Source organism: Bowmanella sp. JS7-9, assembly GCF_004329715.1.
Lineage (GTDB): Bacteria > Pseudomonadota > Gammaproteobacteria > Enterobacterales > Alteromonadaceae > Pseudobowmanella > Pseudobowmanella zhangzhouensis.
Window position 1 is genome coordinate 1 of the sequence record NZ_JXSY01000029.1, and the last position, 57,671, is coordinate 57,671.

48 protein-coding genes and 1 tRNA gene (1 of these 49 running past the window's edge) are annotated in these 57,671 nt (G+C 51.2%); 17 read left to right on the forward strand and 32 right to left on the reverse strand.

The window, feature by feature from the left end; translation table 11 throughout:
• On the reverse strand, positions 1 to 2,155 hold a 2,155-nt coding region (locus tag TK45_RS15255; protein WP_131259712.1), incomplete at its 3' end, for an efflux RND transporter permease subunit.
• Positions 2,156 to 2,157: 2 nt separating this feature from the next.
• On the reverse strand, positions 2,158 to 3,240 hold the full coding sequence (locus TK45_RS15260; protein WP_254426643.1) for an efflux RND transporter periplasmic adaptor subunit: 1,083 nt from the start codon (positions 3,238 to 3,240) through the stop codon (positions 2,158 to 2,160).
• Positions 3,241 to 3,418: 178 nt separating this feature from the next.
• On the opposite strand from TK45_RS15260, the gene TK45_RS15265 reads away from it, so the two are divergent.
• A complete protein-coding gene (locus tag TK45_RS15265; RefSeq protein ID WP_165490804.1) occupies positions 3,419 to 4,036 on the forward strand; it encodes a TetR/AcrR family transcriptional regulator in 618 nt (205 codons plus the stop codon).
• A 77-nt stretch (positions 4,037 to 4,113) separates the two neighbouring features.
• Here TK45_RS15265 and parE read toward each other — a convergent pair whose 3' ends face one another.
• Entirely contained in the window at positions 4,114 to 6,006 is a 1,893-nt protein-coding gene (parE, locus tag TK45_RS15270) for a DNA topoisomerase IV subunit B (RefSeq protein WP_174719795.1), read from the reverse strand.
• A 95-nt stretch (positions 6,007 to 6,101) separates the two neighbouring features.
• Positions 6,102 to 6,677 (reverse strand): YqiA/YcfP family alpha/beta fold hydrolase, encoded by a 576-nt coding sequence (locus TK45_RS15275; RefSeq protein ID WP_131259716.1) that lies wholly within the window; start codon positions 6,675 to 6,677, stop codon positions 6,102 to 6,104.
• 132 nt (positions 6,678 to 6,809) lie between these two features.
• Here TK45_RS15275 and TK45_RS15280 point away from each other — a divergent pair, with 132 nt between their 5' ends.
• Together TK45_RS15280 and TK45_RS15285 are read left to right on the forward strand one after the other, a co-directional pair.
• The gene (locus TK45_RS15280; protein WP_131259717.1) at positions 6,810 to 9,209 is read left to right on the forward strand and encodes a tetratricopeptide repeat protein; all 2,400 of its coding nucleotides are present in this window, start codon (positions 6,810 to 6,812) and stop codon (positions 9,207 to 9,209) included.
• Between the two features lie 30 nt (positions 9,210 to 9,239).
• Positions 9,240 to 9,665 (forward strand): hypothetical protein, encoded by a 426-nt coding sequence (locus TK45_RS15285; protein WP_131259718.1) that lies wholly within the window; start codon positions 9,240 to 9,242, stop codon positions 9,663 to 9,665.
• A gap of 16 nt (positions 9,666 to 9,681) precedes the next feature.
• Here the strand turns inward: TK45_RS15285 and TK45_RS15290 are convergent, their stop codons facing one another.
• From TK45_RS15290 to nudF, 3 genes are read right to left on the reverse strand one after another with little or no spacing between them, the layout of a single operon-like run.
• Positions 9,682 to 10,422, reverse strand: coding sequence for a metallophosphoesterase (locus TK45_RS15290; protein ID WP_131259719.1), 741 nt, complete (start codon positions 10,420 to 10,422; stop codon positions 9,682 to 9,684).
• Positions 10,422 to 10,862: a DUF1249 domain-containing protein gene (locus TK45_RS15295; RefSeq protein ID WP_371414286.1), complete on the reverse strand. Its 441-nt coding sequence runs from the start codon at positions 10,860 to 10,862 to the stop codon at positions 10,422 to 10,424. The genes TK45_RS15290 and TK45_RS15295 overlap by 1 nt, the downstream gene beginning before the upstream one ends.
• Before the next feature lies 1 nt (position 10,863).
• On the reverse strand, positions 10,864 to 11,496 hold the full coding sequence (gene nudF, locus TK45_RS15300; protein ID WP_131259720.1) for an ADP-ribose diphosphatase: 633 nt from the start codon (positions 11,494 to 11,496) through the stop codon (positions 10,864 to 10,866).
• 271 nt (positions 11,497 to 11,767) lie between these two features.
• Between nudF and tolC the strand changes: the two genes are divergently transcribed.
• Positions 11,768 to 13,054 carry an outer membrane channel protein TolC gene (tolC, locus tag TK45_RS15305; protein ID WP_131259721.1) on the forward strand — a complete coding sequence of 429 codons (1,287 nt, stop codon included), beginning with the start codon at positions 11,768 to 11,770 and terminating at the stop codon, positions 13,052 to 13,054.
• Positions 13,055 to 13,116: 62 nt separating this feature from the next.
• Here tolC and TK45_RS15310 read toward each other — a convergent pair whose 3' ends face one another.
• Positions 13,117 to 13,446: a hypothetical protein gene (locus TK45_RS15310; RefSeq protein WP_131259722.1), complete on the reverse strand. Its 330-nt coding sequence runs from the start codon at positions 13,444 to 13,446 to the stop codon at positions 13,117 to 13,119.
• A gap of 145 nt (positions 13,447 to 13,591) precedes the next feature.
• On the opposite strand from TK45_RS15310, the gene TK45_RS15315 reads away from it, so the two are divergent.
• Together TK45_RS15315 and TK45_RS15320 are read left to right on the forward strand one after the other, a co-directional pair.
• Positions 13,592 to 14,236 (forward strand): MBL fold metallo-hydrolase, encoded by a 645-nt coding sequence (locus TK45_RS15315; protein WP_131259723.1) that lies wholly within the window; start codon positions 13,592 to 13,594, stop codon positions 14,234 to 14,236.
• 73 nt (positions 14,237 to 14,309) lie between these two features.
• Positions 14,310 to 15,701: a YdgA family protein gene (locus TK45_RS15320; protein ID WP_165490805.1), complete on the forward strand. Its 1,392-nt coding sequence runs from the start codon at positions 14,310 to 14,312 to the stop codon at positions 15,699 to 15,701.
• Between the two features lie 49 nt (positions 15,702 to 15,750).
• On the opposite strand, the gene TK45_RS15325 is transcribed toward TK45_RS15320, so the two are convergent.
• The 4 genes from TK45_RS15325 to TK45_RS15340 are packed head-to-tail and all read right to left on the reverse strand — an operon-like array spanning position 15,751 to position 19,446.
• Positions 15,751 to 16,137: a VOC family protein gene (locus tag TK45_RS15325; RefSeq protein WP_131259725.1), complete on the reverse strand. Its 387-nt coding sequence runs from the start codon at positions 16,135 to 16,137 to the stop codon at positions 15,751 to 15,753.
• 26 nt (positions 16,138 to 16,163) lie between these two features.
• The gene (locus tag TK45_RS15330; RefSeq protein ID WP_131259726.1) at positions 16,164 to 17,615 is read right to left on the reverse strand and encodes a M20/M25/M40 family metallo-hydrolase; all 1,452 of its coding nucleotides are present in this window, start codon (positions 17,613 to 17,615) and stop codon (positions 16,164 to 16,166) included.
• Complete coding sequence (locus tag TK45_RS15335; RefSeq protein ID WP_254426641.1) at positions 17,615 to 18,703, reverse strand: methanobactin export MATE transporter MbnM; 1,089 nt, start codon at positions 18,701 to 18,703, stop codon at positions 17,615 to 17,617. Before TK45_RS15335 ends, TK45_RS15330 begins: the two co-directional genes overlap by 1 nt.
• On the reverse strand, positions 18,700 to 19,446 hold the full coding sequence (locus tag TK45_RS15340; RefSeq protein ID WP_165490806.1) for an MbnP family copper-binding protein: 747 nt from the start codon (positions 19,444 to 19,446) through the stop codon (positions 18,700 to 18,702). The genes TK45_RS15335 and TK45_RS15340 overlap by 4 nt, the downstream gene beginning before the upstream one ends.
• Here TK45_RS15340 and TK45_RS15345 point away from each other — a divergent pair.
• Positions 19,435 to 22,170 carry a choice-of-anchor B family protein gene (locus TK45_RS15345; protein ID WP_131259728.1) on the forward strand — a complete coding sequence of 912 codons (2,736 nt, stop codon included), beginning with the start codon at positions 19,435 to 19,437 and terminating at the stop codon, positions 22,168 to 22,170. The genes TK45_RS15340 and TK45_RS15345 overlap by 12 nt on opposite strands.
• A 112-nt stretch (positions 22,171 to 22,282) precedes the next feature.
• Positions 22,283 to 22,359 (forward strand) — tRNA-Ile (locus tag TK45_RS15350).
• Positions 22,360 to 22,714: 355 nt separating this feature from the next.
• On the opposite strand, the gene TK45_RS15355 is transcribed toward TK45_RS15350, so the two are convergent.
• The 8 genes from TK45_RS15355 to TK45_RS15390 form a co-directional block, all read right to left on the reverse strand.
• Entirely contained in the window at positions 22,715 to 23,962 is a 1,248-nt protein-coding gene (locus TK45_RS15355) for a hypothetical protein (protein ID WP_131259729.1), read from the reverse strand.
• Positions 23,949 to 24,827: a hypothetical protein gene (locus TK45_RS15360; protein ID WP_131259730.1), complete on the reverse strand. Its 879-nt coding sequence runs from the start codon at positions 24,825 to 24,827 to the stop codon at positions 23,949 to 23,951. The genes TK45_RS15355 and TK45_RS15360 overlap by 14 nt, the downstream gene beginning before the upstream one ends.
• 55 nt (positions 24,828 to 24,882) lie before the next feature.
• The gene (locus TK45_RS15365; protein WP_165490807.1) at positions 24,883 to 25,695 is read right to left on the reverse strand and encodes a PEP-CTERM sorting domain-containing protein; all 813 of its coding nucleotides are present in this window, start codon (positions 25,693 to 25,695) and stop codon (positions 24,883 to 24,885) included.
• Positions 25,696 to 25,909: 214 nt separating this feature from the next.
• Complete coding sequence (locus tag TK45_RS15370) at positions 25,910 to 27,220, reverse strand: DEAD/DEAH box helicase (RefSeq protein ID WP_131259732.1); 1,311 nt, start codon at positions 27,218 to 27,220, stop codon at positions 25,910 to 25,912.
• Between the two features lie 241 nt (positions 27,221 to 27,461).
• Positions 27,462 to 28,664 (reverse strand): ATP-binding protein, encoded by a 1,203-nt coding sequence (locus tag TK45_RS15375; protein WP_131259733.1) that lies wholly within the window; start codon positions 28,662 to 28,664, stop codon positions 27,462 to 27,464.
• Complete coding sequence (locus TK45_RS15380) at positions 28,654 to 29,355, reverse strand: response regulator transcription factor (RefSeq protein ID WP_131259734.1); 702 nt, start codon at positions 29,353 to 29,355, stop codon at positions 28,654 to 28,656. The genes TK45_RS15375 and TK45_RS15380 overlap by 11 nt, the downstream gene beginning before the upstream one ends.
• On the reverse strand, positions 29,352 to 29,729 hold the full coding sequence (locus tag TK45_RS15385; RefSeq protein ID WP_131259735.1) for a DUF3019 domain-containing protein: 378 nt from the start codon (positions 29,727 to 29,729) through the stop codon (positions 29,352 to 29,354). The genes TK45_RS15380 and TK45_RS15385 overlap by 4 nt, the downstream gene beginning before the upstream one ends.
• Positions 29,729 to 30,577 (reverse strand): MipA/OmpV family protein, encoded by an 849-nt coding sequence (locus TK45_RS15390; RefSeq protein WP_131259736.1) that lies wholly within the window; start codon positions 30,575 to 30,577, stop codon positions 29,729 to 29,731. Before TK45_RS15390 ends, TK45_RS15385 begins: the two co-directional genes overlap by 1 nt.
• A gap of 230 nt (positions 30,578 to 30,807) precedes the next feature.
• Here TK45_RS15390 and TK45_RS15395 point away from each other — a divergent pair, with 230 nt between their 5' ends.
• The gene (locus tag TK45_RS15395; RefSeq protein ID WP_131259737.1) at positions 30,808 to 31,413 is read left to right on the forward strand and encodes a hypothetical protein; all 606 of its coding nucleotides are present in this window, start codon (positions 30,808 to 30,810) and stop codon (positions 31,411 to 31,413) included.
• A complete protein-coding gene (locus tag TK45_RS15400; RefSeq protein WP_131259738.1) occupies positions 31,410 to 34,046 on the forward strand; it encodes a hypothetical protein in 2,637 nt (878 codons plus the stop codon). The genes TK45_RS15395 and TK45_RS15400 overlap by 4 nt, the downstream gene beginning before the upstream one ends.
• 57 nt (positions 34,047 to 34,103) lie before the next feature.
• On the opposite strand, the gene TK45_RS15405 is transcribed toward TK45_RS15400, so the two are convergent.
• The 4 genes from TK45_RS15405 to TK45_RS15420 form a co-directional block, all read right to left on the reverse strand.
• Positions 34,104 to 36,077, reverse strand: a complete 1,974-nt coding sequence (locus TK45_RS15405; protein ID WP_131259739.1) for a methyl-accepting chemotaxis protein — start codon at positions 36,075 to 36,077, stop codon at positions 34,104 to 34,106.
• 90 nt (positions 36,078 to 36,167) lie between these two features.
• The gene (locus TK45_RS16440; RefSeq protein WP_131259740.1) at positions 36,168 to 37,646 is read right to left on the reverse strand and encodes a methyl-accepting chemotaxis protein; all 1,479 of its coding nucleotides are present in this window, start codon (positions 37,644 to 37,646) and stop codon (positions 36,168 to 36,170) included.
• The gene (locus TK45_RS15415; RefSeq protein ID WP_131259741.1) at positions 37,643 to 38,188 is read right to left on the reverse strand and encodes a PAS domain-containing protein; all 546 of its coding nucleotides are present in this window, start codon (positions 38,186 to 38,188) and stop codon (positions 37,643 to 37,645) included. Before TK45_RS15415 ends, TK45_RS16440 begins: the two co-directional genes overlap by 4 nt.
• A gap of 106 nt (positions 38,189 to 38,294) precedes the next feature.
• Complete coding sequence (locus TK45_RS15420) at positions 38,295 to 39,599, reverse strand: sigma-54-dependent Fis family transcriptional regulator (RefSeq protein ID WP_254426642.1); 1,305 nt, start codon at positions 39,597 to 39,599, stop codon at positions 38,295 to 38,297.
• Positions 39,600 to 39,797: 198 nt separating this feature from the next.
• Between TK45_RS15420 and TK45_RS15425 the strand changes: the two genes are divergently transcribed.
• The 7 genes from TK45_RS15425 (at position 39,798) to TK45_RS15455 (ending at position 47,810) form a co-directional block, all read left to right on the forward strand.
• Complete coding sequence (locus TK45_RS15425) at positions 39,798 to 41,078, forward strand: NAD(P)/FAD-dependent oxidoreductase (RefSeq protein WP_131259742.1); 1,281 nt, start codon at positions 39,798 to 39,800, stop codon at positions 41,076 to 41,078.
• Positions 41,078 to 41,635, forward strand: coding sequence for a DUF3365 domain-containing protein (locus TK45_RS15430; RefSeq protein ID WP_131259743.1), 558 nt, complete (start codon positions 41,078 to 41,080; stop codon positions 41,633 to 41,635). The genes TK45_RS15425 and TK45_RS15430 overlap by 1 nt, the downstream gene beginning before the upstream one ends.
• A gap of 255 nt (positions 41,636 to 41,890) precedes the next feature.
• Positions 41,891 to 43,474, forward strand: a complete 1,584-nt coding sequence (locus TK45_RS15435; RefSeq protein ID WP_131259744.1) for a cytochrome ubiquinol oxidase subunit I — start codon at positions 41,891 to 41,893, stop codon at positions 43,472 to 43,474.
• Entirely contained in the window at positions 43,471 to 44,607 is a 1,137-nt protein-coding gene (cydB, locus tag TK45_RS15440) for a cytochrome d ubiquinol oxidase subunit II (RefSeq protein WP_131259745.1), read from the forward strand. The genes TK45_RS15435 and cydB overlap by 4 nt, the downstream gene beginning before the upstream one ends.
• Before the next feature lie 11 nt (positions 44,608 to 44,618).
• Complete coding sequence (gene cydX, locus TK45_RS15445) at positions 44,619 to 44,735, forward strand: cytochrome bd-I oxidase subunit CydX (protein WP_131259746.1); 117 nt, start codon at positions 44,619 to 44,621, stop codon at positions 44,733 to 44,735.
• A complete protein-coding gene (locus tag TK45_RS15450) occupies positions 44,716 to 46,332 on the forward strand; it encodes an ABC transporter ATP-binding protein/permease (protein ID WP_131259747.1) in 1,617 nt (538 codons plus the stop codon). Before cydX ends, TK45_RS15450 begins: the two co-directional genes overlap by 20 nt.
• The gene (locus tag TK45_RS15455; protein WP_131259748.1) at positions 46,320 to 47,810 is read left to right on the forward strand and encodes an ATP-binding cassette domain-containing protein; all 1,491 of its coding nucleotides are present in this window, start codon (positions 46,320 to 46,322) and stop codon (positions 47,808 to 47,810) included. The genes TK45_RS15450 and TK45_RS15455 overlap by 13 nt, the downstream gene beginning before the upstream one ends.
• A gap of 13 nt (positions 47,811 to 47,823) precedes the next feature.
• Here TK45_RS15455 and TK45_RS15460 read toward each other — a convergent pair whose 3' ends face one another.
• From TK45_RS15460 to TK45_RS15495, 8 genes are all read right to left on the reverse strand, one after another.
• Positions 47,824 to 48,618: a hypothetical protein gene (locus tag TK45_RS15460; protein ID WP_131259749.1), complete on the reverse strand. Its 795-nt coding sequence runs from the start codon at positions 48,616 to 48,618 to the stop codon at positions 47,824 to 47,826.
• Positions 48,612 to 48,980, reverse strand: a complete 369-nt coding sequence (locus TK45_RS15465; RefSeq protein ID WP_131259750.1) for a hypothetical protein — start codon at positions 48,978 to 48,980, stop codon at positions 48,612 to 48,614. The genes TK45_RS15460 and TK45_RS15465 overlap by 7 nt, the downstream gene beginning before the upstream one ends.
• 61 nt (positions 48,981 to 49,041) lie before the next feature.
• The gene (locus TK45_RS15470) at positions 49,042 to 50,097 is read right to left on the reverse strand and encodes an energy transducer TonB (protein ID WP_131259751.1); all 1,056 of its coding nucleotides are present in this window, start codon (positions 50,095 to 50,097) and stop codon (positions 49,042 to 49,044) included.
• A gap of 53 nt (positions 50,098 to 50,150) precedes the next feature.
• Entirely contained in the window at positions 50,151 to 50,981 is an 831-nt protein-coding gene (locus TK45_RS15475; RefSeq protein ID WP_131259752.1) for an alpha/beta hydrolase, read from the reverse strand.
• Positions 50,982 to 50,989: 8 nt separating this feature from the next.
• A complete protein-coding gene (locus TK45_RS15480) occupies positions 50,990 to 52,861 on the reverse strand; it encodes an alpha-amylase family glycosyl hydrolase (protein ID WP_131259753.1) in 1,872 nt (623 codons plus the stop codon).
• 1 nt (position 52,862) lies between these two features.
• Positions 52,863 to 55,253 (reverse strand): TIM-barrel domain-containing protein, encoded by a 2,391-nt coding sequence (locus tag TK45_RS15485; protein WP_131259754.1) that lies wholly within the window; start codon positions 55,251 to 55,253, stop codon positions 52,863 to 52,865.
• A 2-nt stretch (positions 55,254 to 55,255) separates the two neighbouring features.
• A complete protein-coding gene (locus TK45_RS15490; protein WP_131259755.1) occupies positions 55,256 to 57,067 on the reverse strand; it encodes a glycoside hydrolase family 13 protein in 1,812 nt (603 codons plus the stop codon).
• An 11-nt stretch (positions 57,068 to 57,078) separates the two neighbouring features.
• On the reverse strand, positions 57,079 to 57,671 hold the end of the coding sequence (locus TK45_RS15495) for a glycoside hydrolase family 97 protein (RefSeq protein ID WP_174719794.1). 1,435 nt of this gene lie beyond the right edge of the window; the window shows 593 of its 2,028 coding nt (coding positions 1,436-2,028); its start codon lies off the right edge, out of view; its stop codon occupies positions 57,079 to 57,081.

The window sequence follows — 57,671 nt, forward strand, 5'->3', positions numbered from 1 at the left end:
CCCCCGCCGTACCGGCGGCCACTTCATCAAACTCGGTATTCAGGGTCAGACCCGGCTCACGCCAGTCATGCCGAATATCCTGTAGTTTGCCATCTGCGCGCAGCGTATCCATCGCTTGTGCCGCTAGCTGGCGCAGTACCTCACCATCCGGGCCAGAGAAGCGGATACCGATCTTGGCACCCACGCCCGGGCCAAATTGCAGACGTTGCAGATAAAACTCAGCGTTTTGATCCTGCTGTGGCAGTTCAGTACGCAGTGCCGCAATCAAATCATCGATTAATGCCTTGTCGGTCACCCGCACCAGCATCAGCGCGTAACTTTCATTGGCTTGTTGCGGCGCATACGTCAGGGTAAATCGATCGGCACCGCGACCAATAAAGCTGCTCACTGCAATCACGCCGTCCTTGCCGAGCACAGTTTGCTCAAGCTCGCGCACGGCCTGCTCGGTGGCGCGGATATCGGTATCCTGCGGTCCCCAATAATGGATGTAAAACAGAGGCGCATTAGACGGTGGAAAGAATCCCTGTTTGACCATGCCAAAACTGCCATAGGCAATCACGGTGACAATCAGCAAACCAGCCAGGGCAACCCAGCGTACTTTTAATATTCCGCGCAATACACCGATAAATTTGTGTTGAAATGGCGACACAATTTCTTCACCTGTGGCACCGTCATCCGGACGATATAGCCATTTACCCAGAATCGGTACCAGGGTTATTGCCAGCACCCAACTGAGCAGCAGTGAAATCATTACCACAGCAAACAGCGAGTAGAGGAATTCACCGGTCGCGTCATCTGACAGGCCAATCCCTGAGAACGCCGCAATACCGATAATGGTGGCCCCCAGCAGCGGCCATTGCGTACGCTTGACGATAAAACTCGCCGCGCTCTGGGGGCGCTCTCCACGCTTAACCTGCATCATCATGCCTTCGGCAATGACGATGGCGTTATCCACCAACATGCCCATGGCAATTACCAGTGCGCCCAACGAAATGCGCTGCAAACGCAATTCCATCAGCCACATAATCAATACTGTGCCCATCACAGTTACCAGCAAGGTGGTTCCCACCACAACGGCGCTGCGCCAGCCCATAAACACCCACAGGGTGAGGACAACCACCGCCACCGATATCACCAGATTCTGGATAAATCCATCCACTGACTCATCGACAATACTGGCCTGATCATAAATCGCATCCAGCGAAATCCCGGCTGGCAACTGCGTGATCACCTGCTCGATTTTTTCACGCACGTTGTGGCCAACATCGACAATGTTGACGCCTGATTGAGCGGAAACCGCTAGCGTTACCGCCTCATTGCCCTGATGGCGCATGTAGGCCGGCTGAATATCGGCAGGCTCTACTTTTAACGTGGCTACATCCGAGACTTTAATGGTGCGATTGGTGCCCGGCACCACCATGCTGATATTTTCCAGCGCATCCACCTGGGACGAAGGCTCATCCACCAGTACACGTAATTGCTTGCCATCAATTTCGACCCGCCCGCCATTAAACGGCCGGATGTTCTCACTGAACAACTGGGCAATTTGTGGAAAGCTGACCCCCAGGCTGGCGAGCCGATATGGATCGATATAGGCAGTGATTTGTTCCTGACGAATACCGCTGACCTGTACTTTGGCTACGCCTTCCACCATCAGCAGCTCGCGACGGATCTGCTTGGCAAAATGGCGTAATTCTGTGGCACTAAATTCTGGCGCAGTCAGGGCATAATACAGACCAAACACTTCACCAAAATCGTCATACACCACAGGAGCCTGGGTACCTGGCGGTAAATTACCCTGCACATCATGCAGGCGCTTACGCAGCTCATCCCATATTTGTGGTAATTCGCTGCCATCGAAATTGCGCTCTACTTCAACGGTTATATCTGAGCGACCTGGCGCAGATACAGAGGTGACCCTACGCAACTGCGACATCTGTTGAATCGTGGTTTCCAGTAATTCGGTCACTTCCTGCTCCACTTGATGAGCACTGGCACCGGGATACTGAGTAATCACTTTGACTTGTTTAATGGTAAACGGCGGATCTTCCAGACGGCCAATTTTCGACAAGGCAATCACACCACCGAGCATAAATATCAGCACCATCAACCACACATTGGTGGGAAAGCGCAGTGAGTACTTCGCGATATCCATACTTAGCGCTCCGCGACGAACCGAATGACGGTGATATCGTCACGCATTTTACTCACCCCGGCGGCCACAACCTGTTCATCTGCGGCTAAAGAGCCTTCAACAAAGGCAATGCCGTCACGCATACTTAGCACCTTGACCGGTACTTTTTCTACCTGTTTACGTGCCGGTACATACCGCCACACCACAAAGCCATCTCCTTCTGCCATCAACGCGGTGAAAGGCACCACTTTATTGGCCATCGTCTGGCCATCATTGACGTTCACTTTAACCACAGCACGGGCACCCGGGGTCACGCTGAAACCACTTTCTGCGGGTAGCGCAAACACCACTTTATAGGTTTGGGTAATCGGATCCGGCTGCGCTGCGTGCTCCACGTACTGCACGTCAAACCAGGTATCCGGCTGAGCCAGAATGGCCGCTTTCGCGGTGACCTGCTGCTTACCCGCATGCAAGGTAAACAGGCGTTCCGGTACATAAATATTGAAGTAAATCTGCGATCTATCCTGTAGACGGGCAATGGTATCGCCAGCGCGCACGTAACTGTCGTTATCCACCAGGCGCTCGGCAATCTGGCCATCAAAAGGGGCATGCAAACGGCTGTAATCTAAATCCTGACGGGCCTTACTCAATGCCAGTACGGCTAACTCATCTGCGGTTTGTGCGCTGTCCAAAGCGGACTGGGGCAATAAGCCCTGACTGACTAACGACTTAACCCGTGCTAATTCACGGTCGGCCTGCGCCACCCGGGTTTGTTCTTCTTTGACTTTTCGCTCAAACGGCTCGGGATCGAGGCGCGCCAGCAGATCGCCTTTTTTGACCTGAGTGCCCGCACGTAAATGTTCTTCAATCAGGCGACCTGTCACTTCGAAACGCACATCCACGGTTTTAACCGCAGACACCTCAGACGGAAACTCAAATTGTTTGCTGGCCTGTAAATTGGTCACAGTGGCCAGCTTAACCAGAGTCGGTTGCGCAGCGGTTTGACTCTCAGTCGACGCCGGTTGACATGCCATCAGGGTGGCAACAGATAACAATACGAGCGCCGCTCGCACTGACTTTTTCAAAGGAAATTCAAATACATTCATCACAGTTTTCTACTCAACGAGCGTTAATCCAGTGTAGTTGCTGGCACTACATGCGCCGAATCTGATATCGCTATTTTTTGAAAGCAAAAAGTAAACTACACGGTGTAGTTTAAGGTCATTTATTGAAAAGTAAACTGATCAGTGTAAAAATATGTTGGTTGACAACTTATGGCGATGTATGAGCAATCCAAAGAAAACCCGCAGCGAACAGAAACGCGAGGACATCCTTAATGCCGCGATGACGGCGTTTCGTGAACAGGGGGTAAAATCAACCAGCATGGATAAACTGGCCGAATTGGCTGGGGTGTCTAAACGCACCGTTTATAATCACTTCGCCACTAAAGAAGATTTAGTGCTTAGCCTTCTCGCCGAGATGTGGCAACAGTTTATGTTGCGCTCAGATCTGCGCTATGACCCCAACATTACACCACGAGTGCAACTGCGCGAATTGATCGAAGCCGAAGTGAATATGCTGTGCGACGATGATTTTATCGCGCTGGCAAGGGTGGCCATGGGGCATTTCTTCTATCACCCGGATGCTATGCGTCGCGAGCTCGATAAAATGAACGCGCAAGAGACCGTACTGGAGCGCTGGTTAAAAGCCGCCAAGGCCGACGGTAAACTGAACGCAGATGACGTGCAATACGCTGCCGATCAATTACGATCTCTGTTAAAGGGAGCATTATTCTGGCCGCGGGTGATGTGCGATGACGTCTGCCCCAAACTACCTGAGCGTAACAAACTCGTTGATGAAACTCTGATGATGTTTAGCTGCCGCTACCTGAGCGCAGAATAACCATTTTGGCCGTCAAAACTAAATGTAAAAAGCCCCGAATTAATCGGGGCTTTTTCGCTATTAGTAATGCGTCAGGATCAACCCAACTCAACCATATTGCCTTTGTGCTCCAACCACTCCTTGCGGTCACCGGCACGCTTTTTCGACAGTAACATATCCATCATTTCCATTGTGGCGGCTTCGTCACCTATGGTTAGCTGTACCAAACGGCGGGTGTTGGGATCCATGGTGGTTTCACGCAATTGGATCGGATTCATTTCACCCAGACCTTTAAAGCGCTGCACGTTAATTTTACCGCGCTTATTCTCGGCCTCGATACGATCCAGAATTCCCTGTTTCTCGTCCTCATCCAGCGCGTAATAGACTTCTTTGCCCACATCGATACGATACAGCGGTGGCATCGCTACATACACGTGACCGGCTTCCACCAGGGTGCGGAAATGGCGCACAAACAATGCACACAGCAATGTGGCAATGTGCAAACCATCCGAGTCCGCATCGGCCAGAATACATACTTTGCCGTAGCGCAAGCCAGAGATATCGGTGGAATCCGGGTCAATCCCCAGCGCCACGGAAATATCGTGAATTTCCTGAGAGCCGAGTACCTGTGAAGAATCCACTTCCCAACTATTCAGAATCTTTCCGCGCAGTGGCATGATGGCCTGAAACTCACGATCGCGCGCCTGCTTCGCAGAGCCCCCCGCCGAGTCCCCTTCTACCAAAAATAATTCAGAACGGCTGGTATCCTGAGTAGAACAATCGGTCAGTTTGCCCGGCAGAGCAGGACCCTGAGTAATCTTCTTACGCTCAACCTTTTTGCTTTGTCGCATACGACGCTGAGCGTTACTGATACACATATCAGCCAGCGCTTCGGCCACATCGGTATGTTCGTTTAACCATAAACTAAAGGCATCTTTCACCACGCCGGAGACAAATGCAGCCGCCTGACGGGATGACAGTTTTTCTTTGGTTTGCCCGGCAAATTGCGGATCCTGCATTTTGGTCGACAGCACATAGCTACAGCGATCCCAGATATCTTCCGGGCTTAGCTTGATGCCACGGGGGATCAGGTTTCTGAACTCACAGAATTCACGCATGGCTTCTAATAAGCCCTGACGTAATCCATTGACGTGGGTACCACCCTGCGCGGTGGGAATAAGGTTAACGTAACTTTCCGTCACCATTTCACCACCTTCCGGCAACCACATCACCGCCCAATCTGCCGCTTCGTGATTACCTGAAAAACTGCCGGTGAACGGGGATTTTTCCGGGATACAGGTATATTCCTGCACCGCCTGGAACAAATAATCTTTCAGGCCATCTTCAAAATACCATTCCTGCTTAGTACCGTTGACCTTGTCTACAAACTGAATGCGCAGGCCCGGGCACAACACCGCCTTGGCGCGCAGCACGTGCAATAATTTGCTGACTGAGAATTTCGCAGAGTCGAAATACTGCGGATCTGGCCAGAATTGCACGCGGGTGCCGGTGTTACGTTTTCCACAGGTGTCGATAATTTGCAGGTCTTCGGCCTTATCGCCGTTTTCAAACGCCATCTGATACACGTTTGCATCGCGACGGATGGTCACCTCCACCCGTTTTGACAGGGCATTGACCACCGAGATCCCCACCCCGTGTAAACCACCGGAAAACTGGTAGTTTTTATTGGAAAACTTACCGCCGGCGTGCAGTTTAGTCATGATCAATTCAACGCCCGGGATACCTTCTTCCGGGTGAATGTCCACCGGCATGCCCCGTCCATCATCGATTACCTCGATGGACTGATCTTCAAACAACGTCACTTTGATATTGGTCGCGTGACCCGCCAGCGCCTCATCCACGCTGTTATCAATAACTTCCTGACTTAAGTGGTTAGGTCGGGTAGTGTCAGTGTACATGCCTGGACGGCGTTTGACCGGCTCAAGGCCGTTTAAGACTTCAATAGCATCAGCGTTATAATTGGACATAATTTATCGTTGTAATTGTGCTGTGATGGGGCAAAACCTATGGGCTTGTTTTACGCCAAAAGGGGCTGCGACACAACCGTCCGCCCCACGAATGACGCTTATTTCAGTAAAAAATCTGCAATTGCCGGCAAATGCCGTTCAAAGCCAACAAAACTGTGATCACCGCCCTGTTCAACGGTCAATTTGGCGTGCTGATATTTTTGTTCCGCATCCCGGTAATCCAGTGTTTCATCTCCGGTTTGCAAAAGCGTCCACAAATTTTCCGGCGCGCTCAGTGTTGGGGTATCCAGTGCTTTTAGCTCAGTGATGTGCTGCTCGTTAAGTTGGAAAATTTCGCCCGTATATGGCTGGACTAATTCCATCTGGTATTCGCTCAGCAACGCATAGGGTTTCACGGCCGGATTGATCAGCACCGCACGTCCACCGTAGGTTTGCTGCAACCAAGTAGACAAATACCCGCCCAGCGAACTGCCTATAAAGCCCAGTTGCCAGTCCTGATAAGGCGCCAGCAATCGGGTCAGGTAGGCTTGTGCTTCGCCCGGGTAGCAAGGTAATTGTGGTGTGGCTAAACGCACCTTTGGATGATGTTGCTGAAAATACTGGCGGGTCGCCAGAGCTTTGGCCGATTGTGGTGAGCTTTGGAAGCCGTGACAATAAACAACGAGTTGCGGCATAGGGTAAATAACTTCTGAAATAAGTGAAAAAAGTCAGATTTTCAAACAGATAGAACAACCTGAATTAGCAAAGCACAAAATATCATCCATACTGTTTTGAATCCACCTCATCCGCCGGGCAGTGCCGTTATTGTGAGTACTGAAGGTACCAGACAAAATCGCCGGGCCGCCGATCGGATTCAGGTCTCGCCCGAGTTGCATAAAGGTTTTGCCCTGGACGACATCGAAGTGTTCCCCCACGACCACGTCGTATTGCGCGACGGGCAACAATATCATTTGTCGAATAAATCCATGGAAGTCCTGTTACTGTTCGCCAGTCATCCCGGCGAAATTCTCAGTCGTGAACATATCTGTGGATTTATCTGGGGGGATCGGGATGGGCACTCGGCGGCACTGACCCACGCCATCGGCGAGATCCGTCAGGCGTTAAAAGATGACAAAGATCTGCCGCGCTTTATTCAGACCCTGCCGCGGCGTGGCTACCGACTCATCATGCCGGTGAGCGTGCTAGGCCAACGACAGGAACACCATGCTGGCAGCAATGCTCAGTTAAAGAAAACCCTGGGCCAATGGAGACGTAAGCGCCTGTTTAAGGCCGGTGTCACCTATATTGTGGGTTCCTGGCTACTGATGCAGGTCGCCAATGTCACCTTACCGATATTTAACGCCGAAGGCTGGCACGATAAAATTCTACTGTTGGTGCTGATTGCCCTATTTCCGTTTGTGTTGTTGTATGCCTGGTGGGCGGAACTCCGCTTCAAAAGTCAGTTTTTGCAAAAAGCCAACAATGTCAGCGCCCGAAATGAACTGGTCCAGCGTGCCCGGGCAGATCTGACCTATATTGCCCTGCTGGGCTTGTTGTGTCTGTCGGTGAGTTACCTGATTTACGATCAGGCACTACAACCGCGAAATGCCATACAACGTGACTTTGCCAGTCAGGATGTCATCCCCAATACCGTCTTGGTACTGCCCTTCAAAACCATGGGCGACGTGAGCCAAAGTGATTTAGCCGGCATGCTAAACGGTGAATTAATCAGTTTTTTATCGCAATTTCAGGGCATTAATCTGGTGTCAGAGCGCAGTGTACTGGCGCTCCCGGCAAATGCAGACCTGCAGCTGATTCAACAGCGCACCAAAGCCGAGTATGTACTGGAGGGGATTATCAATGGCGTGGAGAATATGCTGATTGTGCACTCCACATTAACCAATACCGTGACTGGTTTCACTGAATGGAGCGGCGAGGTATCGGTGGCGGCTGGTAATCCATTGTTGATGTTCGAAAAGCTCAGCCGACAAATCAGCGCCGCTCTGACCTTTCTGGCCAGTGGCAACCAGCAGGACGACAGTCAGTTTAAACCCACCGAAGATTTCCAGGCATTTGATCTCTATCTGCAAGGCAAGCAACTGTTGCGCGATGCGCACAATTTAGCCCAACTGGAACAAGCCGAGCGCTTATTTGCCAGTGCATTGCAACGGGATAACCGCTTCCTGCTCGCCTTGTCCGGCTTATGCCGCACTCAGGTCGAGGAATATCGTATTAGCCAGAGTCTCAAAACCTTTGAAATGGCCATGCAAAACTGTCAGCAAATTGGTCTGGATGAGCGCCGCCGTGCGGAGTCGGAAATTGCTCTCGGTGCGCTGTTCCGGCAAAAAGGGGAATACGCTACGGCTATCGAACATCTGGAGATTGCGCTGGCTGCAGACGAGGACAACAGTGAAGCGTTATCGCTACTCGCAGAGGCGTATGCACTCAATCAACAAAGCGGCAAAGCCGAACAGTTCTTCCATCAGGCCATCACCACAGACCCCGGCTTTTGGCGCAACTACCAGCAGTACGGAAATTTTCTATTCGAGCAGGGCAAATACAAAGATGCCGCGGTGCAGTTTGAACTGCAAACCACGCTACAGCCAGACAGTGAAATGGCGTTCAATAACCTCGGCGCGGCTTACTTTATGGCCAATGACATGCCCCATGCGCGGCAAGCCTGGCAACAGGCGCTGGCTATTCAGCCCTCAGCGCCCACTTACAGCAACCTGGCATCAGTCGCGTTTTACGAACATGATTTTGTCACCGCTGCTGCGCTTTATCGTCATGCAATTGAACTACGCCCGGAAAATGTGTCACTGGTGGCCAACTGGGCCGACAGTCTGAAATTCGTCAACGGCCAACAGGAAAATGCCCGATTAGCCTATCAGGAGGCGCTACAACTGGCGCGCAACAGCCTGGTGGTCAACCCTAACGATAATTATATGCACGTGGCCTCTGCACGTTATTTAGCTGAATTAGATCAATGTGATAGTGCTAGAGAAATTACCCTGCCACGCATGGCGAAATTTCCTGCCGACCCCTATATTTTTTACGAACTGGCATTGATTGCCAGCCATTGTGGTCAGGCAAACGAAGTACAGGCGATGTTGCAAAAAGCCATTAGCCTGGGCTATCCAGCCGAGACGTTACGACAGGATCCGCAATTTAGTGCGTTTACATCCAACATTGAGCAATTAATTTTGCCCACCCAAGTGACCAAATAATGCTGTGTTGGTCTTAATAAGGAGCTTCACATGCAAATTCCAACTCTGCGTCGTTTATTTTCCATTGCTGCCGTTCTGGCGTTGTTTGCCGTCAGCCCGCTGGCTCAGTCCAAAGACCACGACCAATCTCTGACCATTAATATTGCCGAGGGTTGTGTGTCCGATGTGGTCGCCGCCGATCCTTCAAATTGCGACCCATCCAGTAGCTGTAAAAAGCAAGATGGCTGTGTCTGTATCAAGCCGGATAAACACATTAGTTGGGCAAGCAGCGATGGAACCAACTTTACCCTGACCGCGAAAAGCGGTAGTGGCTGGCCGTTCAAAAAGTGCAAAGACAGTAGAGATGGCAGCATGACCTGCAAAGTCGAAAAAGACGCCGCAGATGGCGATTACCTGTATAACATTGAAATCGAGGGATGTGAGGTATATGACCCTCGCATCATTATTCAACGTTAATTCATAGAGTTAACTATCAGGCGCGAATCACCCGGCTGCTAATCTGCCCGTCTGGATACAGGGTTAACAGGCGGGCACCGGGTGCTTCATTGGCGAGCCCAAATTCCGCGGTATGCGCCCATTGCCAGCAGGTCGATGGACAGCTCATGACCACTACATCGGCCAATTGCATTTCCCGCGCGGTATGAACATGCCCACAGATAGCCGCACGAATCTGCGGATAACCCGTCAGTATCGCCTGCACTTCAGTGAGATTTTCCAAACCAATCTCATCCATCCAACTGTGCATATTCATTGGTGGGTGATGCATCGCCAGCAGATGAAATGCCTGTTCAGCCCCAGCCAGGCGTTGGGTCAAGCTATTAATCTGCAGTGCACCTAATGCACCTGCCACTTGCTCGGTTTGCGTATCCAGACAATGGATATGCCAATTCCCCAGTTGCAATGGAGTTTCCCAGCAATTTTCCGCTGGATAGACTGCACGCATCTGCTGTTGTTCATCATGATTACCCGGCAATACCCGATACGTGACAGCGGGAAAGAATGTGTCCAACAGGCGCAGAAGATGCTGATAGCTCTGGTGACTGTAATCATTGGAAATATCACCACTGATCACAATGGCATCAGGCTTCACGTCGCGCAGAGTGTCGAACACCGCACACAGCGATTGAAAGGGATTAATGTCCTGGTAGCCAATAGTGTTGGTATCAGCATGAAGATGACAGTCAGACAGCTGCAGTAAGGTAAATGTGGACATTAATGGTCGGTAGCAGAAGAACTGGCGCTATGTTGCTGACAGAAGTGCAGCCACTCTGTCAGAAACAGATTCACCATCTCTTTTTCATTGCGTGCCAGCATGCGTTTATTCGGATAGCTGTAACTTGGCTTAATCGCACTGATATGCTGGCTTTGTAATACTTCCGCCATGCGCACATCGTGATACATACGCACCTGCATGCTTGGTTGCAAGTAAGAGGGCAAACCTTTGTGCTGCTGACTGATCAGTAACGTAGTGGTAAAACGCGCGACGTCCAGAATCTGAATGTGGTAAGCCAAACGCTTGCCATCATCGAAATAAAACTCCAATGCATCTTCGTCCACCTCAGGCAACAGTGCCAGCAAATGGGCATAGTTCACGTCACAGGTTGCCTGCAAACGTTTAAGGTTGGGTACGTATTTACGCTGAAAAGCACTCAAATCAATCACACCAGTTAGCAATAATTTGTTGTTGGTTTAACGCCAGCCATTGCAACGCGATGACGGTTGAGGCGTTATCAATCCGGCCACTTTCCAGCCATTCAAAGGCGGTATCAAGCGGCACGCGATGTACCAGTATATCTTCATTTTCTTCATCCAGCCCGTGAACCCCGCCTGCATGACTGAGATCGGCTTCACCGATATAAATATGTAAGCGCTCGGTTGTGCCCCCTGGGCTGGATAAATAACTCAGCGCCTTATGTAAACGACCGATGCTAAGCCCCGCTTCTTCCATGGCTTCGCGTCGACACACGTCTTCTGCCTGTTCACCCGGTTCGATCATGCCAGCGATACATTCCAGCAGCCAGGGGCCATGCTGACTACTGGTACCACCGATACGTAATTGCTCAATTAACACCACCTCGCGGCGCTTGACGTCCAGTGCCAGTACTGCGACCGCATCACTGCGCTGATAGATTTCGCGTTTGACCTCACCACTCCAGCCACCGTCGTGCAGACGATGACGAAAGGTCAGTTTATCCAGCCTGAAAAAGCCCTGATACACCCGTTCAGTACTTAACAGTTCGATATCCTGCTGATTAAATTGTTGAACCGGGTAAACCTTTTTTGTCACGTTCGCGTCCTACATAGGGATGAAATGCCTGTTAGCGGCATAGCTAAGTGGCGAATTATACGCAGCCATCAAGAAAAAGGTTGTTTTTATATTGTTTTGCCGCACATTAGGGCTAATCACATTCTGTTACACTTGGAAAACCGCTGTTACGTCTTATTAGTGTTTATTAGCGCTTGATTTTCATAGTATTTATCATGTGAAAATAGCGTGATATCACTGGCAAGCAGTGCACTAGCAATCGCTGCAAGAACAACTAGAAATAGGATCAAACATGAAAAAATCGATTATCTCATTGCTGATTGGCTTTAGCGTGGCCTCTCAGGCATTGGCAGATGATTTGTATCAGGTCTATCAGCAGGCTCTGCAAAATGACCCGGCAACTCTAAAAGCAAAAGCCAGCAAAGATGCAGCTTACGCAGCTATTGGCACCAGCCGCGCAGCATTGCTGCCGCAACTGGATTTAACTCTGAACGCGACAAAATACGCCATGGACGCCAGCGGCAGTGACAACTATGCCCGTCTGGGGTTAAGCCAATCGATTTATAATGCCAGCTACTGGGACCGACTGGATCGTGCCGAATTGGTCGCCACTCAAGCCGACAGCAGCTACGGACTGGCGATGCAAGATTTGATCGTGCGTACGGTCAGCACCTACTTCAGTGTGTTACAGGCGAAAGACGACCTGGAATTTGCCCAGGCAGAGAAGCGCGCCATCGAACGTCAGCTGGAGCAAACCCAGCAGCGTTTCGCGGTCGGTTTAACCGCCAAGACTGACGTGCATGAAGCGCAAGCCCTGTACGATAATGCCGTTGCATCTGAAATCAGCGCGCAAAATGCGGTGGAAATTCGTTTAGAAGCTTTGCGTGAAATTACCGGTAACTATCATCCGGCGGTTGAAGTTCTGGATACTAACCGCTTCAGTGCAGGCGCATTAACACCAGGCATGGTGGATGAATGGTTGAAAATGGCTGATGAGAAAAATCTGCAATTATTGACCTCAAAAATCGCCGTTGATATTGCCAAGCAGGATATTGAACTGGCCCGTGATGGTCACTTACCAACGGTTGGCTTAAGTGCCGGTGTGACTAACTCGAAAGCCAGCATCCCAGGTGAAGACCGTTCCAATACCGCGTCTATCGGCCTGACGGTTAGCATTCCGCTGTACTCAGGTGGTGGCACCAGCGCCCAGGTAGAAACGGCACAAAATAACTTTGTTGTCAGCAGTGAAGAGCGTGAACGTATTCATCGTTCTGTTATCCGCAACGTACGTAGTAACTTTTACGATGTAACCGCTGCAGTATCTCGTATCAAGGCCCTGCAACAGGCGGTGGTGTCAGCCGAGAGCGCACTGAACGCAACAGAAGCCGGTTTTGACGTAGGTACCCGTACCATCGTTGATGTACTGAACAGCACCCGTAACCTGTACGATGCAAAACGTAATCTGGCGCGTGCCCGTTACGGTTACATTACCAGCGTGCTGAGCCTGAAACTGGCTGCTGGCACGTTGAGTGAAAGCGATGTGATGGACATTAACCAAGGCCTGACCAAAGCGGGTTAAGCCTCTTTCGCTACAAAAAAGCCGCTCAATTGAGCGGCTTTTTTATATGTATTGCAGCACGATTACAGCATGCTTTCCTGGTGTACAGTGATAAAGGCGTCTGTCCCTACCTTGCTGTAGTCAATTTTATATTCTTTACCGTTGATGGTCTGAATAAACAGCAGAATCTTTTCTTCACCAAAAATATCTGAGCTGGATAAATCGACCAGTTCACTGTCCATCATGCGTGCATCGCGCTTGTTGGCAGGTACTTCGCCAGTAAATTCCTTAATCCCACGGTGGTTAACCATCAACACAGGTTCAACATCACCATTAATAATGATCAGATCGTATTTTTTTTGTTTGTGGATAATGGTGTTTCTGCCACTGAGCAGAAATGGTTTGTCCGACATGGTGCGCTCCAAGCAACTGGAAAATTATAGTTGTAGTTTTTCAACAAGATACCAGAGTTTTTATAATTAGCCAATTTCGCCAAGCGCACTGTTTATCAGGGATTGAGGTGATACACTGGACAAAAATCAAAACAAACTGCGCAATATGAAGATTCAAGTCATTCCTGTTACCCCATTTGCCCAAAACTGCTCATTTATTTGGGATGAAAAAAGTGCCACTGGTGCATTGGTGGATCCCGGTGGCGATCTGGATAAGATCCGCGCCGCGGTTGATGCAAAAGGCGTCAACATCACGCAAATTATTCTCACCCACGGCCATCTGGATCACGTCGGTGCAACAGTCGCTGCGGCAGAATTTTATCAATGCCCGATTATCGGCCCACACAAAGATGATGAATTCTGGCTACAGATGCTGCCGCAACAGAGCCAGATGTTTGGCTTTCCGCCCGCTCACGCCTTTACGCCGCAGCACTATTTAGAGGAGGGTGACAACATTCAATTGGGCGAGATTACGCTGCAAGTTATTCATTGCCCCGGCCACACGCCTGGCCATGTCGTGCTGTTTGACCCGGCCAGCAAACAATTGATTGTCGGTGATGTTTTATTTGCCGGCTCCATAGGTCGTACTGATTTTCCGCGCGGCAACAGCGAACAACTGATCAGTTCAATTCGCAACAAGCTATTTACCCTTGGCGATGACGTCGTGGTGTATCCCGGCCACGGCCCAACCACCACCATAGGTGCAGAAAAACACAGTAATCCGTTCGTCGCCGATCACCGCTTTGGCTGAACAATAAGCGGTGACTTTCAGCCGCTGGCCTGCAACAATGTCGGCGCTTTTAACCCGTAGTAACAGGATTTTTATGAAAAAAGGACTTATCGCTGGCGCCGCACTTACGGCCGCAGCGTTATTGATCACCCCGCGTTTCGTTGGTCAATCCATCGAGCAAGACATCAACCAGCTGATTGACAATATCAACAAAGCCCCGGGTTACCAGGCCGAATCATTGCGTCATAACCGCCTGTGGTTTAGCTCACAAGGTGCCATACGTATCACCCTCGGCGGTCAGATGTTTGCAAATATGCCAGGCCATGAGCCGGTGAGTTTCGATGTTGAATATGCCGCAGAACACGGACCGCTGCTATTCAATGCACAAGGTCCGCTGGCCTGGGCATCATTCTGGGCCAGTGTGGATGGCGACCAACTGCCAGAGGAAGTGCAACTTGCCGAAGGCGAACCCTTTTATCTCACTGAGGGTAATATCTCGCTGGGTGGCACCATCAATATGCATGACGTAATCCCGCGTTTCAGCGTCGAAGCAGAAGACGTGGTTATCGAATTCGGTGGTTTCGAAGGCCGCGGCGCATTGGGTAAAACCCTCAACTACCAGGGTGGCACTGGCTTAATCAGTGTCAGTAGCGAACAAGGAATCTTTTCGCTGGATAAAATCACCGTCAACCTGGATGTGGAAAATAACTGGCAAAACGGGCTCACGCTGAGCTTTGCAGAGGGCTCGCAACAAGTGGCCCTGCATAACATTCGGTTTAGCAGCGAAGTTCACGGCCAACAGGTCAGCATCGAGTCACTGACCCTGAATACGCTAAGCGAAAAAGTCAGCGACGAGCTTAATCGGGTCGCGTTTACCTATGCGCTGAATAATGTGCAGGCCAATGAATTCAGCATGAACAAGGCCATCTTTACTATGAGCCTGGGTAACCTGCATAACGATGTGTTAGACGGTTACGCGCGCCTGCTTGAAGACATACAGAATATGGCTGATCCGGATGATTTGCCCAAACCGGCGCAGGATTATCTGAATGACATCCTTGGCGCTTTGGTGAAACATCAACCCAGCCTAAACATCGACGAACTGTCGTTTGTGTTACCAGCAGGTGAGTTTAACGGTCACCTGAATGCCGAGCTTGTTGGAGTCGATGTGCTGCCTGATCCTTTGAATGATCAGGCGTTTTGGCTGCAGCACGTCAGTGCCAATGGCAAGGTCAGCGCGGATATTGCGCTGGTAAACTATTTAGGTGGCGTGGCGATGCGACAGCAACTGGCGGATAACCCACAGTTTGCCGACATGAATGAGGATCAGCAGCAAGCAGTGATTCAACAGCAAGTTGATGGTGGCATTCAGATGCTGGTAGCTCAGGGAATGCTGGAGCAAACAGACGAGAAGCTGATCAGTAACCTGACAATTAAGGACAGCATCCTGACGATCAATCAACAGCAGATTCCGCTTGGTCTGTAGCGAGTATTGTTAGTACATTAGAGAAAAGCCAGTCACCAGTCTGGCTTTTTTATTTGGGCTGCAGCAAATCCCAGCGATTGCCAAAAATATCTTCAAACACCACCACGGTGGCATAAGGCTCTTCCCGTGGCGTTTCCAAAAAGCTTACACCGCGCTGTTGATAGCGCTGATAATCTGCCCAGAAATCATCAGTTTGCAGAAATAACCAGACACGGCCACCGCCCTGCCCGCCAATTGTTTGGCGTTGCCTGTCGTTACTAGCTTTAGCCAGCACAAAAGCACAGCCCGCGCCGCCGGGTGCGACTTTCACCCAACGCTTGCCCGCGCCCATGGCGATGTCTTCCAGCAGAGTAAAACCTAATACGCTGGTGTAGTACTCAATTGCGCGATCATAATCGTCCACGAGCAAACTGATGGCGGCGAGGGATTGGGTCATAGTGGATTCTCAATTAATTCAGAGGGTTACATCGCACTTAGGTGCATCAGGCGATAATAAAAATTAATCATGCCAACGTAGTCACTGATGCGAATGCGTTCATTCACATTGTGCATCGTGCCTAGCTCTTCATTATTCAGTGGCACAAACATAAAGCGATACTGACTATCACTCACGTCATAGTAATTGGCCAGATCCGTACCGGCGTACATCAGATACGGCGCCACCACTAACGGCTCCTGCTGCTGCCAGCTTTGCTGAATGGCCTGGCGGATAAGGCCATAAGCTTCATTGTCCGCACTCCCCATCGGCGATGGCGGATTGTAATCGAGTATCTCGATCGAGACATCCTCGCCGGCCACCTGTTTAACGTGCGCGATGACCGACTCATCGGTATCGCCCGGTAACAAGCGGAAATTAAAAATCGCCGATGCCTGACGGGGGATCACATTTTCTTTGAACCCGGCATCCAAAATGGTGGGCACCATCGTAGTGCGGGTCATGGCATTGGCCGATTTCAAACCACTGATAACCGGCTTTAAAATATTGCCAAACAGCCACAAATTGGAAAACAACACCCGCTCTGGAAAACCCATAGACTCCGATGCCGTCGAAAAGGTCATATCCAGATAATCCAGCCGCTGCACAAATGGTTCATCGTGCAACGCCTGTAGCACCTCAGTGAGGCGGCTGATGGCAGTGTCACTAGCAGGCGAAGAGGAATGGCCGCCATCTGCCTGAGTGGTCAAGCGCAGATTCAAATAGCCTTTTTCCGCAATGCCCAGCATCGCCACCGGTTGGATCAAACCAGGCAGCATACCGGGTTTGGCAATAATGCCGCCCTCGTCGAGAATAAAACGCGGACGGATTTGTTGCGTTTGCATCAATTCGGCAATCGCCGCGGCACCGTTGGCGCCACCTACTTCCTCATCATGCCCGAAGCCAAAATACAAGGTACGCTTTGGCTGTAAGCCCTGCGCCAGCATGAGTTCTGCCGCTTCCAGAATCGCCATCAGGGAGGATTTGTCATCCAGCGTGCCGCGCCCCCAAATCATCTCGCCATCGTTATGGCCAGCAAATGGCGGATGTTGCCAGTTGGCCAAATCTCCCACTGGCACCACATCCTGGTGCGCAATCAACATATCTGGTTGTAACGTCAAATCACTGCCTGGCCAGCGCAGCAACAAGCTGTGTTGGTTCACTACCTGCACATCCAGCGTGCTAAATACGCGAGGAAAACTGCTGCGTAAAAATGCCTGAAAATCAGCAAATGGCTGATACGCCTGGTCTGCTTTACCCGTCGACACAGTAGGTATGCGAATGGCTTGCTGTAAACGCTCACTCACCGCGGCTACCTCAATTTGCTCGGCAGGCACAGCACTGGCGATTTCCTGGCCGGGCAATCCATACGCGCGATAAAAGCTCACCCCGATAGTGGTGGCTACGGTCATTCCTAGTGACAACCAGATCAGTCGCATTAATGTTCTCCTGGGGCGGCGAAAGCCGGATTAGTTAAAAAGCTGTGGTCCGTCAACCCTTGTAAAAAGGCGAGCAAATCCTGCTTTTCCTGCTCTTTGAGATTCAACGGGCGAATAAACGGGCTGCGATAAATATTATGTCCGCCATGGCTGTTGCCACCGCGGTCATAAAAATCAATCACCTCTTCCAGCGTGGCAATGCTGCCATCATGCATGTACGGCGCAGTCACGGCCACATTGCGCAGACTGGGTGCACGAAACCGCCCCATATCTTTCATCTGCCCAGATATCTCAATCAAGCCAGGGTCGTCATCAGGATACGCACCTTTGCCATCCACATCATACAAACCGGTATTGTGGAAGCGGCGCACATTGACCTGCATATTGGCGTGTACACTGCTTTGCGAAAAATTAAAGCCGCCATGACAATGAAAACACTCCAGTCGCTCGGAATAAAACAGGTTCATGCCACGAATTTGCGATTCTGACAGCGCACTATCTATCTGGCCGTAGGCATATTGATCGAACGGGCTGTCAAATGAAACGAGGGTACGTACAAAACTCGCTAATGCCTGGTTTACCCGGTCAAAATCGGCCGAACTGTCACCAAACGCCGCGTCGAAGAGCGCGGGATATGGCCCATGCTGCAAGCGCTCAAGCACCCGCTGTGGGGCAGCACTAATATTCAGTTCCCGCGGTGATTCGCCAAACATGGGGATTAAAATCTGCGCTTCCAGCGACCCAAGCCCATCGTGCGCCCAGGTAAAATCGGTGTTATAGGCCACATTAACCAGTGCCAGCGGATTACGCCGGTGTGGTTCGCCCGTACTCCCAACTGAGCGCACCGCAGGTTGGCTAAAGCCATAGGCTTGTTGGTGACAACTGCCGCAACTTTGCAGACCATTAGCCGATAGCCCCGGGTCATAAAACAATTGCCGCCCCAGCGCGACTTTGGCTGGGGTTAATGGGTTATCCGCAGGAATCGGTGGCGGTGGCATATTGTACGGCAGTTGCCAGCTGTATTCGGGCGCAGGCCGCTCACAGCCCCATAGCAAACACACCCAAATCAATACTAACCAGCGCTTCAAGGTACAACCTCAAACGCCTGTGGCAAGTGTTGCAGCAAACTGGCACAGGCTTGTTCTTCACCGAAATGGAAGGTGCAGCTTTGCTTCTGGTCGGGATCATCACCGAGTAGCTTCGCCAGATCCAATACGATGTGTTTACCAGCTTGCCATGGCAGGGAAACCGCTACCGTATTGGGCTCTTCACAGGCGGTTTGCGGCGCTCTGACTTTACTGGCCGCCGCACACCCGGTGCTACCTAAATGAAAGCTAAAGTGCTGATCTGCCCTGGCCATTTCCAGTCGCACAAATTTGTGCCCGCCCTGCCATGACCAGAACATATCCGGACGATTGAGCGGGGCAGGCTGTTGCAGAGGATTCTGGTGGTTCAATTCAAAAGGCACACCAATGACAAACGACAGCTGATCGCTTCCTTCTGGTATCGCTGGTGCGATAGTCAGCGGGGCACGCAACGCCTCTGCTTGACAGGAAAATTCTGCCAAGGTTACCTCAGCCGACACATTGCTCTCATTATCGGCTTGTTGATTAACGTGTAGTGAGTGCTCACCAGAGTCATCGCTGGCAGTTAACTGATACAAATAAAAACGCAGTTCCTGCACTTGCCAACCGTTGTCCAATTGCCCACCGCAACCAATTGGTTTACCTTGCCATCTCAGTTCGATGGACAAAGATTGACCAGAGGGCGCCGGCCCACAGGCGCTCAAAGTAAGTAGCAGGATAAACAGGCCAAGCCAATGACGAAACAAACCGGACACCAGATAAAAACGATAGGGTTAAGCACACTGGCGCTCATCTTGGGATGTTTACAAGGGTTCAGTCAAGACGTGTTTGCCCACGCAGAGCATGATAAGGCGCGTTTTTTGGCTCCCCAGGGTAAAGATCAGGGTGATTGCAGTAACCGATTCCGACCCTGTGCGACGCTGTCCTACGCGCTGGCGCAAGTGAACAAAGGCGATAGTATTTTACTCGCCGCTGGCAGCTATCAACTCAATGATGATACCACCCTGACCGACCTGCTTAGCACCACCGTGCCAGTCAAAGCCGGTTACAGCCAGCTGGATCAGTATCGTCAGCAGGATCCGGTCACCAACCCTACCTACCTGCTTGGCGTGCCCGCCGAATTTGCCGACGTGCTGAGCCGCGCCGGTTTTACCGTCATTCGCGACCAGCAATACACTCACGAGGTTGCGCCCACACTGGCAGGCAAACAACAGTCCGCCATTACATCGGCAACCTGCTCAGGCGGCATGGCCGGAGAGTATCCCTGTGACAACGTCGATCTGGTTGCCCACTTGCCGTTATCGGCGTTTGCCGGCTCTCCCAGCGCCGCCAATGATATTTGGGGGCATGTGGATCTGAATACCGGCATCGAATACGCCTTAATCGGCCTGAGAAACGGTACCTCCGTAGTGAGTTTACAAGACCCCAATAATCCTGTGGTGGTTGGTTCAGTCAGCGGAGATAATACCGTGTGGCGGGATATAAAGGTGTACCAGTATTACGACGCCGAGCAACTGCGCTGGATGGCCTATGCCTATGTCACTGCGGACAGTGCATCAGATGGTCTGGTCACCATTGATTTAAACAACTTACCGGATTCCATTGAACTGGTGGATCGCAACACCCACTTTGCCAGCGCCCACAACGTCTATATCAGTAATGTGGACTACAGCACCAACAGCCCGCTGAATCCCGACCCTGCGCAATTGATCATCGCCGGGGCAAATCAATTTCGTGGCGCCCATTACAGCTTTTCACTGGCTACCCCCTCTGCACCAACAGTTGGTTTTACGCCTGGCACTACGACCGCCAATGATTACAGTCATGACGTGAGCTCCGTGCTGATTACCGACAGCCGTGCGCAGCAATGTCCTGCCAACGATAATGGCTGCTCAGTGTTACTGGACTTTAATGAAAGCACCTTTAATTTATGGGATATGACTGCGCCAGAGGCGCACAGTAAGTTATCCTCCACCACTTACAATCAGGCGGAGTATGTGCACAGCGGTTGGTGGAGTGAAGACAAGCATTACATCTTTGTACACGATGAATTAGATGAATCCAGGCGTGGTTTGAACACCACGCTGCGCATCTTTGATATCAGTGATCTGCAAGACCCGGAACTGGCCGGCATCTGGACGGGCCCTACCGCCGCCATCGATCACAATGGCTTCGTGCGCGGTAACAAATACTATATGTCTAACTACGAGCGCGGTCTGACCATCCTGGATATCAGTCAACCCAGCAATCCGCTAGAGGCTGGTTTTTTTGATACCTTCCCAACCCGCACCAGCAATAACTTCAATGGTGCATGGGGTGTTTACCCTTATCTGCCCAGTGGATTGATTCTGATCAGTGACATCAACCGTGGCTTATTTGTGCTGCGTGATAACACCCTGACAGAGCAAAGTCAGGTTGGGTTTCGCGACGCCAATATCATTGCCGACGAGGGAGCGCAAATCACCCTGCAAGTGCAAAGGCAAGGCGATGCCAGCGGTGCAGCCAGCGTTAAATTCGACGTGCTGCACGGTGCGACCGATGACGCGGACATGACCTTCAGCAGTGGCGAACTCAGCTGGGCTGCCGGCGACAGCAGCGATAAAACCATTACAGTCAACATCAACAATGACGGCATCACAGAACCGCAAGAAACTTTTTTCGTGCGCTTAAACACGCCCCAAGGCACACAATTAGCAGCCAAAAATCTGCAACAAGTCACTATCGACGGCGTGCCAGTGCCATCTGCGGCCGCATTCACCCAAACGCAAATTACCTTGTATGAAGGCCTGCCGGACCAGTCGGTTAGCGTAAAAAAAGCCCGTAACAAAGACGACATCCTGCTTGTAAACTACACGTTGGAAAGCGACAGCGGCGTGGCGGGTGAGGATATGCCATTACTCAGCGGTACGCTGGAATGGCAAGCGGGCGACAATGCCAATAAAACCATCGCACTAGCCACGCTGGATGACGCGATCGCCGAGGGGACTGAAGTACTGGTACTTAGGCTAAGTGCCGACAACGAGCTGAATCTGGTGCAACCCGCCGAACTGACGATCCGCATTCGCGATGATGAGAGTAATCAGGCTCCCATCGCTGATGCGGGTGCCAATCAACAGGGCTATCAGAACAGCACACTGCAATTATCCGGCAACGGCAATGATGCCGATAACGACAGCCTCACTAGTCTGTGGCAACAGTTGGACGGCCCCGCAGTGACCATTGCCGACCCGAGTGCGCTACAAACCAGCGTCACCCTCGGCAACACTACGGGTACTGCGACCCTGCAACTGACCGTTACCGATCCGTTTGGCGTGCAAAGCAGTGATACCGTCAGCATTAATATTCAGGCCAGAGCCACGCCCCCGCCTCCCGGCTCAAGCTCCGGTGGTGGCAGTATTTACAGCTTACTGATAATGATGACCGCGGCGTTACTGGCGAGATTTCGCGCTCACAGCCGGCGTGATTGGTGAATTAATCATCGATTAACCCGCTTGACCCACTCAGGCGGGTGACACAAAAACGAAACTTGCTTATACTGCGCCCGCCTGATGTCATATCGGGCAGCGCAATGCACTTCAAAATGGCCCTATAGCTCAGTTGGTTAGAGCACCCGACTCATAATCGGTAGGTCCCTGGTTCAAGTCCAGGTGGGGCCACCATTTTTTCAAACCCGTTTTCCTGCTTAACGTCTGTACCAAGCGATAATAGCCGCCCCGCACAATATAGCTCTGAATAAACACCCCATGCTGGCCTAAATAATTCAAAACCGTTTCATCCCGTCATGCTGAACTTGATTCAGCATCCACTGCCTTTGCTGCCCGACAAGATTGATTCCAGCGGGCGTGACGGGCCTGTCCGGGGGCAATCGGGCTGGTCGCCGGTTTCAATCCACGCGTCCGGAAAGGGCACAACCATCAGCGTTTTGCATCTGACCATTCTGGTAAACGAATGACAATTTATCGCCGTTTAGATAATACCGGAAGTATTGCCTCATTTCGGCTACATCCGCTGAGTTTACGCCTGTTTCGGGTTTTTAACGTGTTTGCTGACAAAGTCTGTGAGTGGCTGAAGCTGGTCTTGAATAAGACCTTCTGACTCCAATTGTTTGATCATTTCCCATGCTTTCCCGTCGCCCATCAGGGCAAAATGCTGCGCTAATGTTGTCCAGCGCGCCATCTGCAACCCTTGTATGTCTTTTTGCTGGGTTCGACTCGGTGGAAAACGGGCGTCTAAATTAATGTTCCCCACGCTTTGCGGCAAATTTAATTGCATGTCAGGCTGCCAGTCAGAGGTGCTGCCCGGCTGTGCAAGACAATAGGCCGTTCCTGCCCATTTTGCAGCGCTGACGCCGAGTACCCTGGCAACGGTGGGTAACACATCATAAATACCCATGTTCTTGTCAAATAATGCGTCGCGGCCGACAGCATCGGCGCAAATAATTGCAAACGGTGCAGGCTCTGAAGCTGTTATCACCACGGTTGTTTTGGTTTGCATTAGTTGCACTAATCTGCCCACCAAGCCATCTATCAACATCGCTGCGTTACGGTACACTGGCAAAGACCTGAGTGGTTGCTTCGCCAACGAAAAAGCGAGGTCTTGTAACAAGGTATATCGCACAAAATGGCAGACAAAAGACTGATCTTCTATCGCCTGTGTAGCCGCTGCATGGACACTGGACGTCTCACACACCATTCTGGCTAATGATTTGCTGCCAAATGTCTGCAGTTGTTGCAAATCGTTATTGAAAAACCAAGTCAAATCCGCCTCACTAATCTGGCTTGGATGCCACCTGAGTTGGCTCATCTTTGCCGTTCGGGCAAGATTGGATACGCTGCCGGGTGACAACGGCCAATTATCCGCATCGCTATCAGTGACTCGACAAAACGCATCACTCAGGACTAAGCCAACCTCTGATTTTGAGAAGTGACTGCCCAGCATATTGATGGCAACGCAAGGGATGCCCGCCGCATCCAGATATTCCCAGAAAAACGGCGCGGTGACACCGGGACGACACAGGTCGGTGATACCATAACCGTCCGGGCGATTACACTTCGCCGTAACGATGTTGGATTTCTCAGGCGTCATACCGGTCAGCAAGATCCCTTCAGTGATGATATTGGTGGCTGACCGGCGAAAGCAACCGGAAGTCCCTGTGTGAATTAAATCCAATAAATTCGGAAAGAGCTGGCTGGTGTCATCATCCATCAACAGGCGCCAATCAAAGTGCGGCAGGTGAACCCATAGGCAGTTACTCTTGAGCATCAGTTACCTTCTGATATATAAACGCCTCTGTACTGGTAACCTTGCCTTCCAGTTTTTGCGAGATGCGGGTCATCTTTTGGTTGTCTTGAATAATGGCAATTTGACTCTCGGTGATGCCATGGTCCAGTAACGTCTTCATATTTTCAGCAATGAAATAAGCAAACACCCAGGTGTCCTGATAGGCGCTAGCGATATTCAATGGGTCCAAATAAGCGCAACCATCCTCAACACCAATCCCCAAAGAGGCGACAATCTCTTCGCCTTTGTAAAAGGCCGTGGAGAACTGATAGTCGCGGGTAGATGGGTATTCGCCGGTGGCATATAAATGCTCGTGCGTCAGCTGCCCAAATCCCTGATTGCAGAGTGCATTGAGAGCGTCTGTGTTGTCTGTGTAGGGCAGGAATGAAAACTGTGCCAGTGTCTGCGCTGAGGGTTTGAAACGCTTTAGCACCTTTTCGAACAATGCCAAAATCGTCGCCACCCTGACTGTCTTTCTCACCAGCCACCTGTTCATTTTAAAGCCATGCTGCTGAAACCGGCGCATCTCATCCTGGTCAACGATGGGCTGCTGCTTGTTTAAATAGCGGATTCCATGTTGTCGGCACAGTTCGAGCAGGCGTTCGACGGCGAAATCAAAGATTCTGTCATCAAAATCCTGAGCGGTCAGCTTGATTTCAAACACATAGGTCGGATCACCGAACATCTGATTCCGGTATAGCAACACATAAGCAAGGTGAACATTTTGTTGTGCCTGCACAGCGAAAAGGGACGGCGCAACCTGACAATCTCTGGCGCCTTCAAAATAACGCCCGATAGCAGGGCTATGCGTCAGGGTAACATCAATAAAATCAATATGTTGAAACATAAAAAACCGAGTATACACTCGGTCCTTTTATTTGATTTTTAATCGCTGAACGCTATCAGGATTTGCGACGACGTGCAACTATGCCGGCCACACCCAGCACCATCAGTGACAAAGTGGCGGGAGTAGGAATCGCATTGGCGTCTCCCTGAGATTGGTTGATCTCTGATTGCGCAGCCACTCTCTGGCCCGCAGCGATCTGTTCATTTGCCACAGAGTTGTAGGCAAAACCATTGATTGAACCAACACCTCGTTCATTTACCGATAGGTCAAGCCAACCGTAATGCAGGCCGTCATCCTCTAGCAGGCTAAAACCCAGATACCCCTCAAAGATCCCGCTCGCACCGGTTGGATTAATTGCCCCACCGATAGAGGAAGAACGATACTCCGGTGACGTTTCCCAAGGATTCCAATCACCATAACAAGTTTGATACCAGCCTTTGTACCCACAGTTGTAGGAACTACGAAAACGATAGCTATAACTACTTCTGAAAAAGTCACTTTCACTGGCAATGCCCAAGCCGGAGGTAAATAAGGCCTCTGTACCAATTACCTCGCCTTCAGCAAATATACTTCTGCTTATGAGGTTATCGCCTTGACTATATACAGTAAGGCCGCTGCTATCATTAGATTGAGTGAAACTTGTACGCTCATAGCTGTTATCAGAGTAAGCCGCGGTTACCAGGTCAGCGTAGTAATTGGCGTACTTTAATGCTCTAAAGTCGTATGCGCCGTCCAAGTTGAAATCAATATAGATATCATTACTCGAATTGAATTCATAGGTGATATCTGAATAAAGGATACCGGCCATGGCGGGTAGACTTAACGTTGCGGATGCAACAAGTGACACGGGTAAAACGGACTTTTTCATAATCATTTCCTAACTGCGACTACATGATGGCGACACATCACAGCAATTAGCATTATACGTGCCAGCTTATTAAGCTGTTGATTTATATGTGTAAATAACAAACGGGAACAGGCTTTTGTAAAAAAAAGTGACAGGAACAACGCCACAACAAACATTATCCACAAATAACTATCAGAGCTCACCCGGCTTTGCACCGGGTGGTGAAATGCTTGATTTAATTAGCGGCTTTGGCTGCTGGCTTATTGGCCGGACGGCGACGGCGGCGCGCCGGACGTGGTTTATTGTTTGGTGCTTTATTGGCGTCTGCCGGTTTTGGCGCGCTATGCACTTCTTTCGGCTGCTTGGCTTTTTTCGGCTTTTTCGGTGCCAGCATACGGGTTGGCGGTACAGGGAAATTCGGCTCGAAACCGCTTAAGGTTTCGCGCTGGAACTGCTGCTGAATCAGGCGTTCAATATCCTGCAATTGCTGGTGTTCGTCAGCACTGACTAATGACCAGGCCTGCCCACTGGCACCGGCACGACCGGTACGGCCAATACGGTGCACATAGTCTGCGGCGGTATTGGGTAAATCCAGATTCACCACCACAGGTAACTGGTCGATATCGATACCACGCGCGGCAATATCGGTGGCAATCAAGGCCATGATTTCACCGGATTTAAAATCAGCCAGCGCTTTGGTGCGTGCGCCCTGACTCTTGTTACCGTGGATCGCAGCACTGGCAATTCCGGCCTTACTGAGTTTTTCGGCAATTCGGTTGGCACCATGTTTAGTGCGGCTGAATACCAGCACCTGTTGCCATTTTTGTTCACGAATAAGGGTGATCAACGCCGGGATCTTGCTGAGTTTATCCACCTCCAGCAAACGCTGTTCGATAACCTCAACCGTGCTGTTGGCGGGCGTTGTGGAAATATGTACCGGCGATTGGGTGATACTCTCAGCCAATGCCGTTACTGTGGGCGAAAATGTCGCGGAAAACAGCAGCGTCTGACGCTGTTGTGGCAGTAGTTTCAGAATGCGCTTAATGTCATGAATAAAGCCCATATCCAGCATACGGTCGGCTTCATCCAGCACCAGAATCTCTAACTGATGAAACTTCACGGCATTTTGCTGATACAAATCCAGCAAACGTCCCGGTGTAGCCACCAGCACATCCATACCGCCGCGCAGCGCCATCATCTGTGGGTTAATCCCCACACCACCGAACACCACCGTACTTTTCAGCGGTAAATGGCGGCTGTAATCACGCACATTTTCCTGCACCTGGGCCGCCAGTTCACGGGTAGGCGTCAGAATTAACGCCCGCACACAGTTTGCTGCTGGCTTGCGCCCGCCACTCAAACGCTGCAATAAAGGCAGTGAGAAACCCGCAGTTTTGCCGGTACCGGTTTGCGCCGCACCTAACACATCGTTGCCGGCCAGAATCGGCGGAATGGCTTGTTGTTGAATCGGTGATGGCGTGCTGTAGCCCTTTTCTTCCAGGGCGCGTAACAGGGGTGCGGCAAGACCAAGCTGGTTAAATAACATCTGAACCTCAGTAAAAACAGTATTTGCTGGCCGAACATCTGCTTCGGACAGCACAAACAACTTCTTTGTGTAAGAAGTGCATTAACAGGCGGAATAAGACTGTGAGGTGATAACGATAGATATGAACTAACAGCGAATACAACACCAACATCCGCCGTTTAAGGCGGCGCGCATGATAGCAAAATCCTGACTAAACAACAGCCCGGAATTTGTTTATTTTTCGCACAGTGAGTTTTCGTGGCTAGGGATGGTTAGGCCAGTGAATCTCAAAACAGGCCCCGCCCAGACGTTCGCTGTTGTGAATACGTAATTCGCCATGATGACGTTTGGCAATTTGATGGGTGATATACAGCCCGAGGCCAAAGCCCATATCCTCACTGTCTTTGGCATCGCGTTTGAATGCCTGCTTGAGGGCCTCACCTTTTCCTGCCAGTCCATCACCATCATCTTCCACCCTGATCAGGCAGGATTGCTCACTGGACTGCCAACTGATGTGCACTTCTTTATGGGCATAGCGCAGCGCGTTGGTAATAAGATTTTGCATGCCAACCGGCATAGTACGCGGATCGAAAAAGCACGGATTGTCATCGGTTTCAAACACCAGCGCGGCCTTGCCGGGATGATGCGCAAACTTGTCGCGTAATTCGGCTAACAAGGCCTGTGGTGACTGTTTTTGCAGGGTTAATTCCGGCTGCGCGCGTTGAGAACGGGCAAAGGTCAGATAGTCGGACACCAGTTGGCTTATCTCATCCATGTCCTTTTCCAGTCGCTGCACAACGTGCGGATCGATGGCATCCCCCATACGTTGCAGTAAAAAAGTCATGCGGGTCAGCGGTGTACGTATTTCATGGGCGACGGTATTGGCCAGATCCTGTTGCTGCTGAATCAGGTCAGTGATGCGCGCAGACATGCTATTCATGGACTGGGCCAGGGGTTGCATCACGGATTTTTGCGCAAGCTGAATATCCAGCGTTTGTGGTTGTGCGGCGAACGTCTGGGCTGCACGGCGCAATTTAAGCAGATCTTTGGCCAGAGGATAGAGTAATGCCAGGATCGCCAGCGCCAGTACCAGATAAAACGCCACGGCAAAATATACGCTGCGCTGGGCAAACTGGTGGTGACTGCTGGCCAGTGGCCCAATGGCTAACCATTTACCGTCACGAATGGCGTAATAGGTCAGGCGTTGCTGGCCGTCTTCAATGGCCACCACCTTGCCCTCGTCTAATTGCCTGGCCACCTCATGGGGGAACTGCACCGAACCGGGGCGAATTTCGCGCAAATTAAAGGCCTGCCCTTGCTCATCGTCAAAGCCCTGAGTGACATCAACCCAATATTGCTCCGCGTCATTGCTAATTGCATCGTATAAGGTGCTGGCTCCAAAAAGCAGCACCAGCACTGTCATAAAAAGCAGCGCGTACAATCGCAAAAATTGCTTATGCATCATGTTGCAGTACCAGCAAATAGCCCTTCCCGCGCAGCGTACGAATCACGATATCGTCGCACCCGCATGCGTCGAGCTTTTTACGCAAACGGCTAATCTTTAAATCCGCCGCCCGGTCACTGCCATCGTACGGCCGGCCAACCAGCTGCTGAAACATAAAATCACGACTCACCGGGCCGTTGCTGTAACGCACCAGGGTACGCAACACATCGTATTCCTGATTGGTCAGGCCGATTACCTGCTCATGGCGGGTTAGCACCTTTGCGCGATCATCAAAACGGTACGGGCCAAAGGTCAATTGTGCAGAAGGGCTGGCAATCGGCTGTTTAGCCAGATTGGTATTGATTCGTGCGAGTAAAATCGCTGGTTTAACCGGTTTAGTAATAAAATCCACCGCGCCCAGTTCCAGCCCACGAATATGCGTGTCGTCATCGCCAAGCGCAGTCAAAAATATCAGCGGGCAATGCTGACTCACCAGCAAACGTTCGGCCAGCTGAAAACCGTGCATGTCCGGCAACATCAAATCACAAATGAGTAAATCAAACTGATGTTGCAACGCCAGGCTTTGCGCCTGTTTGGCATTGGCGGCGATGCTGACACTGAACCCCTGATCATGCAGAAAATCACCAATTAGCCCGGCTAATTCGCGATCATCCTCAATCAGCATAAGGTGTTTGCTGTGCTGCTCAATCATTGAAAGCTCCAGGAAAACCGCCGCCGCTTACGTGAGCTAGCCGGTACGTAGGCCGCCACCATTAATTCGGAGCGCGCCAGCAACGCACGATCATCGCTGTTAATCACGCTGATGGTCAGGTTTTCTGAGGTGCGCAGCGCAATGGATAACTGGTGCAGGGTCATCGCCTGTAAACACCAGGGTGAGGGTTGAGCGGTAATCACGATACACACCGCTAACGGATCGTCACTTTCAAAGCGTACCGCCAATTCCAGTTCACAGACGCCTTGCTCATCAAGCACACAGGTTTGCGGGGTAATACTCAGCTCCTGCGCCGCGTCAACGACAGGCGCAAAGAGTAAAACCAGTAACAACCAGCCTATGTGCTTTTTCATCAGAAGTGGTAATTCATGCCAATAAACCCTGCGACGTAACTACGCTTTTCCAACAGTGGACTAATCGTCAATGCACCGGCCTTACGGGTATATTGCAATGAGACGACTGCTGACCAGTTGTCACTCACCCGATAAGCCACCGCTACTTTGGCGTAATAATCTTTCAACAGCTTATCCGTTACGTCGACGTCTGCGCGTCGTGCGGCTTCTTCCGCGCGCAGGCCATAGTAGTAATTATTCAGCGCCTGGGTTTTGCCAATCACGCCCAGTTCCCAATTAACCTGCCAGTCTTGCCAGCCATAACGTTTTTCCAGTGCCAGAGTAATTTCTTCGCCGTTATGCCCGGCACTGATGTCTTTACCCCAGACAAAACGTCCGTCCAGCCAGTCGGTCATCAACATAATCTGGCCACCCAGCATGTAAGAAAAGCGCCGCTCGATATCAGGAAAATCAATAGCACCACTACTCATGGGCAAGCCGGCATTGGGCACTAACTTACTGATTTCCAGATAGGAGACCGGATTGTTATCTGTGTTAAACAACACGCCATCCTGATTGACGTAGCCCACCAGATCGAAGATCAGGCGTTCGTCTTCAAACAAGGTATAGCCGAGGTCTGTGGTTTCCATGTAGAAACGCTCACCGTAGTAGTACCACTGCGGTAACAACACAGAATGCAGATCATCACGCTGATTGAGCGGATTCGAAATGGTGGCGTAGCCAATACCCATGTCCACGCCCCACTCTGAGGGCTGCACATGCTGATGTTTGTCGTTGGCCTGATTGCCAAAGGCTGTGCCGCTGAGCAAAACAATACTCAGTAACAGCAACCGAAATTGTTGCTTCATGGTTAAAAAACTACCTACTTAACTGCAATGGATCTTACACCCTAGCGGCGAAATTGCATCATCGCCACATTGTGCAAAGTATTGCTACAAAAGGCTACAGGGGCGTACAAAACGCTACACAGATCTCCGTGCCAGCTCTTTACCTGATGTGCTTAATTGTTCATTCGTTGACCTCGCAAGACGGTCCGAATCCATAACAAAAACACATATCAACAAGTAGGAGTCTGAACATGAGTGTACGTTCTATGTTCGCAAAGGCCACATTAGTGGTCGCCCTCTCGGCGGGTTTAACCCTCGCCCCCGAGGCGAGTGCCCAAAAGCACATCAAACAAAACCTGGCGCAACTGGTGAATCAGGCGCACAGCATCATCAGTGGCGAGGTCATCTCGGTTACTGATGGCTTCGATGAGCGTAAACGCCCATATACCGAAGTGACCATCCGAGTTGGCAGCGACGCCAAAGGCAAACTGGCCGAAGACTCACTGTACACCTTCCGTCAATTTGGTTTGCTAAAGCCACGTTCAATGGGAAATGGCAAAGTGTATCTGGGCGTATCCCCGGAAGGCTTCGCTAACTGGCATGTGGGCGAACAGGTGGTGGCCTTTATGAATCCAACATTGGGTGGATTAACCACTACGGTAGGGCTGGAACAGGGCAAATTTAATCTGCTAAACGGCAAGGTCAGCAATGAGGTCGGCAATTACGGTCTGTTTGATGGTATCGACAGCACGCAAATCGGCGCAGAGGATCAAAACCTGCTCACCACCCCGGGCGCAGTAGACGCACAACAATTCATGCACTTAATCGGCAAACTGGCACAAGGAGCAGCGCAATGAAACTGAACAAATTAACCGCTGCAATGATTTTAGCCAGCACCGCAGGCTCGGCGATCGCCGGGGGCCCACTGTATATCCACGAGCCAACAATGCAGCCCTACAAATGGGACACCAGCAAAGGTTCGATTCCGGTCTACACCGATGGCGGTGAACTGGTCGCAGATAAAGACGGTAATCTGGTACCAAGCTTTACCGTACTGGAAGCCGGCACCAAGTTTAATCACGACCTGACACTCCCGGATGGCACCTTTATACCTGCCTATACCGTGCTGGATCGTGACTACACTTTCCTGACCATTGAACAGGCAAACGCCATTACGGCCCGCGCCGTTGGCGAGTGGACTGCGGTAGAGACCTCCACTTTTGATATGTCAGTACAAGGCACCATCGAACAGCAAACCGGTATCGCGGATGTCACCCCAGACAACGTTGACCAAATTTATGGTGCCGAAAATGGCTATGGTTTCTGGGTTAACTACGACACCGACGGCAGCATACTGGAGCAATATTTCGGCGTTCCACGAACTCAGGTACTGGGTATCGCGTTCCCTGAATGGGCCAACGAGGAAACCGGTGAAATCATTGAAGCCACCGCGCTGATGAATGGTTGGTTTGTGGATAGTAAAGACACCCAGGGCGACAATGTGGCCGGGGTATTCACCCATGAATTTGGCCACGCGATTAATATGTCTCACTCGCAGGCGAATGGTAATTTGGCCTATATGTCCAAGTCTTACTCACCACAGTATGACGGCGTCCCGGGCTGTGCCGGCACTAACACCTACACCGCGGCAACGCTGGATGTAGTCAACAATATCGAGACCATGTTCCCGTTTATTGATGTGCGCTCCATTGCCGGCAAGTCGCAATCCACCGTGAATGTACGTGACGATATCGTCAATATCTCGGATCTGTATCCAACTGCAGCTTACAAAGCCCAGTTTGGCTCTATCTCCGGTACCCTGTATACCAAAGAGGGTGTGGAATACAGCGGCATCAATATGGTGGCGCGAAATCTGGATAACCCGCTGGAAGACGTTATCACCCAGCAATCGGGCAATATGACTCAGGGTAAAGTTGGCCCGGATGGTAAGTTCACTATCAATGGCCTGACACCCGGTGGTCGTTATGTGCTGTATATCGACACCATCAAGGCTGGTGGCTACCCGACTGCGCAAACCCAAATCGTGTCTGAGCCAGAGTACTGGGATGCCAATGAAAGCGCCAATCCGGCGGTGGACAACAGCTGTAACGTAACCCCCATCGTGGTTGCAGGTGGTGAAACCAAACAGGCGGACATGTACTTCAACGGTTATACCGATGGTATTCAGTACACCCCGCTGGTGCAGGCATTTGTGATGGATCACGCCAAAAATGGTCAGCGCGCACTGGGTACCACAGGTGGTGGCATCATCTTTATGTATGACTCAACCGGTAAACAGACCTTCACTGTGCCAACTGATGCCAACGGTGTGCCTATGCTGCATTCCGCGGGTGTGGCGATGAACAAGAACGCCACCAAAGCCGCCGGTGTCACTGACTTTGACGGTGATGGTGTGCAGTCTCCCGCGCTGTGGGATATTCGCGCCAATAAGATTACCGAACTGGAAGACCCCAGCAACGGCACCTGTACATTAGGCAGCACCGCTGGCGTGTCCTCTGCCTCTATCTGGGATATCAGTGACAAAGGCGATGTGATTGCCGGAACATTCCGTGAGCCTTACTCCGGCGAGGCAGAATGTGCCGCCGGTGCAGGTGGTGCGTCAGTTGCCGTACCGGCCGTGTGGAAAAACGGTAAAGTGCAGGCGTTGCGCGACAACATCGAATTTGTGCCACGCAGCTACGGCAATGCGCTAGAAGTAGCGATCAATGATGATGATGGCAATTTAGTGCGTAAAACCGCCTGGATCCGTGCGGATCGCATCTCGGGCAACGGCGAAACCGTCACCGGTATGACCAATGGCTTCGGTCAGGTCGCCTGGTTAAACGGTAAGCTACGCGACATTTACAGCGAATTCGGTGCTACTGATCAGTCTGTTATCTCTGCGGATGGTTCTATGGTCGCGTTTGGCGCACTGGATCTGACCGATCGTTTCCGCCCGTCCAAAGGTGTACAGATTTGGCATACCAAAACAGATGAACTGACTGACTTGGGCAGCATGCGCTGGTGTGAGGATATTCCGTATATCTCACGCTGGACCAACTACTGTGACTATGGCTATGACCATGACTCACTGGTTGCTGCTGGCGCCGGTCTGCCACGCATGACCCTGCTGGACGCGACAGATGACTTGTCCATTATCACTGCCCGTGCAGGTAGCTTACTGTCAGGTGGCTTTAAAGGCGCCATTTACATCGATGGTCTGGGCTGGATGACACTGGAAGAATTCTTCGACAAGCAAGGCGTGGTAGAAGCCTCCATGTTCCCCATGGATAACCCTTTCGGTATCAGTGCAGACGGTTCAAAACTGTTCGGTGGCTATGCCGGTGCCGAAGTGACCTTCGACGTAGATATGACCAAAGCCTACGTATGTAAGGATGGACAAGACATGCAGCTTAGCTTCCCTAAACAGGTAGTCGCTGCGGTACAAAAAGGTGCAGAGTTTGGTCGCTGTGCCCATTTGGGTGACTAACCCATAGCGACAACAAGCCCGGCAATTGCCGGGCTTTTTTATATCTGCCACGCTTCGCTATTCTTTGTACATGCCAATAGTGTCGATCATCTCTGCCGTCTGTTTATCGATTTGGTCCGCAGAGTTCAACACTTTACCATTGCGCTCCACGTTGCCAGAGGCCCCACGGGAAATGGCCAGCAAATTATCACTGATACTTTCCACCGCTTGCTGTTGTGACTTAGAACTACTGGCAATGTGATGGGCCGAGTCAGTTAATTCCCCAAGCAGGGAATCAAATAGCGCCAACGAGGTATTAATTTCGCTGGCATGGGATGATGCCTTAGACGCCAGTTCATTACTGTGGTTAATCATTTGCGCTGAATCTGATGCACTGTGTAACAGCTCATCGACTAAATTGGCGATATCCGAGGTAGCTTGTTGGGTGCGGCTGGCCAGATTACGCACTTCATCGGCAACAACAGCAAAACCACGGCCTTGTTCTCCGGCGCGGGCCGCCTCAATCGCTGCATTCAACGCAAGCAAATTGGTTTGCTCAGCGATGCCCCGGATCAGCGAGACCATTGATGAAATGCTTTCCACCTTTTCATTCAGGGTAGACAGCTTAGTCACCGCACCGTGCATTTCAGTGCTGGTTTTCCCAATCAGATCTACCGCTTCGGCCACCCGTTGTCTGCTGCGCCGGGATTCTTCAGCGGCCTGCTGGGTACGGGCCACATTGTCATCCACCGAGCGGACGACATCAAAAAGATTTTCCCTGACCTGTTCAATGGCCGCCGCTATCTGCCCTAATTGATCATTCAACTCGCCCAGTGCCTGCTGGATACCGGCAATACCCTGCTTGGTTTGATTTGAGGATTCTTTGATCAATACCGCTAATTCTTTGAACTTCATCAGGTCAGAATAAAAACGACCGGTGAGGCGATTAATGTATTTAGCCGCCCGGCCCAGGCCATCACTGCTGACCACGTCAATGGTATGTTTTAAGTCACGTTGGTTAACCGCTTCCTCAATACCGTGTTCAATAAACTGACTCTGGGACTTGGTCAGGCGAATCACGATATACAGCAATACGGTGGTGACCAACGTGATGAGCAATATCAGTCCTTCTTTAAATAATTCCATGACATTACTGGTGTAATTTTGCTCTGCCATACTCTTTACGTCGTCGAGCAGGGCATTCTCAATGTCTTTCATTTTGTTAATACGCCGGCTGGCAGCATCAAACCATGCAGTCGAGCTAACACCGAATGCACTGTCACTGTTGTCAATCACCCTGCGCATGGCGATTACATCGGCCGACTCCAAATCATTGAGCTGCCCCTGATATTTGGCAAACAGTGTTTTAGGCATAATCTCTCTTGCTTCGCGCAGAAAAACGTCCTGGCGGGTCTGTAGCGCGGTGAGTCTGTTACGCTGCGCAAGCGATATGCGATCCTCGGCGAAGACTGCGGCCAATACCGCCCGTTCAACCCCGGAGTATTCCTTTACATTGGATAAATTAAACAAGGCCGTCAGCGTCTTACTGGTCATAGAGGCTTGGGTATTGCGCGCCGACACTAAAATAGAATCCAGTGCCGTTTCATTGACATGGATGAAATAGCCGAGTGCATCACCCAGTGGAATTGTCAGCGCATCAATGCGGCTGCGGATGGCAGACAATTGGCGAAGTTCGGTAACGACCTCGTTTACCAAGGCACGCTGTTGCTCTCCTAACTGAAATGCCGGCAGCGATGACGTAAAACGTGCGACCTGTTTATCCACAAGAGCGCGCTGACTTTGCAGTTCATTTCGCTGCTGCTGACCTTTGGAGCCAATAAACCCTGCGGTGCGGCCACGCTCCTTTTGCAGCTCATGGACCACATCAAACAGCACACTGGCCAGCTCAACGTTTTGCTGGTCCTGCACACTCTCGCCCATATCTCGGGTGGCCACCACGCCATTGGTAATCACCACAATGCCAAGCAAAATGCAGGGGATAAAAATAATGCGCGCCAGGTAACGCGAACAGAGTTGAATTAACACAGACATGCCAACCTCCAGAACAGTGCCATTTGCACCAGCAAACCCGTTACATTCCGTTGTTCAGCTTCCAAAGCCGCAGAAGTCTGTGTTCCTGAATTAATTGTACTTTTGCTCTACCAGTTTGGTGATATTGTTAATCACACCTTTGCTGGCAAGCTCAGCGTTATTCACTTTATCGACCAATTCATCAAAAATCTGGTCATCTTGCAACCAGTCTTGCTGAACCAAATTAATCGCCAGATGCACATTGGTATGCACATTGGCATGATGCCCCTCCAGTTCCCGATAGGCCTGATAATTGGCAAAGTTCTTTTTACCCTCGCCTTCGTAATACCATTTACCCAACCGGCAATTAAAGTGATCCACCTTCACTGCATCAGCCTCGGCGCCATCGCCATTTTTCTCCAGCGCGATGTAACCATTTTGCATATAAATCACATGGTCCAGCTTAACCAACGAGGCAAACGCTCTGTCTTTAGCCTGTAACATCAGATCGATGGTGCTTTGTGCCGCCCGCGCCACGCCGTCAAAGTTAGTATGGAAGCTGGTGATCTCGCCACCAATTTTTTTGGTTTGCTCACCCACTGCCAGTGTTTGCGTGACCATGGTATCGATGCGCTCGCGCAAGTGATTAATGATGGAACTGATTTCGGTGGTGGATCGGCGGGTACGATCGGCCAGCCCTCGCACCTCATCCGCCACCACCGCAAAGCCGCGCCCAACTTCACCGGCCCGTGCCGCTTCTATCGCCGCGTTCAGTGCCAGTAAGTTAGTTTGCTCAGCAATATCAGTAATTAATTTGACTGTTTCAGCAATACGCACACTCTCGTCACCCAGTTCACTGGCCACCCCTTCCATGGTCTCCATGCGCGTAATAATGTCATCCACCGAAACACGTAAGTCCGCCACCGTGCTGCGACTACTTTGCGCGCCATCCCGGCTGGTATTGGCAATGCTTAGTACATCATCCATGCGCACCGACAGGCTGCTCAGTTCCTGCTGACTGTTTTTCAGGTTAACCAATAAGTTGGCGGTGTTGATATGGTGTAATTCACCCATCAGACGATTTTGTCTGGCAAAGGTATCGGCTTTTTCCATGCCACTGATGGCGTGGTTAACTTTATCCATGATGCTGGCAAATTCACCGGGTAAACCGACCGTCAGACCTTTACGATAAAACTGACGTCGGCCGGAGCTTTGAAAACTATTGGACAATTCCTTGAAGTTGGTTTCGACAATATCCAGAAAATCATTCAGTGCCCAGGCGACTTTTCCTACCTCGCCTAGGCCTCTGGTTTGGGTAATGCGCACATGGGTGCGACCTTTGGTGGCTTCTATCAGTGTATTCTGGATTTCCCGCAAGGTATTCAGGGGGCGCAAGTTGTCCAGATAGGCATAAAAGGCAAAAGCAATCGCCAACACAGTGGAGGTGACTTCCAACACACTGAACCCATTTTGATATAAGTGGGTAATGGTCAGAATCATAGTCAGGGCAACAAACACCAGACAGGTGATGGCAAATTTCTGATTGAGAAACGGAATTTTACGGCTGATTTGGCTGGTGCGATGTTTCATCGGGCACCTCCCTGAGAATGTTCCTGATAAAGTTCGATAACAAATTGCTCATAGGACTGATTACGCGTTTCCAACACGTTTTGCACCATCCAGTTCCAGGATGCCTCAGGCGCCTGTGCTGGCGGAAAGCCTTTTTCCTTATCGCGCATCTGGCGATAAATATCCTCGATAACCTGTAGCGCGCCTTTCGGTGCTGTGCGTCGCACGGAAAAAAAGCCGACTTTTTCACCATTGACCACGTCCGGCGTAATATTGGCGAACACCCAGTAATAGTGCCCGTCTGAAGTGATATTTTTCACAAAACCAAAGAATTCCTGCCCCGACTTCAGCGCTTTCCACAGGCCATAAAACACGCCGCGCGGCATGTCCGGATGACGAATGATCGAATGGTCTTTGCCGAGCAGGTCGGCCTCTGAAAAATTAGACACGCGCATAAATACGCGATTGGCGTAGGTCAGTTTGCCGCGCAGATCCGTTTTGCTGACGATCAGCTCCTGCCGATCAAACGTGATCTCACGACTGTTTGGCGCAACCTTAATCACAGTAGTGCATCCCTCTGGTTATTGGCGTAAAAGCACTTAAAAACTATATGGTAGTTTTTCTGCTTCGCCACTTATCCGCTGCAAAACTATGAAAAAAATCAGCTTGTTAGCTTTTATTTAAGCGCAGGCCAAAGCGCTCCAGTTTGCGATATAAGGTGCGCTGGCTAAGATCCAGCTGATCTGCCAGTTCCTGAATAGAACCATCGAAACGGCTACATAAGTCTTGCAGATACTGCCGCTCCACCTGCTCGAGGGTGAGCACGTTATCGCGGGCATCGTTTGCCTGCTGCGGCTGGTTGGTAACCACCGGCGGCAGATTACTGACATGAATCACCTCATCATCCGACATCAGCACCGCTTGTTCGACAATGCTTTTGAGCTCACGAATATTGCCCGGAAAGCCGTAATCTAACAGGGTTGCCAGCGCGTCCTGGCTGAAGGTTTTCTGCTGGTGATGAGTCACTTCCAGAAATTGTGCCACCAACAACGGAATATCATCCCGCCGTTCACGCAGGGGCGGGAGATGAATGGGAAAACCGGCAATCCGGTAGTAAAGATCCTGACGGAATTCCCCGTCTTCCACCATCTTCAACAGATTTTTATGGGTGGCACACACCAACCGGAAATCCGAGCGTTTTTGGGTCAGCCCGCCAACCGCACGAAAATAACCGGTTTCCAGCAAACGCAGCAATTTGACCTGCATATTCAATGGCACATCGCCGATTTCATCGAAAAACACCGTGCCACCATTGGCAATCTCGATCAGGCCTTTTTTACTGCCAGCCGCACCGGTAAAGGCCCCCTTTTCATGACCAAATAATTCACTTTCAAACAGGCTTTCACTTAATCCGGTGCATTCAATCACCACAAAAGGTTTATCCGCCCGTTCACTGGCCTGATGCACCGCATGAGCCACCAGTTCCTTACCTGTACCCGTTTCGCCCTGCAATAACACACTGATGGTCGAGCGCGCAGCGCGATTAATGCGATTGAGCATGGCTTTAAACGGCTCACTCACGCCCATCATTCTGTTCACCCCGGTCTGTGACGAGGCATATTTAATCTTATCCAGTATTTCCAGATAGCCGAGAATACTACCGTCGATATCAAACACCGGCTTCATCAGGATATCGCAATAACTCTCACCGTTATCTGTGTGGTGGATATGCACCACACTGGTGGCGCGGCCGGTTTCGCGGGCAAGCTGCATGGGACATAGCTCACCGCATTGATCGCAGGGCTTACTGTTTTGGTGGGAAATTTCAAAGCATTTACTGCGGCCAAGCGCTACTTTTTTCTCGTAAGTATCAGAATACGCCTGATTGACTGCCTGTATCACGTATTCAGGCGTAATAAATATTGCCGGACGATCAATCGCATTAATCATGGACTGAATTACTGATGTGTTCATAGCCAGCCAAATTTGACAGTTATTTTTGCCATTATTGACAAAAACAACACACGCCGACCAGCAATTTCGTGTTTAAAACTCAGCCTGACTCACCAAGCCAGAGTAAAAACAATTAAATTCAACAAGTTAGGTTAATTGGCATGCTAATTGTTAACAAGCATTTTACATTTAATCTCGATAGTCGAGTAAGGAATTGTTATGGCAACAGTAGTGGTGTTAGGCGCAGGAACCGGCGGCATGCCGGCGGCTTATGAAGTCAAAGAAGCATTGGGCTCAGCCCATGAAGTCATTATGGTCAATGAGCGTCCCGAGTTTCGTTTTGTACCCAGTAACCCCTGGGTGGCGGTAGGCTGGCGCGAACCTGATGCGATTACCATCCCCATCGAAAAATACCTGGCTAAAAAGAAAATAGGCTTTGTCTGCGCCCGAATTGACAAAATCGACACTGATAACAATCTGCTTATCAGCGAGCAACATGCCCCTATTCATTATGATTATCTGATTATCGCCACCGGGCCAAAACTGGCCTTTAGTAATATCCCCGGCGCGGGCCCGGGTGGCTACACTCAGTCGGTGTGTACGCTAGACCACGCGGAAAAATGCCGTGATGATGTGGAGGCCCTGATCGCCAATCCTGGCCCGGTCGTGGTCGGCTCTTTCCAGGGTGCCAGCTGCTTTGGCCCGGCCTACGAGTATGCATTTATTCTGGATAAAGCACTTAAAGACGCAAAGATCCGGCATAAGGTGCCCATGTACTTCGTCACCAGTGAGCCTTACATTGGCCATCTTGGCCTTGGCGGTGTCGGTGACTCGAAGTCGTTGTTGGAGTCCGATCTGCGCACCAACGACATCAAATGGATCTGCAATGCCAGCGTCGACAAAGTCGAACAAGGCGTTATGCATATCAGTGAGATGGATAAAAAAGGTCAATTAGATCAAAGCCATATTATTGAATTCAAGCATGCTATGTTAATTCCGCCGTTCGCGGGTGTGGATTGTGTGGCCAATGTTGAAGGCTTATGTAATCCCAAAGGCTTTGTGATCACCGATGAGCATCAGCGTTCACCCAAATTCCCGAATATCTTCTCTGGTGGTGTGTGTGTTGCGATCCCGCCCGTTGAGGCCACACCTGTACCCACCGGCACGCCGAAAACCGGCTATATGATCGAAACCATGATGACGGCGATAGCCCATAACCTGAAACAGATCATCGTCGATAATACCGAACCGACCCACAAAGGCACCTGGCATGCTATCTGTCTGGCAGATATGGGCGACACCGGTGCGGCATTTGTGGCGATGCCTCAGATCCCACCTCGCAATGTGACCTGGTTTAAAAAAGGCAAATGGGTGCATCTGGCCAAGATCGCCTTTGAAAAATACTTTATGCGCAAGATGAAAACCGGCACCAGCGAGCCCGTTTATGAGAAATACGTGCTAAAAGCGCTGGGTATTGAGCGTTTGCAGAAGGAAGACTGATGAAAACGGTCCTGGTTGGGCTAGTGGCAGGCGGACTGTTGTTCTGCCCCTATGCCCCCGCAACAAACACTGCGCAGCTTAAAGCGGACGCGCAAGCGAAGGTACAAACTTTTGCCAAGACCCTGAAAGGTGAACTGTTAACCGCTATCAATCAGGGCGGTCTGGTTAATGCTATTGACGTTTGCAATCTCAAAGCGCCAGCGATTGCGGCGCAACTATCCACCGATGGCTGGTCGGTCAAACGCACCGCATTACGCGTTCGCAACCCAGCCAACGCACCGGATGATTGGGAGCGCAATGTACTGGACTACTTTTCCGCTACCATGGCAAAACAGCCAGCGACCCCCTCCATCCAGGCAACGTCAGTTGACGCGGCACCGTTTCGATATATGCAAACCATCAAAACCGGGCAGATGTGTCTGGCCTGTCATGGCAGCAATGTGTCCGCCGATGTGCAGGCCGCACTGACCAAGCGCTATCCGCAAGACCAGGCAACCGGTTTTAAACTGGGTGATTTGCGCGGTGCGTTCAGTCTGCAGTACGAGGGCCCGCGTTAGTTACTCCAGACAATTGCCATTTTTGACAACAAGCCTGCCATTATTGGCAGGCTTTTTATTTTAAAGTTTGATCCAGCGCAATAACGCATGGTTAGCCACTCCTCAAAACAAGCTTAATGCATTGATATAAAAGAATTTTTTATCAATGGCACAGTATCTGCAGTGTCTGTGTTATCTGCAGCGGCGCTATTGGTTGCCAGCTTTTCCTGGCGTCGCTGTGCTTTTTTTCACGCAATCTCAGTAGCGAGAAAGACAATGAATGAAACCTTAGTAGAACTCTCCCGGTGGCAATTCGCACTTACCGCGATGTACCACTTTATATTTGTCCCGCTGACATTGGGACTCAGTTTCCTGCTGGCCATTATGGAGTCGGTCTATGTAATGACTGGCAAGGAAATTTACAAACAAATGACCATGTTCTGGGGCAAGTTATTTGGCATTAACTTTGCGCTTGGCGTGGCCACGGGTCTGACCATGGAATTCCAGTTTGGTATGAACTGGTCCTATTACTCCCACTACGTCGGTGACATTTTTGGCGCACCACTGGCGATTGAAGGCCTGATGGCGTTTTTTCTGGAGTCCACCTTCGTGGGTCTGTTTTTCTTTGGCTGGAACAAAATGTCGAAGGTTAAACACCTTATGGCAACCTGGCTGGTGGCGCTGGGCTCTAACTTCTCTGCGTTATGGATCCTGATTGCCAATGGCTGGATGCAACATCCGGTTGGCGCGGAGTTTAACGTTGAGTCCATGCGGATGGAAATGACCAGTTTTGCCGAACTGATCTTTAACCCGGTAGCGCAGGTTAAATTCGTACATACCGTCTCCGCAGGCTACGTTACCGGTGCCATCTTTGTTCTCGCCATTTCCAGTTACTATCTGCTTAAGCACCGCGAAATCGCCTTTGCCCGACGCTCATTTGCGATTGCGGCCAGCTTTGGTTTGGCCTCAGTACTGTCAGTTATCGTGCTGGGTGACGAGTCAGGTTACGAAGTGGGCGATATTCAGAAAGTAAAACTCGCTGCCATCGAGGCCGAATATGAAACCCACCCCGCGCCAGCGGATTTCACCCTGATTGGCTTACCCAACGACGAAACCGAAACCGTCGATTACGCGATTAAAATTCCGGGACTAATGGGCCTTATCGCCACACGCTCACTAGACGAAGAAGTCATGGGTCTGAAAGAGCACAAAGTTGAGCACCGTGGGCGTATCGAGTCTGGTGTGATCGCATATGCTTTATTGGACGATGTGCGCGCTGGCCGCGCCACAGAAGAGCAAATCGCCACGTTCAATGCGCACAAGGATGATCTGGGTTTTGCCATGCTACTGCAGCCGTTTACTCAGGACATCACCCAATATGACGAAACCGCCCTGCAAAAAGCGGTGGATTACAGTATTCCACCGGTAGCACCGCTGTTCTTCAGTTTCCGGATTATGGTGGGCGCAGGCTTTTTAATGCTGATTCTGTTTGCACTGGCATTTTGGTATTCCACCAAGCATCAAATCACTAAACCTCGCTGGTTACTGAAGTTTGCCCTGTTCAGTCTGCCACTGCCGTGGATTGCCTCTGAAGCGGGCTGGTTTGTGGCTGAATTTGGTCGCCAACCCTGGTCGATTGCCGAAGTTTTACCAGTCCATGCGGCGGTATCTAACCTGAGCGTGTCGGACGTTGTCACGACCTTAGTCGGCTATACCCTGTTCTATGCCGTGATGTTTGTAATTGGTTTCTATCTGATGCAGAAATTTGCCCGTAAAGGCCCGACTGCGACCTTTGCTGAGCATGACCAACATCAGGATGACAACGCCTTTTTGGGGAATCAGCAAGGAGTAAACCCATGATTGATTATGAATTTCTCCGCCTCGTCTGGTGGGTATTGGTAGGTGTGTTGTTAATTGGTCTGGCCATCACCGATGGCTTCGATTTGGGTGTCGGTGCGTTGCTGACGTTGGTGGGAAAAACCGATGAGGACCGCCGCGTGATGATCAACACCATCGGCCCGCATTGGGACGGAAATCAGGTCTGGTTTATCACTGCAGGTGGCGCGATTTTCGCGGCGTGGCCGATGATTTATGCCACCGCGTTCTCGGGTTTTTACCTGGCATTGGCGGTGACGCTGATGGCGCTATGGATGCGCCCAATCGGATTTGATTACCGCTCCAAACTGCCCAACAAACAATGGCGTCAGGCATGGGACTGGGCACTGTTTGCCGGTGGTTTAGTGCCTGCGCTGATTTTCGGCGTGGCATTTGGCAACCTGTTGCTCGGCGTCCCCTTTACCCTGGATGACACCCTCAAAGCCACCTATGAAGGCAGCTTCTTTGGATTGCTCACCCCGTTTGCTCTGCTGAGCGGGCTAATCTCGGTGGCCATGTTACTCAACCATGGTGCCGCCTGGTTGCAGATGAAAACCACCGATCAGTTGTTACACCGGGCACGAGGTGTCTCGGTTATCCTGTCATTGACCACAGTGGGATTGTTTGTGCTGGCTGGATTGTGGGTGGCACTGGGCCTCGATGGCTATGTGATTACCTCTGCAATCGACAGCGCCGCCACCTCCAACCCGTTAACCAAAACGGTGAGCGTTGAAGCCGGTGCCTGGCTCAACAACTACAGTCAATACCCCTGGATGATGCTCGCACCAGTGCTGGCTATCGCGGCGGGCTTACTGTGCGCCTGGTCATCACTGCAGGGCAAAGGTGGACTGGCATTCGTATTCAGTGCATTGACCATGACAGGCATTATCCTGACCGCTGGATTCTCTATGTTTCCGTTCCTGATGCCCAGCTCGATAATGCCAGAGGCCAGCCTGACGGTATGGGATGCCACCTCCAGCCTGATGACCCTGAAGATCATGTTTTACGTGGCCTGTATTTTCGTGCCGATTGTCTTGGGTTACACCCTATACGGATATTGGGTGATGCGCGGGCGTATCAAACAGTCTGAACTTAATCAGCCACACATTATTTACTAAGGAGAACACTTATGTGGTATTTCACCTGGATATTAGGCGTACTGCTGGCATGTTCTTTCGGTATTATTAACGCTATGTGGTTAGAGTCGACCGAAGACATGGATCGCCGTGACGAACACGAGCAATAACCCCACCCCCGTCCTGCGTGACTGGTTAAAACAACACGGACGGGCCTGGCGGCCCGTTTTGTTGTGGATCAATCTGCTGCAATTACTGCAGTTTGGCGCGTCGCTGACGATGTATTGGCTGTTGGCCGACATAGTTCATCGCCTGATTGTGACCGACGCAACAGTGACGATGCACGACTTAATCTTGCTATTGCTGGCTTTGTTGACCCATCTCGCCAGCCAGGCCAGCAGTCAGCACCTCAGTGTTAAATTACAACTGAGCGTGCAGCAGCACATAAGCCATCAATTGCAACAACAGTTTTATCAGCGCCAATATGCGATGATCCGCCAGCAAGATACACGCTACTGGCAAAACCTTTTTATCCAACAGATTCCTGCGCTTGGGCGTTATGTGGCGCACTATGAGCCGCAGATGCGTTTTGCCGTTGTCACTCCACTGATTATTTTATTGATTGCCTGGCCAATTAATTGGGTAGTCTCGATGGTACTGCTGCTCTGCATGCCTGTGGTGCCGCTATTTATGATTCTGGTCGGCAAAGGTGCTGCCAGCCTGCATCGCCAACACTTTGTGGCCCTGACCAGACTGGGCAGTCTGTTTGCCGACCGCTTGCGTGCCTGGGATATGTTGCAGGTATTTAATGCCTTTCCACGCCAATCCGAGCACTTGCAGCGTGCCAGCCAATTGCTTAATCAACGCACGCTGGCCGTGGTGCGTATCGCGTTTTTATCCAATACCGTACTGGATTTTTTTTCTACCCTGTCTGTGGCGCTGGTCGCCGTGTTTGTAGGATTCAGCCTGCTGGGTGAAATACATTTTGGTCCACCATTAACCTTACATAGCGGATTGTTTTTATTGTTGGCTGTGCCACTGGTTTTTGCAGAGCTTAAACAACTGGGCCGTCTGTATCACTTCAAGGCGGAGGCCACCGCAGCACTGGCAGCTTTGCAGTCGCAACTAGAAATGCTCAATACCCACAATTCCTCCAGCGAATTTTGCGGGCTGCAATGGCATGAATACCGGATCCCGCAGCCTGCGCTATATGCACAGCAATTAACGCTGCAGCCCGGTGATAAAGTGTGGTTACGGGGCGCATCAGGTGCCGGTAAATCTGTGTTACTTGAGGCGCTGATGGGCTGGCGCCCGGCTAGCCACCAACTTAATTCTGAATGTGCCTATCTAACCCAATCCCCACTGTTAAGTGGCCAGACACTGCGCGACAACTTGTGCTTAGGCGAGGACATGTCCGATACCCAATTGCTTCACGCGTTGCGTCAGGTAGAGTTGGACGACTGGCTATGCCAGCTGACTAATGGACTCGATAGCCAGTTTGGCGATCATCCACCTTTGTCTGGTGGGCAACTGCAACGGCTAGCGCTGGCGCGCATCTTGTTGCACCCACGTCCGCTGGTATTGCTGGATGAGCCCACCGCGCATCTGACCGAAAATCTGCATGTCAGCCTGTGTGCGTTACTGGAATATCATCTGCGTGATAAAACTGTGATCTGGGCATCGCACAAACCCCTGAATCAGGCGTGGTTCAACCGTTGCTGGGATATTCAGCATGGTGAGATTGAGGAGCAAATATGCCAGCCTTGATTACCCTGACTCTGGCATCTGTCCACCTGCTCGCGGGTCTTATTCTGCTGATATTCTCTGCCTGGTTTATCGCCGCCTGCGCCATCGCAGTGCCGGGTTTTAATTATCTGCTGCCTGCCGTGGTAGTGAGGGCATTGGCTCTAATCCGCATTGCCGCAGGCTATGGCTACCTGTACTTTGGCCATCAACATATGCTGCAACGCCTCGGCCGGTTACGGCTGGGCTTGTTTGCACGCTTGCAGCAACAGCGCATTCTCGATCGTGCCGCCAGCACTGAAGCGATGAGCGACGCCATCGACACGCTTGCCAACGCCTGGATTGCCTGGATTAGCCAACTGGCCGGTAGCGTCTTGATGTTGTTGATCGCACTAATTACAAGCGCCTTTTACAGCCCGGCCTGGTTTGGCTTTATCGCCTTGCTGAGCGCGATGGTCATATTGTTATGGTTACATCACTATCGCCAGTCACGCGGCATCGCCGCGCAGCGGGCAGATGCGCGCAGCGCATTTGAACAGCGCAGCGAGCGCTATTTTCAGGCAGCACCGCTTTGGCACCTGGGGGCAGCAAGTTTTCAAATGCCAAGCGCAGACAAGGTATGGGACGCGGAGCTGCGCGAACAACATGCCATCAACTGGCATCTACTGCTTCTGCAAGCCGGCAGTATGGCGCTGCTGATATTAATGATCTGGATGCAAGATGACAGTGCACAAGGACACGCGGAGTTTCTGATCCCGGTAATGCTGCTACTGGCAGCCAGAGATTGGCTGGCTAATGGTTTTAGTGCCAATCAGGCCTGGGTTCGCGACCAACATGCCAACACCCAACTGGCAAGCCTGCCGTTACAACCGCTGACCCGCAAAACTGCCCCCGATCCGGTGACCTCAATGCAGATTAAAGAGCTAAAGCCTGATGGCCGACCTGTAGCGCCGGTATCCATGACGTTGCCGGCCAGCGGGATCTGTTTGCTGCGTGGCAGCTCCGGCAGCGGCAAAAGTAGCCTGCTACAGGCGATTGCCGGGCTTATTCCCGCCAGTGGCTCACGGGAAATGGATGGCATCCCGCTACCAAACGGGTTATGTGACGCCATGCGTTATGTGGAGCAATTCCCCCAGTGTCTGAACGGTACTCTGCTGGAAAACCTGAAAGTCGCCAATCCCGATCTCACTGAACCAGAAGCCTTCAATGTTTTACATGCTGTTGGTCTGGGTTATCTGACGGATTTACATGATTGGTTGGGAGTTGGCGGACGACGTCTGTCCGGCGGTGAACTAAAGCGACTGGGGCTGGCAAGGGCAAAGATAGCAGATCGACCTGTTTGGTTAGTGGATGAACCCTTTGAAGGGCTGGATCAGGAATATATGCATGCGCTTTGCCAGTGGTTACAGGCGCAGGCACAACAGCGTCTGATCCTGATCGCCAGTCATATTGAGCCAACGGCACTGCGTATTCATCAATCGCTAAATCTCGACGACCGCTGATACGCGCTGCAGGCTACTGGCACAACGGCTCTGGATAATTCACCTTAAGCGCGCTGATCAGCGCATTGACCTGATCATCGTGCTGACTTTGTTGCCACTGACAATAAGCCGCATTTGGCCCGTAGCGCACCAGATAGTTTTCCAGCGTAGCCATCATCTGGTAGCCCACGGTTTCCAGCTCATCATCGTGCCGGCGGGCCAGCGGCGCATAGTCGATTAACCACAGACCATGTTGATCACCGTCAGCCATCAGCGCATTAAATTCATTCACAGCCTGATAATCGCGGTTATCGCGAAACATGGCATACACCAACAAACGCCGATCAAGTTGACTACCGCTGCGGCGCAACGCGTTATCCATAACAGGATGAAATTGCCCCCAGCCCTCACCAACCAGTGGCGCTGGTGCTACAGCCATCATACGTGCGACTAAATACTCAGCGTTTTGTGAAAGCACCTGTAATGTCAGCGCTGCATCGGCGTCTAACGGTAACCACTCACTCATATGGCTATAACTGTTGGCCTGAACAATCTGTTGCATCTTCGCCAGTTGTTGCGCCACTGCATCCTCGTATCGTTGGTTAATTTCCTGACGCTGAGCATGCCAGCGCGCTGAATCTACCAGTGGACAACCAAACTCATCAGGCTCGACCAAATCAGGCGGTGGCATCAAGCTGAGTACCAGTGCCGAGGCTTGGCAATGCTGGCTCAGCCAGTGCTTGAGTTGATGGTGATTTTCGGGCGTTTGCGCCCATACCCAGCCCGGAGACAGGCTGACGATCATAAAAACAATGGCTGCTCTTAACATTTTAACGCTTGCTCCCGCACCAGATTCTGTAACTGCCGGGCAGTGCCGAGACCGTAGCCGTCCTCATCCCACGCATTGTTACGATAGCTTTCAACCAGAGACTCCAATGCCTCACCAGCTTGCGTAAGTAACGTCTGACAATCTAATCCCGGAGACAATCCGGCAAGCAAGGCTTCACAGCGGTTCAGTGCCTGCATTTCAATTTGACCCACATTACCCCAATGCCAGCTGTTTTCAATTTTGCGCTGTGCACTGATCCGTTGCCGGGCGATTTCCTCACGCCATTGTCTGCGAATGAGATTCGGCGTGAGTGGGCGACTGGCCTGCCAGCGTCGCCAGAGCCTTTCGACTTGGTGCCACATAGCTGCACTCCTGACATTCTGCGTATCTGGTACAAAAAAGCGGCCGGGGTCGCTTGGTTAACTATGAGTCCTGCATTTCTACCAAAGTAACTTTAGTCCCGGGTTGACCTTTTAACAGCACGCTACACGCCCCCCAGCTTTCAGGAATATTCCACTGACTATCCAGAGCGAATGTGTATGTTTCACGCCGTTTTTGACATCGAATCTCCAGTCCATCGATCTGCCCTTCAAGTGATGTAAAAGCAAATTGACTACGTATCAATTGATGCAAAACAACCGCCCGCTCATCCAGACTGAGTTTAACCGGAACCATACCTTCAAAATTGTCGATTTTTTCTACGTAGCTGGCTAATTGTTTTATCTCTGTCCGTTCATCACTGCCACTGACAAAACTCAGTGATTTATATAAATTAATGGCCTCCGCCCAACGACCTTCATCCACCAGCAAGGCAAATGCCGTGGCTCCCAATGAAAAGCCAGCATCACCCACATAGAATTTTCTGATATGGCGTTGAAAATCATAATAGGTTGCGATTGCACCTTGGAGGTGGGTTATCTGCGCGGCCGTGTCCTTGCGACTGGCGGCAATTTTAGCCGCATAAAAATGATAAAAACTTTGTTCGTAACCGTTACCGATATTACTTTCAAAATCCGTTAGCAACGTCGCCGCAATGTCGAACCGATCCTGGTCTAATGCACCAGCGATTTCTTTTAGCTTAACCAAACCTTTTTTGGTGGCGCCCGACCTTCCCTCTGCCAAAACAAAATCAAGTTGGACTTTATTTGCACAGGACTCCACTGGCTGACCGTTTTCCATTGCCGGTTCATATCGCCACTTTTTCAAAGCTTTTATGGCTTCTCTTTCAAATCCGCGTCCACCAGACGAGTCCAATACAACAGGATCTACCACCCGTCCCTTCTGATTCACTACAAAGCTGACCTTCACCCAGCCTTGCTGGCCTATCCTCGCACTTTCTGGTGGATACTCTGGATGAACACGCTTCACCGGAATCGGATCGATTGCCTCTGCAATTTTCAATGAGGTAGGTTTCGTGGTTTGAGCATAGGTAGATGAAGCTAAGATGACGCTCGCAATCAGGATTATGATTCTGCGCATGTTTACTGTCCTTAGTAATTAAATATAACGATGTTCCCTGTGATTACGTCCTTTTATAAAGTATCTGACAGAAAAAGCCAACGAACCGCCTGAGGGAAATAACCTCGCCAGAAGGCTTCATTATGCTGCGCATCAGCCTGCACCACGGCACGGATTTGCAGCGGACTCTGGCCATAGGCCAGTAACTGCTGATACATGGCAAGCATATCACCCTGCATGGTATCCCCTTCCATGCCGCCGACCAACATAAACAAGCGACTATCCTGCTTGGGAAGGTGGCTTAGCGTAAACGCTTTGACGTCATCGCTATACCAGTAGGAGGGTGAAAAAATACCCGCTTTGCTGAAGGTTTGTGGGTAGTTGAGCAGCAGATAATGGCTCATCAGGCCGCCCATGGAGCTGCCCATCACCCCAGTATGCTCACGCCCGGCCAGCGTACGAAACTCAGCATCCACCCAAGGTTTTACGCTATTGACGATAAAATCAGCATAGTCTTCACCACTGGCCTGACCAAAGCGGGCATTCGTCCAGGGGCTCAATTCCAGCAAACGTTGCTGCTCACCATGGTCAATCCCTACCACAATCAGCTTCAGGCCTTGTGACGCTAACTTATCCAGGCTCTCATCCACCTGCCATTCACCTGCATAGGCGGTTGACTCATCAAACAGGTTTTGCGCGTCATGCATATACAGTACGGGATAGCGTTGCTGACTATCGTCATACCCTGGTGGCAGGTAAATACGCAGGGTGCGCTGATCGCCGTTAAAGTCGGCAACTTCACGCAGGAGCACCTGGCCGTTTGCCTGGTCGGCAGGCGCAGCGCCAGCCAAGAACCCAGTAACATTAACTAACCCTATGCAGAATGCGACCAGCCAGATTCTCATTACCGTTCCTATCGTTTCAGTACCATCGATGCCAGCGGCGCCAGAATAATCTTCGCCTTGCCCTGACCATTTTCGACGGTCAGCGTGACATTCTCAGCGCCGTGCAGCAACTCCGTCAACGGATAGACCCCATCGCCTAGTTGCCAACTCTTAAGCAAAGCCGCAGGAATGTGTAGTTCAAAGGCAGCGGCCTGATCGCTGAAATTGGATACCACCAACACCTGATCATCGCCCTGCCAACGGGCAAAGGCAAACTGCCCGCCGGTATAACCGTTACCCGCTGCACGGTTTAACGTGTGCAGCTCGGCAAACTCACCGCCAAAGGCTGGCTCAGTACGCGACAGATTGAGTAAATCCACATAAAACTGGCGTAAGGCTTTTTCGCGTCCCGACAACATAAAGCCGTCAAACTTACCGAAATTCATCCAGCGTTGATGGGCAGGCACGCCGGCGTAATCAAACAAACTGGTACGGGTTGGATCACCAAAGCCCAGGTCACCATCGCCGCGCTCGCCCACTTCCTGACCGAAATACAGCATGGTGGCGTTTTTACCGACTAACGCGGTATACACCATGGCCGGTTTTGCTTTCTCGCCGTAACCGGCAAACGCATTGCTGGCAATGCGCTGCTCATCGTGGTTTTCCAAAAAGCGCAGCATATGCGAATCGATATCCTGCAAACTGTGTTGCAAACTCACTAACCCATCGGTATCGGCTTTGCCCTCCACCACAGCGCGTAACGCATCATAAGTGCCGACTTTGTCATACAGATAATCCATTTTACCCAGCCCGATATAATCGCGGTAAATGCTTGGGTTATAGATCTCAGCCAACAAAAATGCGTTTGGATTGGCTTGCTTGATATGGCTATTCAGATAACTCCAGAATTCCACCGGCACCATCTCGGCCACATCGTAGCGGAAACCGTCCACGCCCTTGGCTGTCCAGTACAAGGCTATATCCCGGTACTTTTTCCAGCTATCCGGCACATCCACCGCGGCCCAAAATGCCAGATGTTCGGCAACCGATTTTTTGGCATATTCGGCGGGTAAGCGCGGGAAGTCGTAACTACCATCCGGCTTGACGCCGTAATTAATTTTAACCGTTTCATACCAGTCATTTTGATCCGGCTGCACACTGCGCGAACCATTACCGGTCCACTTAGCCGGATTCTCATCGAATTTACCGTCTGCCAGCGGATGTGCTTCCCCCCCCAAAGGTCGGATGGCGTCATCAACTACCGGCGGACGAAATGCTTGCCCGGGCACATAGTAAAAGTTGTTATGTTTGGCGTATTCCACCGACGTATTGTCACTGGCACCAAAATCTTCCACTCCCACGGGGGCGCTGAGGGAGTGATAACCACGTGCCACATGGTTGGGAACGATATCGATCACCACCTGCATGCCAGCGGCATGAGTACGCGCGATCAGGGCTTCAAATTCCGCCAGACGCTGGCTCACATCAGTGGCCAGATCCGGGTCGACGTTGTAATAGTCTTTGACTGCATAAGGTGACCCAGCACGGCCTTTGACCACATCCGGATCGTCCTGACTGATCCCGTACGCCGTGTAATCGTGAATAACCGCGTGGTGTGGTACCCCGGTAAACCAAATGTGGGTTGTGCCTAATTCGAGTATCCCCGCCAGCGCCTCTGGGGTGAAATCGGCAAATTTACCCACGCCATTTTGTTCCATGGTGCCCCATGGAATATTCGCTGTTTTGGTATTACCGAATAACCGCGTTAGTGTCTGATAGACCACCGGTTTGCCGTTGTCGCCCGGGTTGACTGTCATGGCGGTTTGATTCTGTTGCGTGCTGGCACAACCAGCAAGGGCTGCACTGACGGCTGCCGCCAATATAATTAAGCGCTTTTTCATATTATTTGATCCTTACACGCTGCGCCTGATGATCCCAGCTAAAGTCAATGGTTAGCAGGCGTTTTTGTGAGTCGTAAGCCCACTGTTTCGCATCTTGTTGGCCGATGGTGATTTGCTTGGGCAGTTGCTCTACCCCATGTACCAGCAGCGTAATCTGTCGCTGGGTTGGTGCACCCTGATAGGCAGAGGGCATATCACGCGCTAATTCAATCACCAACTCATCGCTGACACTGGCGCTGATATTCAATAATTCGTACAAGCCTTTATCGTACGCGCCGGCGGTTTTACCGTCGTCTTCATACATCTGGTAGGCCGCATTTTTTACGCTGACATCATGGTAATAATGCAGGGTCAGCTCCGCTGAACTGTAATCCTTTGTGGTGGCAACGGCTTTCACCATTGGCACAAAGCTGCCCGCTTTGACCAACACAGGTAACTGTTCAATGGGCGATGCAAGCGTCAGCGCCTGACCACCCTGATAGCGAGTGCCATTCCAGAAATTAAACCAAATACCCGCCGGCGCCTGCACGGTGACTTCGCTGACACCCGCAGCGGTAACCGGCGTGACCAGAAACGCATCTCCCCACATATAGGACTGTGCATTTTCCAACTGCTTAAGGTCATCAAAAAACAACGGACGCATCAGGGGCAGCCCGGTCTGACTATTCTCAAACGCCATGGAATACAGATAAGGCAGCAGTTGATAACGCAGATTAAGATACGGTCGCAGCAGTTGAATGGTGCGCTCATCGTGAAATACGGGTTCAGGCGCAATGTTATCCTGCGCATGGGGACGGAACACCGGCTGGAACACACCGTATTGCAGCCAGCGCACGTACATTTCCTGATCGAACACCTCACCACCGGCGAAACCACCTAAGTCAGAATGAGTCCATGCCAGACCGGTCAGGCCCATTTGCAGGCTCAGCTCAACCTGAGGTTTGAGGCCACTCCAACTGCGGCTGACATCACCGGTCCAGGGCACCATGCCATAGCGCTGTGAACCGGCAAAACCGCTACGCATCATAATAAAATGGCGGGTATCGGGATCAGCCTGTTGCAGACGCTCCGCAAGCATCGCGGCCCACTGATGACCATAGGCATTGTGGACTTCATCGGCACTGGCCTTGGTGCCGTCCGCCAGCGTATGAATGGCATCGTATGGATGCACCTCCGGCTCGCCCAGATCGCCCCACCAGCCACCGACGCCCTGCTCTTTCAGGCCCGCATAAACAGACCAGAACCAGTCCTGTGCAACCGGATTGAACACATCAATCAGACCGGTATTGCCGAAGTAAAAATCGAAGCGTTTATCTTCACCGCCTAAGTTTTTGGCAAGCGCATTAGCCTCAACGGCCTCTTGCCAGCGATCAGATGAGGTCAGCACAAAGGGCTCAGTGATGAGTATGGTTTGCACCCCATCGGTTTTCAGATCGGCGATCATCTTCTCCGGGGCAGGAAAACTATCTTTGTGCCAGGCCAGATTGCCCATGGTGCCTTTCACTTCGGTACCAAACCAATACAAATCCAGCACGATAGCATCGACCGGCAGTTGTTTTTCACGAAATAAGCCAATCGTGTCCCGGACTTCCTGCTCGGTGCGATAGCCGAAACGCGAAGCCACATTGCCCAGCGCCCAGCGCGGCGGTAAAGGCTGTTTACCGGTCATTCGCACATAATTAAGCAGTAAATCTTCAAAACTATCGGCGGCGGTAAACAAATAGGCTGTACGCCCGGCACTGGCTTCAAATTGCAGCACATCAGACTCGGACTTGCCTAAATCGACCCAACCCGAGGCGCTGTTATCAAATACCAGCATGTATTTATGTGACGACATCACAACCGGCACACTGTAATACATCTGTTCGGTGCGATTATCGCCGTACCCATAGCTGGCGCGGTTATACAACGGCAGGCGTTCGCCGCGGCGATCCATACCGACCACCCGCTCACCCGTGCCTAACAGTTTCTCATCGTCCTGCAGTGCGAATCGAAAGCCTCGCAGGCCATCGTAGTTAAACAGGCCGCGCTCTTCGCCACCGATATAGTCAGTACCGCGATAGAAACGCACGCGTAGCGGAGACTTTCTGACATGGGCCTGAATATCGCCGGCATTAAAAATCAGCTCATCACCCTTATCCGTCAGGCTGACCATCACAGACTCCGGCTTCCCCGCCAAAGCAAACGAAGGCAATTGCTTCACGCCCGTGGGCTGGTAATGCACCGCAAACGCCTCACTATGCCAAGCGGTCAACTGTACGTTGCCTTCGTCAGTGCGGACAGTTAATACCTGACCATCCAGCTGATGGCCCAGATAGTCAGCTGCATATGCAGAGGGGAGCAATAACAGGCAAAAAAGTATTGCCCATTGAGGTAATCGCGTTGTTTTCATGTTTAAAACTCAATAATCCGAACTGATTTTGCATCCAGAGCAAGGTCACCACTTAGCGCCACATCTGACCCCAGCATCACATCTTTGCCCTGTTTCGCATCACCTAACATAGCGTGGAAGTAACTCATCGGGACGGTACGAGCCTGTCCCTTGTTCAATACCACCATCACCCGTTGTTTATCCGCAACCCGGAAATACACATAAGTGCCATCGTAGGGAATGTAATGCACCAGCTCACCGCTAGTCACCGCCGCACTGGTTTTACGCCAGTTAAGCAACTGTCGCAGCCAGGCCTGCATCCCGGCCTGCTCTGCCGTTAACCCTTTACCGTTAAACCCATTGACCTTGTCATCCGGCCAGCCGCCCGGGAAATCGCTGCGGATCACACCATGATCGTCGGTGCCCGGGTTTTTCATCAGAATTTCGGTACCGTAAAAGTACTGGGGAGTTCCACGGGTCGTGGCATAAAACGCCAGCGCCATTTTGGTCAGGGCGATATCTTCGTTGAGTTGGGAAAAGATACGGCTCATATCGTGGTTATCCGGGAACACCACCAAATCATTGGCGTTACCGTACACAAAGTCATTGGCCAGGGTTTGATAAATGCTGCTAATGCCGCTCGACCAGGTCTCTGGTGCTGTCAGGCCTTTCACGACCGCATCCTGTAAAGGGAAGTCCATCAGGCTGGAAAGCGCCGACTGATAGCCATCGTGACGTTTGGTGCCACGCTGCCAATAAGACACGATGGCGGGATTGGTCGACCATTCTTCTCCTACCATGCTGAAATTTGGATATTCCTGCATCACCCGGCGTGTATATTCACTTAAAAACGCGCTATCCGGGTAAGAATAGGTGTCGAGACGAATACCGCTGAGCTTGGCGGTTTCAATCCACCAGATACTGTTTTGAATCAGGTACGTTGCCAGCAACGGATTGCGCTGATTCAAGTCCGGCATACTCGGCACAAACCAACCATCTTTGAAGCCGGCGGCCTCGCCAGGCGCCGCATGTGGATCATGCATGGTTTCACGGCGGTGATTGGTGCCGACAAATTTGCCGCCATGATTTATCCAGTCTGACGCAGGCATATCTTTCATCCACCAATGCTCAGAGCCGATGTGATTGAGAATGACATCTTTGATCAAGCCCATGTTGCGCTTGGCTAGCTGGTCAGACAGTTGTCGGTACAACCCGTTGCTGCCATAGCGCGGGTCGATGCGATAGTAATCTGTGGTTGAATAACCATGATAAGAGTAACTGGCCTGATCGTTCTCAAGTACCGGCATCAGCCACAGCTGGGTGTACCCCATATCATCGAGGTAATCCAGATGGTCGATAATACCCTGAATATCACCACCATGACGGCCGCCTACATGTTCGCGGTTTTTGCCTTCTTTAAGGTCCGCCACCTCATCATTAGTGCTATCACCGTTGGCAAAACGATCTGGGGTAATAAGGTAAATCACATCACTATTATTAAAACCCTGACGCTGCGCGGAACCGGGCTCGCGCTCAAGCAAGTCCACCCAGGCGGTGTCACTGTCGAGCGTAATCCCGACTTTGCCGGGCTTGGCATCATCACTGATACGCAGGGTAACAAACAGGTAGTTGTTGTTATCAGTGTGTTGTACATCGATCAGTGCCACACCGGGGTAGCTGACCCGCACCTTATCGTCGCCAATATCGTTACCATGCAGCATGATTTGCACGTCTTTGTGCTGCATACCGATCCACCATGACGATGGTTGCACATGGTCAAGTTCCGCCAGTGCAGAGAATGACAGCAAGCTAAGTAATAGGGGTTTAAATCGCATCGCAGATCTCCTTACAGGGCTTTAAAGCGAATAGCGCTACCACCACTGGCGGCCAGTTGCAGATTCAGGCTGTCATTCGCAGTAACCTGACGTTTTTCAATTACGTAATCGTAGGGATTGGTGTCCCAATGGGCTTTATCACCGTCTCGGTAAACTTGTGCTTCATAGCGTTTTCCGGGTTCGAGGAAGTCCAGCTTGACGGTTACATTGCGGGCATCCTCATCTGTCAGGGCGCCGAGGTACCAGTCACTGCCGCCACGCTGCTGGCGGGCAAATACAACGAAATCGCCTACTGCGCCATCCAGTGCAATACTCTCTTCCCAGTCGGTCGGTACATCTTTAATAAACTGGAAGGCATCCATGTGCTGGGTATAGTTTTCAGGCAAATCGGCTGCCATCTGAATCGGGCTATACAGCACCACATACAACGCCAGTTGCTTCGCCAGCGTGGTTTGCGGACGATTAAGCGGCTTATCGCCACCGAAGTGCATATCAAAAATGCCCGGCGTAAAGTCCATCGGACCGGCCAGCATGCGGGTAAATGGCAACATGGCGGTGTGCTCTGGTGGATTCGGTGGGCTACCCCAGGCATTAAACTCCTGAC

Bases quoted from the DNA above. Each gene is read 5' to 3' on its own strand.
- TK45_RS15370 (WP_131259732.1), bottom strand. From the start codon at position 27,220: ATGTTATTTAACCAGCTTGGTCTTGCCGCACCCCTGTTACGCGCCCTG.
- TK45_RS15290 (WP_131259719.1), bottom strand. From the start codon at position 10,422: ATGTCCACATTTACCTTACTGCAGCTGTCTGACTGTCATCTTCATGCT.
- TK45_RS15395 (WP_131259737.1), top strand. From the start codon at position 30,808: ATGAGTGTACGTTCTATGTTCGCAAAGGCCACATTAGTGGTCGCCCTC.
- cydX (WP_131259746.1), top strand. From the start codon at position 44,619: ATGTGGTATTTCACCTGGATATTAGGCGTACTGCTGGCATGTTCTTTC.
- TK45_RS15485 (WP_131259754.1), bottom strand. From the start codon at position 55,253: ATGAAAACAACGCGATTACCTCAATGGGCAATACTTTTTTGCCTGTTA.
- TK45_RS15490 (WP_131259755.1), bottom strand. From the start codon at position 57,067: ATGCGATTTAAACCCCTATTACTTAGCTTGCTGTCATTCTCTGCACTG.
- TK45_RS15405 (WP_131259739.1), bottom strand. From the start codon at position 36,077: ATGTCTGTGTTAATTCAACTCTGTTCGCGTTACCTGGCGCGCATTATT.
- tolC (WP_131259721.1), top strand. From the start codon at position 11,768: ATGAAAAAATCGATTATCTCATTGCTGATTGGCTTTAGCGTGGCCTCT.
- TK45_RS15400 (WP_131259738.1), top strand. From the start codon at position 31,410: ATGAAACTGAACAAATTAACCGCTGCAATGATTTTAGCCAGCACCGCA.
- TK45_RS15315 (WP_131259723.1), top strand. From the start codon at position 13,592: ATGAAGATTCAAGTCATTCCTGTTACCCCATTTGCCCAAAACTGCTCA.
- TK45_RS15375 (WP_131259733.1), bottom strand. From the start codon at position 28,664: ATGATGCATAAGCAATTTTTGCGATTGTACGCGCTGCTTTTTATGACA.
- TK45_RS15330 (WP_131259726.1), bottom strand. From the start codon at position 17,615: ATGCGACTGATCTGGTTGTCACTAGGAATGACCGTAGCCACCACTATC.
- TK45_RS15310 (WP_131259722.1), bottom strand. From the start codon at position 13,446: ATGTCGGACAAACCATTTCTGCTCAGTGGCAGAAACACCATTATCCAC.
- cydB (WP_131259745.1), top strand. From the start codon at position 43,471: ATGATTGATTATGAATTTCTCCGCCTCGTCTGGTGGGTATTGGTAGGT.
- TK45_RS15385 (WP_131259735.1), bottom strand. From the start codon at position 29,729: ATGAAAAAGCACATAGGCTGGTTGTTACTGGTTTTACTCTTTGCGCCT.
- TK45_RS15455 (WP_131259748.1), top strand. From the start codon at position 46,320: ATGCCAGCCTTGATTACCCTGACTCTGGCATCTGTCCACCTGCTCGCG.
- TK45_RS15480 (WP_131259753.1), bottom strand. From the start codon at position 52,861: ATGAAAAAGCGCTTAATTATATTGGCGGCAGCCGTCAGTGCAGCCCTT.
- TK45_RS15465 (WP_131259750.1), bottom strand. From the start codon at position 48,980: ATGTGGCACCAAGTCGAAAGGCTCTGGCGACGCTGGCAGGCCAGTCGC.
- TK45_RS15420 (WP_254426642.1), bottom strand. From the start codon at position 39,599: ATGAACACATCAGTAATTCAGTCCATGATTAATGCGATTGATCGTCCG.
- TK45_RS15360 (WP_131259730.1), bottom strand. From the start codon at position 24,827: ATGTTTCAACATATTGATTTTATTGATGTTACCCTGACGCATAGCCCT.
- TK45_RS15380 (WP_131259734.1), bottom strand. From the start codon at position 29,355: ATGATTGAGCAGCACAGCAAACACCTTATGCTGATTGAGGATGATCGC.
- TK45_RS15390 (WP_131259736.1), bottom strand. From the start codon at position 30,577: ATGAAGCAACAATTTCGGTTGCTGTTACTGAGTATTGTTTTGCTCAGC.
- TK45_RS15435 (WP_131259744.1), top strand. From the start codon at position 41,891: ATGAATGAAACCTTAGTAGAACTCTCCCGGTGGCAATTCGCACTTACC.
- TK45_RS15425 (WP_131259742.1), top strand. From the start codon at position 39,798: ATGGCAACAGTAGTGGTGTTAGGCGCAGGAACCGGCGGCATGCCGGCG.
- TK45_RS15430 (WP_131259743.1), top strand. From the start codon at position 41,078: ATGAAAACGGTCCTGGTTGGGCTAGTGGCAGGCGGACTGTTGTTCTGC.
- TK45_RS15265 (WP_165490804.1), top strand. From the start codon at position 3,419: ATGAGCAATCCAAAGAAAACCCGCAGCGAACAGAAACGCGAGGACATC.
- TK45_RS15320 (WP_165490805.1), top strand. From the start codon at position 14,310: ATGAAAAAAGGACTTATCGCTGGCGCCGCACTTACGGCCGCAGCGTTA.
- TK45_RS15470 (WP_131259751.1), bottom strand. From the start codon at position 50,097: ATGCGCAGAATCATAATCCTGATTGCGAGCGTCATCTTAGCTTCATCT.
- TK45_RS15475 (WP_131259752.1), bottom strand. From the start codon at position 50,981: ATGAGAATCTGGCTGGTCGCATTCTGCATAGGGTTAGTTAATGTTACT.
- TK45_RS15345 (WP_131259728.1), top strand. From the start codon at position 19,435: ATGACGAAACAAACCGGACACCAGATAAAAACGATAGGGTTAAGCACA.
- TK45_RS16440 (WP_131259740.1), bottom strand. From the start codon at position 37,646: ATGAAACATCGCACCAGCCAAATCAGCCGTAAAATTCCGTTTCTCAAT.
- TK45_RS15285 (WP_131259718.1), top strand. From the start codon at position 9,240: ATGCAAATTCCAACTCTGCGTCGTTTATTTTCCATTGCTGCCGTTCTG.
- TK45_RS15460 (WP_131259749.1), bottom strand. From the start codon at position 48,618: ATGTTAAGAGCAGCCATTGTTTTTATGATCGTCAGCCTGTCTCCGGGC.
- TK45_RS15355 (WP_131259729.1), bottom strand. From the start codon at position 23,962: ATGCTCAAGAGTAACTGCCTATGGGTTCACCTGCCGCACTTTGATTGG.
- TK45_RS15275 (WP_131259716.1), bottom strand. From the start codon at position 6,677: ATGCCGCAACTCGTTGTTTATTGTCACGGCTTCCAAAGCTCACCACAA.
- TK45_RS15325 (WP_131259725.1), bottom strand. From the start codon at position 16,137: ATGACCCAATCCCTCGCCGCCATCAGTTTGCTCGTGGACGATTATGAT.
- TK45_RS15260 (WP_254426643.1), bottom strand. From the start codon at position 3,240: ATGAATGTATTTGAATTTCCTTTGAAAAAGTCAGTGCGAGCGGCGCTC.
- TK45_RS15365 (WP_165490807.1), bottom strand. From the start codon at position 25,695: ATGAAAAAGTCCGTTTTACCCGTGTCACTTGTTGCATCCGCAACGTTA.